The sequence below is a fragment of the Niveibacterium umoris genome, from assembly GCF_014197015.1.
Taxonomy (GTDB): Bacteria; Pseudomonadota; Gammaproteobacteria; order Burkholderiales; family Rhodocyclaceae; genus Niveibacterium; species Niveibacterium umoris.
Window position 1 is genome coordinate 2,523,500 of record NZ_JACIET010000001.1, and the last position, 57,671, is coordinate 2,581,170.

Genomic DNA, 57,671 nt, shown 5'->3' on the forward strand with positions numbered 1-57,671 from the left:
TGCGCATGCCACCTCACTTATTGGTGGCGCACCTCTCCCGCAAAGCGTGGCGTAGTTGGAGCGGTCGCGACGATCGCGACGATGTGCCGGCGCCGGAGGCGATCAAGCCGGACAAGCAAGTCTGATTGGCTGCAATGAAAAACGGCGACCCGCGGGTCGCCGTTTTTCTTGCCGAGACGGCACCCGTCAAGCCGAAACGATGCCCGCTTCCTGCAGCATCTGTTTCAGTTCGCCAGACTGGTACATCTCTTTCATGATGTCGCAGCCACCAACGAATTCACCCTTGATGTAGAGCTGCGGAATCGTCGGCCAGTTCGCGTATTCCTTGATCCCGTTGCGAATGTCCGGATCCTCCAGCACATTTACCGACGCGTATTGCGCCACGCCGAGCAGCTTCAGGATTTGCGCCGCGGTGGCCGAGAACCCGCACTGCGGGAACTGCGGCGTGCCTTTCATGTACAGCACGACCGGATTTTCGGTCACGGTCTGGTGGATGATGTCTTGGACGCTCATGATGATTCCTTGGGGCTGGAGCCAGAATACCTGACTAAATCAATTGGGTATGAAGTCTAAGAAAAACCGGCATTCTGGTCAATTCGCCCCGCTCGCTCAGGGCAAGCGCCCGAAGCTCACCCGGTCGAGGCCCGCAAGATCCTGTGCAGTAGCGACCTCAACAAAACCCGCGGAAATCAGGATCGCGCGCGCGGCGTCGCCTTGATCGTATCCATGCTCCAGCAACAGCCAGCCTCCGGCATTCAAAGCGTCGGGGGCGGCGCCGGCAATCGCGCGGATGTCGTCAAGCCCCTCCGGCCCCGATGCCAGCGCGCCACGCGGCTCGAAGCGCACATCCCCCGCCAAAAGGTGCGGGTCCTCGCTTGCGACGTAAGGTGGATTCGAGACCACCAGGTCGAAGCGTTCCCCCGCCACACCGCTGAACCAGCTTCCCTCCCGCCAGCGCACCTGGCCGCCAAGCTGCTCAGCATTGCTGCGCGCGACGGCCAGTGCGGCGGGCGAAATATCGACCGCGGTGACCCGCGCCTGCGGCGCCTCGAGGGCCAGCGTAATCGCAATTGCGCCGCTACCGGTGCCTAGATCCAGCACGTCGGCCGTCCCGTCGGGGATACGCGCGAGCGCCTGTTCCACCAGCAGCTCCGTCTCAGGCCGCGGAATCAGCACATCCGGCGAAACGGCGAAGCGCCGGCCGTAGAACTCCCGTTCACCGAGGATGTACGCCACCGGCTCGCCCGCTGCACGCCGCGCGATCCAGGCCGTAAAGCGCGCCGCGGCGTCGGGGGCGAGCGCACGCTCCGGGAAGCCCACGATCGCCGCCGCACTGGCACCGCTCGCCTCACGCAACAGCAAACGCGCTTCAGATGCCGGAACCTGCCCGCGAGCCAGCGCGAGCGCGTCGCCAAACGTACGCGGCAGGCTCATGCCACCTCGGTCAGCGCCGCGAGCAACTCGGCCTGATGCTCGCGGGTCAGCGCATCGACCAGTTCATCGAGCTCACCCTCGACGACCATATCCAGCTTGTGCAGCGTCAGGTTGATGCGGTGATCAGTGACGCGCCCCTGCGGATAGTTGTAGGTGCGGATACGCTCGGAGCGATCGCCGCTGCCGATTAGGCTCTTGCGATGGGCCGCCTGCTTGCTGGCCTGCTCGCGCACCTGCACGTCCTTGATCCGCGCCGCCAGCACCGACATCGCCTGCGCCTTGTTGCGATGCTGCGAACGGTCGTCCTGGCATTCGACGACGATGCCGGTCGGCAGGTGGGTGATGCGCACCGCCGAGTCGGTCTTGTTGATGTGCTGTCCGCCCGCACCCGATGCGCGGAAGGTATCGATGCGCAGGTCGGACGGATTGATCTCGACATCGCCCACCTCGTCGGCCTCCGGCAGCACCGCAACGGTACAGGCCGAGGTGTGGATGCGCCCCTGCGTCTCAGTCACCGGCACCCGCTGCACGCGATGGCCGCCGGACTCAAACTTGAGCTTCGAGTAGGCGCCATCGCCAATGATGCGGGCAATCGCTTCCTTGTAGCCGCCAAGGTCCGACTCATTCACCGACACCAGTTCGACGCGCCAGCCCTGGCGTTCGGCGTACCGGGTGTACATGCGCAGCAGCACGCCGGCGAACAGCGCCGCCTCTTCTCCTCCGGTACCGGCACGGACTTCGAGGAACAGGTTGCGCGCGTCATTCGGATCCTTGGGAAGCAGTGCCAGCTGCAGGGCCTCGTCGAGGCGCGCGATATTCGCCTTGGCCGCTTCGATCTCTTCCTGCGCAAAGGCCTTCATGTCGGGATCGGACAGCAAATCCTGCGCCTCGCGCAGATCGCCCTCCGCCCGCAGGTAATCCCGCCACAGCGTCACCACTGGCGTCAGCTCCGCGTGCTCGCGATTGAGCCGGCGGTAGCGATCCATGTCTTGCGTCACGTCCTCGCTCGCGAGCATCTGGTCGAGCTCTTCGAGGCGGCGAACGAGTTGTTCGAGTTTGTCCCGGATACTGGATTTCATGGTGTCTGCGGGCTCGGCGCAAGGCCGGCGCCGCTAGGAACGATCGAGATTGAACAGGCGGCGCACAAGGTCGGAGACTTCCCCGACATGTTCGCCCTCGGCCCGGTTGAGATACTGCGTCGGCGCGTGCATCAGCTTGTTGGTGAGGCCCTGCGACAGCGCCTCGATCACCGCGCGCGGATCTTCGCCTTTGGCAAGGCGTGCCAATGCGCGCTCCAACTCCGCCTGCCTCAACTCGTCGGCGCGATTGCGCAGCGCGCGTATCGCCGGCACCGCGTCGCGCGCCTCAACCCAATGCAGGAACTGGGACACCTGATCCGCGATGATCGCTTCGGCGTCGATTACGGCCTGCTGGCGCGATTCGATCCCCGCCTCGACCACCTGGGCGAGATCATCGACGGTGTACAGGAACACGTCGTCGAGCTTGGCGATCTCGGCTTCGATGTCGCGCGGCACGGCAAGGTCGACCATCACCATCGGACGATGGCGTCGCGACTTGAGCGCGCGCTCGACCATGCCCAGTCCGATGATCGGCAAGGGGCTCGCTGTGCAGCTCACCACCACGTCGTAACGACCGAGCTGTTCTGGCAGCGCGTCCAGCGTGATCGCGTCGCCCGAAAACCGTGCAGCAAGCGCTTCGGCGCGCTCGAGCGTGCGATTGGCGATCGTCAGCTGGCGCGGCCCACACCCGGCGAAATGCGCCGCGCACAGCTCGACCATCTCGCCCGCGCCAACAAACAGCACGCGCTGCTCGCCGATGCTGGCGAAGATGCGTTCGGAGAGCCGCACCGCCGCCGCCGCCATCGACACCACATTGGCGCCGATCGCGGTTGTCGAACGAACTTCCTTGGCGACCGAAAAGGTGCGCTGGAACAGCTTGTGCAGCAGCGTGCCAAGGGTGCCGGCCTCTTCAGCGAGACGCGCGGCCTGCTTCATCTGTCCAAGGATCTGCGGCTCGCCAAGCACCATCGAATCGAGGCCGGACGCAACGCGGAACATGTGGCGCACAGCCGCATCGCGCGGCAGCATGAACAGGTGCGGGGAAATCTGGGCGAGCTCGACACGATGGTAGTCGGCGAGCCAGTCTGCGACCACGGCCGGTGATTCGGTCGCGCAGTAAAGCTCGGTGCGATTACAGGTCGACAGGATCGCAGCCTCCCGCACCGGGCGCTGACGCACCAGCTGCGACAACGCGTCCGCGAGCCCATCCTGCTGGAAAGCCACACGCTCGCGCAGCGTTACCGGCGCGGAGTGATGGTTCAAGCCAAGGGCGAACAGATGCATGAGTCAGACCGAATCCGAAACCGCGTTATTACAACATCGGCGCGACGCTGAAAAGCCCGAACTTTCCACAACGCGCCCCAGCCCCGCCAAAGACAGGCCGTGAACAAATGAAAACGGGCCGCACAAGGCGGCCCGCTGGAATCTGGTGGCCAGAGGCGGAATCGAACCACCGACACGCGGATTTTCAATCCGCTGCTCTACCAACTGAGCTATCTGGCCAAAGAGCTAGGCATTATAGCTGCAATTCCAGAAGTGTCAAACCGCGCGTTTGCCAAAGGGCTAACGACGCGGAATGACCGTCCCCGCCATCCCGAAAAAAAGCCCCTCAAAGCGAGGGGCAAGGATGGAGTGACACAAGCTCCGGATCAGTGCGCCGTTGCCTTCGCCGCGAGGATTCCGGTGTTCTGGCGCACGTAGAGCTCGTCCCACATGTCTTCGGCACGCTTGTCGCGATACAGCAGCGAACCAAGGATCACCGCGAGGAAGCCGAGCGGGATCGAGATCAGGCCCGGGTTCTTGAGCTCGAACAGCGGCTTCTCGAGGCCGACGATGGAAGTCTCTTGCCCTTCGACCTTCTTGAAGTCGTCATTGGCCTTCTTGACCGCCTTGTCGAGCGCGGCGGTCTGCTTGGCCGCCTTGGCGGTGGATGCCTCGTCGCCGGCAGCGACGAGCTTGGCGATCGCCTCGCGCTTGGCGGGCTCGGCATCGAGCACCTTCTGGGCGGCAGCACGCACGGCCTTCGGGTAGGTCATGTTGGGCGAGATCATCACCAGGCTGATTGCGGTAACGGTGCCGACAATCATGCCGGCCACGATGCCGCCGGTGTTGCAGCGCTTCCAGTAGAGCGTCATCAGCACGCACGGGAAGTTGGCCGACGCCGCCACGGCGAAAGCCAGCGCGACAAGGTGCGCGACGTTCTGGCCCTTGGCCGCGATACCGATCGTGATTGCGAGCGCGCCGACAAACACCGTCGCAATCCGCGCCGCACGCACCTGCTCGGCCTGGCTGGCCTGACCGCCCTTGACGACGCCGACGTAGAGGTCATGCGCCACCGCAGAGGCTGCCGCGAGCACCAGCCCCGCCACCACGGCCACGATCGTCGCGAACGCAACGGCCGCCACGAAGGCCAGCATGAAGTTGCCGAGGAAAGTGTTGCCACCACCACCGACGAACTGTGCAAGCAGCGGGGCTGCCATGTTGCCGCCGGCATCGACCGCCTTGATGCCTTCCGGGCCAACCTTGATCGCGGAGCCCATGCCGAGGAAGATCGTCAGCACATAGAAGCCGCCGATGATCGCCATCGCCCAGATCACCGACTTGCGTGCCTCTTTCGCCGTCGGCACGGTGAAGAAGCGCATCAGGATGTGTGGCAGGCCGGCGGTGCCGAAGACCAGCGCAATACCGAGCGAGATCTGATCGATCGGCGCCTTGAAGTAGAGACCAGGCTCAAGGAAGCGTTGGCCCAGTTCGGCGGGCGACATGTTCTTCGCCGGGTCGCCGAGCAGCGCAGCAACCTGCGCCTGCACCTTCGGATCCGCCACGACCGCATCAAGGAAGCCCGGCAGGCTGAAGCCGTAAGGCGCCCACACGAAGGCCACCAGCACCAGCGAAGCGCACACCAGCAGCACCGCCTTGATGATCTGCACGTAGGTGGTCGCGACCATGCCGCCGAACAGCACGTAAGCGAGCATCAGCACACCGACGGTGATCACCGAGACTTCGTAGTCGATGCCGATCAGCGTCTTCACCAGCACACCGCCGCCGACCATCTGCGCGGTCAGGTAGAAGGTAGACACGGTGATGACCGAGATCGCGCCGACGACGCGCGTCTTCTTCGGATCATTGCGGTAGGCGAGGATGTCAGCGAGCGTGTACTTGCCGATGTTGCGGCACGGCTCTGCAATCACCAGCAGCACGGTGATGTAGGCCACCAGCCAGCCTACCGAGTACATGAAGCCATCGTAGCCATAAAGGCTGATGAGGCCCGCGATGCCGAGGAAGGATGCGGCAGACAGATAGTCACCGGCGATCGCCCAACCGTTCTGCAGGCCCGAAACGCCACCGCCGGCGGTGTAGAAATCGGACGCCGAATGCACGCGCTTGGAGGCGACGTAGGTCACGAACATCGTCAGCGCGATGATCGCTGCAAAGACGATGAAGGTCAGCCAGCGCCACTCGGGTGCCACGGCGCCCTGCGCGAGCGCAGGCCCGGCGGCGAGTACGGCAGCCAGGCCAAGTGCGCCAGGAAGAAGTTTGCTGCGCAAATCCATGGTTCAGCCCCCGATCCGTTCTGCTTCACGCACAAGTTCGGCCGCCATTTCGTCGAACTCGGTGTTGGCCTTCTTCGAGTAGTAGAAGGCAATGCTCCAGGCGACGATGAATTCCGACAGCGCGAACAGCAGGCCGACGTTCACCGGCCCGAAGACCTTGATCTTGTAGATATCCTGGAAATACGCCGCCCCGATCGGCAGCAGGAAGTAATACACCACCGAGAAGATCATCAGCCCCATCAGGAATGATGTCTTCTTGGCGTGCAGTCGCTGGAACCTCGGGTCGGCATCGATCGCCGCCCAATTGATTGCTTTGCTGGCCATTGTCCCTCCTCGTTTTTGTCCGCGCCTTTGACAGCGTGAGGCCGAAGCCTAGCGAGCGACGCTGACTCTGCGCTGACGGCGCGCTGACGGTTCGCTTACAGCGCGCTCAGGCGCGCGGACGCACGATCGTCACGCTGCAAGGCGCGTCGGTCACGACCCTGTCGGCAACCGGAGGAAGGATGTTGCGGCCGACCATGTTGGGCGGCGAGGCACCGATCACGATGTGATCGACGCGATTGCTGCGCGCGTATTCGAGCAGGCCTTCTGCAGGGTCGCCCGCTTCCAGCACATGGAATGTCACCCGCGCCGGCGGCAGCCCGATCGGCTCTGCCCAGTGGCGTAACTGCACCAGTTGCTGCAGATGCACCCGCGGCGCGCTGCCCGCTTCGTCGGATGTGCCCATCACCGGCGCGGGCTTGGTCACCGTCACACAGGCCACCCGCGCCGCGGGCATCGCCAGCGCGAAGCGCTGCACCGCGTTGCGTATCGCCTGCTGGTGCGTGTCGCTGGTATAGGCCGTCGCCACGGCAACCATGATGATCGGCGCATCGGCAGCGCGTGTTGTGGGCGCCACCGTGAGCGGCGGTTCATAGCCCAGTCCGAACAGCCACTTGCGCAGCCGCTGCAGGCCGCCTTGCCGGCGCGACCAGCGCCCCTTCTCGCTGATCGCCACCTGATCCGGATGCTGCAGCTCGAACGCGAGCTGCTTCGCACTTGGCAGGCGTTGCTCGACTTTGACTTCAAGGCATCGATAGATCGTCTCCTGAAACGCCTCGGAGAGCGTCGGCACCAAGGCGCGCGGCGGAACGGGACTCGAGCGCAAGCGCTTGCGCATGCCGCCGGGCGTCGTCGGCGAACCGAACGGGTAGTGGCCGGTTGCGCATTCGTACAGCATCACCCCAAGCGCGAAGACGTCGCTGCGCGCCTCGCTGCGAACGCCCAGCACCTGCTCGGGCGCGATGTAGGGCGCTGACCCCATCGGGCGGCGGAACTCTTCGGCCAGCAGGTCCGGCAAGTGGGCATGGCGCGCCAGACCGAGATCGATCAGCACGGCGCTGCCATCGGCGCGCAGGATGATGTTCGATGGTTTGAGGTCGAGATGGATCACCTCGCGCTCGTGCAGTTGCTGCACCGCTTGAGCGACGGCCGCGACGATCCGGCAGACATCAAGCTCCGGCAAGGGGCCTTGGCTCAGCAGGTCAGCCAGCGTACGCCCCTCGACGAGCTCCATCACCAGATAGGGATTGCGCTCGATGTCGCCCACCGCGAAAAGGCGCGGCACCGGGCCGCCGTCGAGCACTTCGAGCACCATCTGCTCGACTTCGAAACTGACCACCGTCGCGCCGGTTTCGCCGTGTCCCAGGCGCGGCACCTTCATCACCGCCGGGGCCGGCAGATCGTCGCGCGAAACGCGGTAGATCACCGCCATGCCGCCTGAGTGCAGACGAGCTTCGATGCGGTAGCCGTCGAGCTCTGCGCCGGGCGACAGCTCGGTGGCGAGCATCAGCAAATGCCTTCGATCTGCTGCGCGAAACGGTCCGGCAGGCCCGCACGGCGGATCTTCGCCGCGGCGGCCGCGCTGTCGTACGGAACGCGGTGATAGCTCAGGCGCGATCGGTCACGATCGAAGAGCGCATACCAGGCCCCGGTCTTGCCGTCGCGCGGTTGCCCGCAGGAACCAACGATCCCGAGCCAGCTGCGATGGCGCCCGACCGGGATCGCGACATCAGGCGTAGGAAGGAAGGGGGTCAGGCGCCCGTCGGCGCCGACGTAGTAGAGCGTCGGGTCGTGCACATGCCCGCTGAACACATAGCGAGTGCCGGCCGCGTTCAGGCTGGCGCGTGCCTCGGCCGCGCTGGCGACATAGTTGAACGCCTCCGGCTGATCCGCGCTGGCGTGCACCCAGGTCGCATCGCCATCGACCTGCACCAGCGGCAGTTGCGCAAGATAGCTGCGTTGCGCGGGAGTCAGGCGGGGGATAGTCCAGATGATCGCCGCGTGCGCTTCGTCGTTCATCGGCTCGTCACCACGGCCAACGACGGCGGCATCATGGTTGCCGAGCACCGCAGCCTGCACGGCGTCACCGAGCCCGATCACGCGGTCTATCACCGCGCCGGGGTCGGCGCCATAGCCGACGAGATCGCCCAGCAGCACATAGCCCTCGACGCCTTGCGCCTGTGCATGCGCGAGGCAGGCATCGAGCGCCTCGATGTTGCTGTGGATGTCGGCGAGCAGGGCAAGTTTCAATTGCGGCCTCTCAAGGCCTTGATATCGAGACCGCAGCACTCGATGCGTTTCTCAAGGCACCGCCCGGCGGTCGCCGGGCGGTCGTGCGTGGCGAAGCGCAAGCCCCGCCGCTGCAACGCATCAGGTGTGGTGAATATCGCGGTCCTTGGTTTCGGGCATGAACAAGGTGCCGATCACTGCGGTCATCAGCGCGATCACGATCGGATACCACAGACCGTAATAGATATCGCCGGTGGCCGCCACCATCGCGAACGCCACGGTCGGCAGGAAGCCACCGAACCAGCCGTTACCGATGTGGTACGGCAGCGACATCGAGGTGTAGCGGATCTTCGCCGGGAATAGCTCCACCAGCCATGCTGCGATCGGGCCGTAGACCATCGTCACGTAGATCACCAGGATCGTCAGCAGCGCCAGCACCATCGGGATATTGGTCTTGGCCGGGTCGGCCTTGTCCGGGTAGCCCGCAGCCTTGAGCGCCGCACCAAGCTCCTTGTCGAAGGCATCCTTCTTGGCCTTGGCATCCTCCTTCGAGAGGCCGGTACCTTCGTAGCTGCTGATCACGGTGCTGCCGATCTTGATCTGCGCAACCGCACCCGGCGCCGCCGCCTGGTTGGCGTAGGGAATGTACTTCTTGGCCAGCCCGCCCTTGGCGATATCGCAGGAGCTCGTGAACTTGGCCTTGCCGACCGGGTCGAACTGGAAGGAGCACTGGGCTTCGTCCGCGACCACCACCACCGGGCTGCTCGCCTGCGCGGCGAAGATGTCCGGATTGCCGTACTCGGTCAGCGCCTTGAAGATCGGGAAGTAGGTCAGCGCGGCAAGCACGCAGCCGATCATGATGATCGGCTTGCGCCCGATCTTGTCGGACAGCGCGCCGAACACGATGAAGAACGGCGTGCCGATGGCGAGCGAACCGGCAATCAGCAGGTTGGCGGTCATCGGGTCGATCTTCAGCGTCTGCAGCAGGAAGAACAGCGCATAGAACTGGCCGGTGTACCAGACGACGGCCTGGCCGGCGGTGCCGCCGAAGAGCGAGAAGATGACGATCTTGAGGTTGTCCCAGCGCGCGAAGGATTCGGTAAGCGGCGCCTTGGAGGCCTTGCCCTCTTCCTTCATCTTCTTGAACACCGGCGACTCGTTGAGCTGCAGGCGGATGTACACCGACACGATCAGCAGCAGCACCGAGATCAGGAAGGGAATCCGCCAGCCCCAGGCTTCGAACTCATCCTTGCCCAGCGCGGTACGACAGCCGAGGATCACCAGCAGCGACAGGAACAGGCCCATCGTCGCGGTGGTCTGGATGAAGGACGTGAACAGGCCGCGCTTGCCCTTAGGCGCATGTTCGGCCACATAGGTGGCCGCACCGCCGTACTCGCCGCCCAGCGCCAGACCCTGCAGCAGGCGCAGCGAGATCAGGATCACCGGGGCCGCCACGCCGATCGACGCATAGGTGGGCAGCATGCCGACCACGGCGGTGGACATCCCCATGATGAGGATCGTCACCAGGAAGGTGTACTTGCGGCCGATCATGTCGCCGAGGCGGCCGAACACGATCGCGCCGAAGGGACGCACTGCGAAGCCGGCGGCGAACGCGAGCAGCGCGAAGATGAACGAAGTAGTCTCGTTGACGCCGGCGAAGAAGTGCTTGGCGATGATCGCGGCGAGCGAGCCGTAGAGATAGAAGTCGTACCACTCGAATACGGTGCCCAGGGATGACGCAAAAATGACCTTGCGTTCCTCGGCGGTGATGCTTCGAGCCTGCGGCTCGATGGCCATGCTCCCGGCCTGTGCCATGTCTCTCTCCTCCGTTGTGGTTGGCTTTTTATGGTCGCCCCGCTATTCCATGCGGATAGGCGACCGGCGGAGGCTAGAAGCGCTGTCTTACGCCCGGCTTACGCTGCGGCGCACCAACACGCGGCTGTCGTATCGGCGAGCATCGCGAGCCTCACTCGCGAGCGCCCGGATGCGGCCCGACAGGTTCCCCGGCGCGCGGAAACTCGATAATGAACCGGGTGCCACGTCCTTCCGGCCCCCCCTCGACACTGATCACCGCGGCGTGCAGATCGGCGATCTCGCGCACGATAGGCAGGCCAAGTCCGCTGCCCTCGACGCCGCTGCCGAGCACCCGGTAGAAACGTTCGAACACGCGTTCGCGATCTTCCGGCGGGATGCCGACGCCATCATCCTGCACGCCCAGCAAGGCCACCAGCGGGCGCTCGGCGTCGTAGCCGGTGAACACGGTGACATGGCCGCCGCGCGGGGTGTATTTGATCGCGTTGTCGACCAGGTTCTTCAGCATCTCGCGCAGCAGGACAGGGATGCCGTCCACGGTCAGGGGCCAACCGGTCGTGTCGATGCCCAGATCGACCCCCTTGTGCATGGCGCGTGGCACGAATTCAGTTGCCACCTCGCGCACCAGCTTTTCAAGGTCGATCCGCTCAAGCCCGCTGGTACCGTGCGAACTCGCCTCCGCGCGCGCCAGCGCGAGCAGCTGGTTGATCAGGTGCGCGGCTCGTTCGGCACTGGTGTGGATGCGTTCAAGCGACGCACGCAGGACTTCCGGATCATGCTCGGACAAGGCCAGCTCGGTCTGCATCTTCAGCCCCGCCAGCGGCGTGCGCATCTGGTGCGCGGCATCGGCCACGAAGCGCTGCTGGGCCTGCAGGTTTTCATCGAGGCGCTGCATCATGTCGTTGAAGGCCACGATCAGCGGACGCACCTCTTCCGGCACGCTGGCCGGTTCCACCGGTGACAGGTCGGCCGGCCGACGGCGGCGGATCAATGCTTGCAAGCGACTCAGCGGCGCGATGCCGCGCGTCAGCCCGAGCCACACCAGCACCACGGTCGCAGGAATGACGAGGAACTGCGGCAGCAGCACACCGGTGACGATGCGCGAGGCCAGCGCTTCGCGTTTATTGCGGGTTTCAGCCACCTGCACGATCGCCTCACCGTGGCCGCCCGGCAGCGCGAAGCGCCGGCTGGCGATGCGCACGTCTTCGCCGCCGACCTCCAGATCCGCGAAATGCACCGGATGGGCCGCACGGCCGTCTTCGACCAGCGGCTCGGGCGCCGGTTTGGGCAGTTCGGCATCGCCGACGATCAGGTCACCCTGCGGACCGATGACCTGGTAGTAGATGGCATCCTCTTCGTCAGCGCGCAGCAGCGCGCGCGCCGACGCCGGGAAGTTGACGCTCACACGCCCCTTCGCGTCGACCTGGATCAGGCGCGCGATTGCGGCGACGTCCGCCTCAAGGGCGCGGTCATAGGGCTTGTCGGCGATGCCCTGCGCGACGTGGTAGGTCGCAATGATGGAGATCGGCCACAGGAACAGCAGCGGCGCGAGCATCCAGTCGAGGATCTCGCCAAAGAGCGAATAGGGCGTCCGGCGCCCGCCCGCGCCGCCCTTGGACGACGCGGAACCCGGCCATCTAGGTAGCCGCATCCGGCTTTTCGAGGCAGTAACCGAGGCCGCGCACGGTAGCGATCTTCAGCCCGGACGGTTCGAGCTTCTTGCGCAGGCGGTGCACATACACCTCGATGGCGTTGTGAGACACCTCCTCACCCCAGCCGCACAGGTGATCGACCAGTTGCTCCTTGCTGACGAGTCGTCCCGCGCGCAGCAGCAGGGTTTCGAGCACGCCGATCTCGCGCGCGGAAAGCTCCACCACCTGGCCACCGACCATCACGACGCGATCAGCCTGGTCGTAAGACAGCGCCCCCATCGTGATGCAGCGTCCCTGGCCGGTGCCGCGCCGGGTCAGCGCGCGGGCGCGCGCCTCGAGTTCGGGCAGCGCGAAGGGCTTGGTCATGTAATCATCGGCGCCCGCGTCGAGGCCGCGCACGCGTTCCTCGATTGCATCCTGCGCAGTCAGGATCAGTACTGGCGTGGTGGACTTGCGTGCGCGCAGGCGCTTGAGCACCTCGATGCCCGGCAAGCGGGGCAAACCCAGATCGAGCACCACCAGGTCGTAGGTCTGGCTGGCGAGCGCGGCGTCGGCTTCGGTGCCGGTCGGCACATGATCTACTGCGAAGCCGCCGCGCTTGAGCGCCCGCACCAGCGCGTCGGCGATGATCTCGTCGTCTTCGGCCAAGAGGATTCGCATTTAACGCCCCGAAAGCCGCGCAGGCAGGGCACCCGCGCCTCGCCGGCGGAGTGTAGCACTCGCCCTTCGGAGCGGCGCCTACAGCGACCACGGCATTCGCCGGGCGAAAAAAAGCCCCGCACGATCCGCACGGGGCTTCAAGAATGTTTGGCCACGTGAGGGCAGCCACGTTCGATATTACTGTTGCGTGACCGCAAATCAAGCGGCAATTCGATCCGGGCCCAGACGCAACACCACGACCCGACCACCCCATCACGTCAAAAGCCTTGCGGTGCAGGCCATACCGCCGACGCGACTTGCCAACCGCATATTCCTTATGGATTATTCCTCCATACGGCACTGTACTGTGCTGTTGTCTTTTTCCAACACACCCAAGCCGGAACCCCGCCCGGCGGCCCTGTTTCGGAAGGTGCCGGCGGCGGTGCCTCGCCGGCAAGTTATGTAACACTGCGAAGCGCCAGCGCAGCACAAAGCGCCGGACAACAGAGAGGCATGCCAGACCGGACATGCCCGAGGAGGCTGACAACATGAGAGAAACGATCTACTTCAAGACGCCGGCCGGCGTGCATGAAATCCAGGCGCGCCAGATCCGCCTGCATCCGCGCTTGCGTTCCCTGCTGGTGCTGGTGGACGGCAAGCACAGTGCCGGCGATCTGCTGGATACCCTGCAGGCGATCGGCGTCAGCGCAGCGCACCTCACCGAACTGGCCGACCTTGGCCTGATCGCACCGGCGGGCGGCAGCGTCAGCCCGGACACGATTGCCGACAGCGAAGCGAGCGCCACCGCCGAGGCTGAGACTGAGGCGGGTTTCGACGCAGAAATCGCGGAGGCCACGGAGGACGTGGTAACCGCATCTGGCGAAGTGCCGGACGCGGCCCAGCAGTTGCGCCAGCTCTACAGCTATTTCAACGAGCACATTCGCGAGACCCTCGGGCTGCGCGGATTCATGCTGCAGCTTCAGGTCGAGAAGGCGGAAACGCTGGCCGACTATGTGGCGATCCGCGACGAGTTTGTCGCCGCCGCGCGCAAGGCAAAAGGCGAAGGCACCGCGGCGCGACTCGAAGGCGAACTCGACCGCTTGCTTCAACTGCCGGCTTGATAGCGCGGGCCGCGGCGTGGGCGGCGAGGAGCCGTCGGCCGCGCCGCACGCTTCACCCGGCCCTGCTCACTCGTGCCGCAGCGCCTCGATCGGGTCGAGTTGCGCCGCGCGACGCGCCGGCATGAAACCGAAGATCACGCCGACCGCCGCCGCAAAACCGAAGGCGAGCAGGTTGATTCGCAGGTCGAAAGTGAAAGGCACGTTCATCGCCCCCGCCATGACGGTCGATGCGAGCAAGGCGAGCAGCACACCGATCAGCCCGCCGAGCGATGACAGCGTCACCGCCTCGACCAGGAACTGCAGCAGCACCTCGCGCGGCAGCGCGCCGATCGCGAGGCGGATGCCGATTTCGCGCGTGCGCTCGGTCACCGACACCAGCATGATGTTCATGATGCCGATGCCGCCGACCAACAAGCTCACGCCAGCAACCGCACCGAGCAGTGATGTCATGACGCGGGTGGTGGAGCTGAGCGCCTGCGCGATCTGGCGCGTATCCATCACCGAGAAGTCGTCCGACTCGTTCGGCGCGATGTTGCGCAACTCGCGCATCACCGCGCTGATCTGCGCGACCAGCACGTCGCCATCGACGCCATCCTTGCCCGACACGAAGATCTGCCCCACCTGCTGGGTGCCCTGACGCCCTGCGAGGCGCCGCTGCAAGGTCGTGATCGGCAGCAGGATGGTGTCGTCCTGATCGGCGCCGAAAGAAGACTGCCCCTTCACCGCAAGGGTGCCGATCACCTCACAGGACATCGTATTCACGCGGATCTTCGCGCCGATCGGATCGTCGTTGGCGAACAGCTCCTTGCGCACGGTATTGCCGATCACGCACACCGCGCGCCCGCTGCGCAGATCCGCCGCGCTGAAGGCGCGGCCGCTCAGCACTTCGCGATTCGCGATCTGGAAGTATTCCGGCGTCGAACCGACCACGCTGGTGGTCCAGTTCTTCTGCTGGTACACAATGCTGACCGAGCGGTTCGTCACCGGTGCCACTGCCTCGATGCCCGATACGCGGTCGACCAACGCCGGCGCATCGCTCATCTTGAAGCGTGCGACACCGCCTTGCGGCATGCCGATCGCCGCGCCAGGCCGCACGATGATCAGGTTGCTGCCAAGGCTCGCGACCTGGGCAGTGACCGCATCGGTGGCGCCCTGCCCCAGCGTCACCATGGTGATCACCGCTGCCACGCCGATCACGATGCCCAGCACGGTAAGGAAGGCGCGCATCAGATTGCGACGGATCTCGCGCAGGGCCAGCAGCAATGCGTTCAGCAGCATGGCGCGGCCTCCATCGGCAGCGAATCGGTATCGATCAGGCCATCCTTCACCCGCACGATGCGCTGCGCATGCGCCGCGACGTCGGCTTCGTGCGTGACCATCAGCACTGTGATGCCGCGCTCCACATTGAGCCGGGTGATCAGGGCCATCACATCCTGGCTGGTGCGGGTATCGAGGTTGCCGGTCGGCTCGTCGGCGAACAGCACCAGCGGACGGGTCACGATGGCCCGCGCGATCGCGACGCGCTGCTGTTGCCCGCCGGAAAGTTCGGCCGGCGTATTGCGGAACTTTCCGTCCAGCCCGACCGAGACGAGCGCTTCGCGCGCCAGCGCCTCGCGCTCGCGGCGCGGCAGCCCGCGGTACAACAAGGGCAGTTCAACGTTCTCAAGCGCCGAGGTGCGCGCGAGCAGGTTGAAGCCCTGGAAGATGAAGCCATGATGGTGACGGCGCAGCAGCGAGCGCTGAATACTGTCGAAGCGCTCGACATGCTGACCGTCGAACACATACTCGCCGGCAGTAGGCGTGTCGAGGCAGCCGAGGATGTTCATCAGCGTAGATTTGCCGGACCCGCTCGGCCCCATCACCGCGACGAACTGGCCGCGCGGAATCGCGAGGTCGATGCCGCGCAACGCGTCGAAGCGGGCTTCGCCACGCCCGTAGGACTTGGTGATGCCGGAGAGCTGGAACAGCGGTGGCTCAGGCGACACCGACGGATCAGTCGCAACCGACGCGCTCATTTCTTGCGCGTCTCCACGACCTGCTCGGTGATCACATCGTCGCCCTCGCGCAAGGCAGGGCTGAGGATCTCGGTCATGCGGCCATCGCTGAGCCCGGCCTTGACCTTGACCGGCTCGGGGCCGCTCTCCCGCAGCACCCATACGGTCTGTTCGCTGCCCTCGACGATCGCCCGTGCCCGCGCGCTCGGGTTGCTCACCGGGCGCTGCGGGCGCGGCGGTTTCGGGATCAGGCTGGAGAGCAGCCCACCACTCTCGGGCGCCTTCGTCTCGGTCTTCGGGGTGAAGCGCAACGCGGCGGTGGGCACCATCAGCACGCCCTTGCGCTCGGCGACGCGAATGTCGGCCGTCGCGGTCATGCCCGGGCGTAGCGTGAGGTCTGCATTGCTGACTTCGAGTTCGGTCTTGTAGCTGACCACGTTCTCGACCAGGGTCGAGCCGTACTGCACCTTGGTCACCTTGGCGGCATAGTTGCGGTCCGGCCAGGCGTCGACGGTGAAACTCGCGGACTGGCCATCGCGCACCTTGCCGACATCCGCTTCCGCGACATCGACCTTGAGGCGCATCTGCGACAGATCCTCGGCGAGGATGAACAACTCCGGCGCGGTGAAAGACGCCGCCACCGTCTGGCCACGGTCGATCTTGCGGGTCAGCACCACACCGTCGATCGGCGAGCGGATCTCTGCCTTGCCCAGATCGGTTTCGTTGGTGCGCAGCGCCGCCGCGGTCTCCGCCACACTGCCCTGCGCCGAGGCCACGTCGGCGCGTGCGCGCGCGGCCGTGGCCCGGGCGGTGTCGAGTTCTGCCTTCGACGGCACCTTGCCACCCGACAAACGCGCCACTTCTTCCTGACGCGCCAAGGCCGCTTCGGCCTCGACGAGCGTCGCTTGCGCCTGCGCAAGACGAGCTTGGGCCGAGGCCAGCACCGCACGCGCCTTTTCGGTCTGGTCGCGCAACTTGGTGATGTCGAGCACCGCCAGGGTCTGCCCCTTGCGGACATGGTCGTTGGTATCGACCAGCACCTGCGCGACGGTGCCGGACAATTCCGAGCCAACGGTGAGTTGCGTGGTCGGCTCGAGCTTGCCGGTCGCGGTCACCGTTACCACCAGGTCGCCGCGCTTGACGTCGGCCGTGGTGTAGCGGGGCGGCGCGGCGCCGCCGAAGGTCTTGCCGAGCAGCAGCGCAAGCAGTGCCAGCAGCACCAGGCTGGAGATCAGGATCACCCAGCCGCGCTTGCCGCGCGCGGTGGTCGCGATGGCCGCCAGCGAAAGGGCCTTGTGAGGGTCAGTCATTGCGAGTGTCTCCGACAGCAGGCTGCGCGCCCGCGGCATCCGGCGACCATCCGCCGCCCAGTGCCTTGTAAAGATTGACCAGTGCTGTGGCGCGGTCGCCCTGGGCCGAGGTCTGTTGATCCTGCAGCGAGAGCAGGGTGCGCTGCGTGTCGAGCAGCACCGAGAGATCGATCAGCCCGGCGGCGTAACGCTGGCTGGCGAGTTGTTCGGCCTGCACCGCCGCGGTCACCGCCACGCCAAGGCTCGCAAACCGTTCGTTCGACGTGCGCCATGCGACGAGGGCGTTCTCGACTTCGTGCATGGCGCGCAGCACCGTCGCCTGCCAGTTGATCAGCGCCTGCTGCTGTTGCGCATCCTGGATCGCGATCGACTGCGTGATGCGGCCGGCGTCGAAGATCGGTGCGGCAATGCCGCCGGCAAGACTGGCGAGCACCGCCTCGGGCCGGAACAGATCGGAAGCACTGAGCGCATCGACGCCGATCGAGCCGCTGAGCGTGAGCTTGGGATAGCGCTGCGCCTGCGCTTCGCCGACCCGTGCCGTGGCCGCGGCGAGCTGGCGTTCCGCGACGCGCACGTCCGGGCGCTGCTGCAAGGTATCGGCCGGAATGCCCAGCGCCAGCGAGAAGCTCAGTTCAGGCAGCGCGCGCTTCGCACCGATCATGGCGTCGACCGCGCCGGGGGTTTTGCCGAGCAGCAGGGCGATCTGGTTGCGCGCTTCGCTGAGGCTGCGTTCAACCGCAGGCAGCGCCGCACGGGCCTGCTCCAGGCTGCTGCGCGACTGTGCGACATCGAGCGTCGAGGCGAGCCCCGCCTGCTCACGCCAGCGGGTGATCTGATCGGTTTCGCCGCGACTGTCGAGTGTCGCTTGCAGCACCGCAAGGCGGTTCTCGGCCGTACGAAGATCCACATAGGCATTGGCGACCGCCGCGATCAGGCTCACCCGCACCGCGTACAGGTTGGCCTGTGCGGCGGCGAGGTCTGCCTCGGCGGCTTCCAGCGCACGCCTCTTGCCGCCGAAGAGATCGAGTTCCCAGCTGAGCGACAGGTTGGCGTCATAGCTGCGGGTGGTGACGGTAGTCTCGGCGGGGCGTGCCGCCTGGGTGCGTGCGCTGGCGCTGGCATCGAGCTCGGGCATCTGCTGCGCACGGGCAAGGCCACGGCGGGCGCGCACTTCGTCGAGGCGCGCCAGCGCAGTCTTCAGATCGGTATTGCCGGCGAGTGCCGCATCGATCAGCGCATCCAGCGTCGGGTCGTGGAACTGCGTCCACCACAGCGCGAGTGCGCGTGCGTCGGCGGGCGTTGCGTGCGTTGAAGCGACGGCATTGTGCCAGGCGGGGTAGTCAGGGCCATCAGGCGGGCGGTAGTCGGGTCCGACGCTGGCGCAGCCGGCCAGCACGACGAGGCTGGCGAGCGCGAGCAGCGGATGCCGCAAGTGCCGGCGATCTTGCTTGGCGCGCGAGGCGGCGCCGGAAAGCTCGGTAAACATGGGTGCAGCATAGCGCGCGGCGGATGCGCTTCTGCTTCAGGCACGTATCGGCCGGCGCGGCGATATGCCAAGGTGTGACCCCGGCCTGCCGCGGACACATCTTGAAACAGCAGCGGATCGGCTGCGGGCAGGAAGCACCGCTTCGCGCGGAGACGGTGACGCGCAGATTCCTGGCGCCGAAAAGAAGAAACCCCGCCGAAGCGGGGTTTCCTTGTACAGCGCGTCGGCTGAACCGGGGCTATTACATGCCCATGTCCATGCCGCCCATGCCGCCCATGCCACCCGGCATGCCGCCAGCCGGCTTGTCTTCCGGCAGTTCGGCGACCATTGCGTCGGTGGTCAGGATCAGCGAAGCGACCGATGCGGCGTTCTGCAGCGCGGTGCGGGTGACCTTGGCCGGATCCAGCACGCCCAGCTCGACCAGGTCACCGTAGGTGCCGTTCGAAGCGTTGTAGCCGTAGTTGCCCGAACCTTCCAGCACCTTGGCGATCACGACCGACGGCTCGTCGCCGGCGTTCGCAACGATCTGGCGCAGCGGCTCTTCGATCGCGCGCAGCACGATCTTGATACCGGCTTCCTGGTCGGCGTTGTCGCCCTTGATGGCGCCAACGGCAGCACGGGCACGCAGCAGGGCCACGCCACCACCGGCAACCACGCCTTCTTCAACGGCGGCACGGGTTGCGTGCAGCGCGTCTTCAACGCGGGCCTTCTTTTCCTTCATTTCGACTTCGGTCGCAGCGCCGACCTTGATCACCGCAACACCGCCGGCCAGCTTGGCCTTGCGCTCTTGCAGCTTTTCCTTGTCGTAGTCGCTGGTCGCGGTTTCGATCAGGGCGTCGATCTGGGCCACGCGGGCCTGGATCGATTCAGCCTTGCCATGGCCGTCGATGATGGTGGTGTTTTCCTTCTCGACTTCGATGCGCTTGGCTTGGCCCAGGTCGGCCAGGGTGGCCTTCTCGAGCGTCAGGCCGACTTCCTCGGCGATCACGGTGCCGCCGGTCAGGATGGCGATGTCTTCGAGCATGGCCTTGCGACGGTCGCCGAAGCCCGGGGCCTTGACGGCAACGGTCTTCAGGATGCCGCGGATGTTGTTCACCACCAGGGTCGCGAGGGCTTCGCCTTCGACGTCTTCAGCGATGATCAGCAGCGGACGGCCAGCCTTCGCCACTTGCTCCAGCACCGGCAGCAGGTCGCGGATGTTCGAGATCTTCTTGTCGAACAGCAGCACGAAGGGGTTGTCCAGAGCGGCGATCTGACGCTCCTGGTTGTTGATGAAGTACGGCGACAGGTAGCCGCGGTCGAACTGCATGCCTTCAACGACATCCAGCTCGTTGTCGAGCGACTTGCCGTCTTCGACGGTGATCACGCCGGCCTTGCCGACCTTGTCCATCGCGCTGGCGATGATGTCGCCGATCGAGCTGTCGGAGTTGGCCGAGATCGAACCGACCTGGGCGATTTCCTTCGAGGTGGTGGTCGGCTTGGCAGCCTTCTTCACTTCGGCGACCAGGGCGGTGACAGCCTTGTCGATACCGCGCTTCAGGTCCATCGGGTTGTGGCCCGACACGACCAGCTTCATGCCTTCGCGAACGATGGCCTGGGCCAGCACGGTCGCGGTGGTGGTGCCGTCACCGGCGTTGTCCGAGGTCTTGGAAGCAACTTCCTTGACCATCTGCGCGCCCATGTTCTCGAACTTGTCCTTCAGCTCGATTTCCTTGGCGACCGAGACGCCGTCCTTGGTCACGGTCGGGGCGCCGAACGAGCGCTCCAGCACCACGTTGCGACCCTTCGGGCCGAGGGTGACCTTGACCGCGTTGGCCAGGATGTTGACGCCATTGACGATCTTGACGCGTGCGTCGTCGCCGAACAGAACTTGCTTAGCGGGCATTGTGTAGCTCCTGAATGTTCTTGGATTTCAGACCGGGGAACGGGAGGCTCAGGCCTCGACCACGCCCAGGATGTCTTCTTCACGCATGACCAGGACTTCTTGGCCATCGACCTTGACGGTCTGGCCGGCGTACTTGCCGAACAGCACGCGGTCGCCAACCTTCAGATCAACGCGGCGCACTTCGCCGTTGTCCAGGAACTTGCCCGGGCCAACCGCGATGACTTCGCCCTGGTCCGGCTTCTCGCCTGCGGAATCAGGGATCACGATGCCGGATGCAGTGGTGCGCTCGGCTTCGATGCGCTTGACGATCACACGGTCGTGCAAAGGACGGATCTTCATCAGGTCACTCCTCGTACGTAGTACGTTTTCAATGAGTCGGGCCGGTCAGCCGGCCCGAAATTACGGAATCCGAGGGATGAAGCGAGCGCGAAGCTGTTAGCACTCACCCCTTTCGAGTGCTAATAATAGGTGCGACCCCGCCCGCTTTCAAGTCCGCCCCATCGCCACGCGACGATTTATTGTTCGTTCGAGGCCGACCAGGCACCAGCGCAGCCCGTCGCAGAAGGCCTGAAGCAACCGCCCTGGATCCGGTCCGTCCGCTGCGAGCGCGCCCGCCGGAAATGGGGTGCCGCGCCGTGCGCGGGACAGCGCCCGCCGGTTTCGCAGCTGGACGAGGACGACCTCAGCGGCGTGGATTGTCCGGCCGTGTGCCGCTGGCGGCGTGACCAAGCCCCAGCGCCACATGACGGTAGGTCAGGCCCAGCAATACCGTCACGAACGCGCCGCACAGCAGGGTCGGGCGGGTACCCCATGCATGGGCGAGCGCGCCGACAGCCAGGCTGCCCAGCGGCGACACGCCAAGAAATGCCATCGAATAGAGTCCGACGACCCGGCCTCGGTAGGCCTCATCCACCTCGCTCTGGATCACCGTGTTGCTGCCGGCCACGGTCACGATCACGCAAAACCCGAGCGCCATCAGTTCGACGAACGCAAGCCCCAGCCAGGGCGTGAGGGCGAACAAGGCAAGGCAGAAGCCGATGCCGGGCGCCGCCCATGCAATCAGATTGCCCACCGGTTTTGCCGGGTCGCGCGCCGCCAGCACCAGGCTCGCGATCAGCGACCCTACCCCGGCGCTGCCGACGAGCAGGCCGTAAGTGCGCGCGCCGCCGCCGAAGACCTCGCGGGCAAAGATGGGCAGCATTGCGGAGTAAGAAGTCGCGAAGAAGCTGACCCCTGCGACCAGCAACAGCAAGAGGCGGATCGTCGGGTGCTGCAGCGCATAGCGGTAGCCCCCATGAAAGGCCGCCAGTGCCGACCCGCGGGATTTCGGCACGGCACTCAGACGGATGCCCGCGAGTGCAGCGAGCACAGCCAGATAGGACAGGGCGTTGAGCACGAAACAGGCGGTCTCGCCGGCTTCGGCGACGACCACACCGGCCAGCGCCGGCCCCACGAAGCGCGCGCCGTTCATCAGCAGCGCATTGAGCGCAATCGCGTTGGGCAGATCGTCCGGGTTGTCGACCAGTTGCACCGCCACGGCCTGGCGCGCCGGCACATCCAGTGCGTTGAGACAACCCAGCGCGAATGCCAGCACCATCAACAGGGTCGGGGTGGCAAGGGCCTGCCAGCTGACAATCGCCAGAACCCCGGCCTGCATCATGGCGAGGAACTGCGTCGCCAACAGCAGCTTGCGGCGATCGACCCGGTCGACCCACACGCCACCCACTGACGCAAACAACAGGATCGGGATCTGCCCGAAGAAGCTGATCATGCCGAGCACCAGCGCCGAGTGAGTGAGGCGATAGGCCAGCCAGCTCATCGCGATTTGCTGCATCCAGGTACCGGCAAGTGAAATCAGCTGGCCGATGAAGTAACGGCGATAATTGAGCGAACGCAGCGCGCGGGCAAATTGGGGCAGAGCGGTCGGAGCCATAAGTCTGGATCGTAATCCAGCCGCGCGGGCTTGAATGCAGGCGGACTTGCGCAGGGTCGCCACGCAAGCGGCCCGCCACTGTGGGTGGGGCCGCGCAAAGATGTGATGCGCCGGCCGCCTTCAGACGATCACGGCGCGATCCGGCAACTTCGCGCCTGCCGTCACACGCTCGAATTACTCAAGTCTGGTCGCGCGGAGCCGTCACTTACACAGATGAACGCAACGAATATGGCGCATGTGTCCAAGTTTGCTCCCTCACCGCGGCAAGTACGCCTGAACCCTTCCCCCTTTTCGTCGCGCCTTGCGGTGGCGGCCCGATGATCACGCTGCGCAGGGCAGCTTCGATTCTGCTGCTTGCTTACGGCGCGCTCGCTTTGCTGACTGCGGCGGGATCCCTCGTCGTACCCTTCATGCCCACCGCCACGCTGCACCCCACGGCAGGTTGCCTGGCCATTGCAGCCGCGATCGCAATGACCTGGGGCCAACGCCGCACCGCACCGGGCCGAATCGCTGCAGCTGGCGTCGTTGTCATTGCGGTGCTGCCATTGCTGCCACTGTGGCCCCACCACGACGAGAGCACGACCCGTGATTTGTGGCCGGCGGATGTGTCGGCCCTGCCCGCCAGTCTCTTGTTGCTCTGGGCCGCGGCCTACCTGGCACAGGGCATTCGCACGGCACCGCGAGTTCGGGCCGCCGTCCAGATTGTCGCGAGCGCGCTTGGCATCCTCGCGCTGGCCGGCGTGCTGCTCGGTGCGCTGTCTTTGCCGCTGATCTACGGCTGGCACTACTTGCCAGCGCCGCCGGTGCCGGTATCGCTCGCGCTTCTGCTGCTGGCCATCGAACTGTTTGTGGAATGCTATCGGCTCAATGACCGTTCGCGCGGCGAGGAAGTCCGCGTGACCCGTATCGGGATCGGATTCCTGATCGCGGTCACGCTTGCCAGCACGGTCATCACACTGGTCGCACTGCAGACGCAGATCGAACGCTCGCTGTACCAGCAGCAACGAATGGTCGCCCGTAACCGGGAACAGGTTTTCTTCTTTGCCGCCGAACGGCTCTATGCCGACGCAGCGGCGTTGCTGAAGGACGCCGAGATCGCCCGTCTGGCAGCCCAGGCGCAGCGCAGCAACGACGAGGCGCTGCGACGCAAGCTGTTCCAGCGCATCCAGGAACAACTGCCCTTCCGTGTCGTACGCGCATTCCGGGTGGAAGGCCGCGACGGCCAGCTCCTGACGGACCGCGGCACGCTTTCAAAGGCAGCCACCATCTGGGCCGATACCCGCGGCAAGGTCCAGCTGGAACTCAAATGGGAAGAAGGCATCCCCTTCGTGCTCTTGCGACTGCAACTGGACACCCCGGCGGAAGGGCAGACCGGCGAGTTGCAGATCGAACAATCAGTGCCCGCCTGGGAACAACTGGTCAGCGACACCTATGACCTTGGGCGAACCGGCGTCATGGCGGTCTGCGGGGAAAATGCGCAACACATCCGCTGCTTCCTCTCCGGTGCGGGCGAAACCCTGCGCGCACCGCCAGCAGGCTCGCCGCTGATGTCCCATGTCGAAGCGGCACTTGCCGGGCGCACCAGCCCGGACTGGGACCCGCTGATCAGCGCCGACGAGCGCGGCCGCCCGATGACGCTGGTATTCGGCCCCATCGGCCGTGTCGGCATGGCGATGGGCATTGCCGGAAACGGCCTCGGGATGCTGGTGTCGCAGGATGCGGTGGAGTTCTACGAGCCGGTGCGCAAGCAATGGCACCGCATCCTGCCGGTTGTGCTGGCGATCATTCTGGTGGCGGGATGGGCGCTGCGCAGGATCGTGCGACCGCTGATCAGCGCGCTGCGAGACAAGGAGGCGCGGTTCCGAGAGCTCACAGAATTGTCGTCCGACTGCTACTGGCAGATCGACGCCGACCTGCGCTTTACCGAAATCGTCGGCAAGGATCTGCCAGGCTCCGGCATCGAAACACCGACCTGGCTGTCGCACCGGCTTACCGAACTCCCCCTGAAGCCCGACGACGTGATCAAGGCACGCGAACTCGAAGCAAAGATGGGGCGCCGCGAACTGTTCTCGGAAGAGACGCTGCGCATCACCGCGGGCACCGGCACGCACTATTACCTGGTGTTGTCGGGGGCACCACAGTACGACGCACGCGGCCGTTTCATCGGCTACCGCGGGGTCGGGCGCAACATCACGCGCCAACGTCAGGCAGAGGAGCGCCTGCGACACACCCAGAAAGACCTGCTGCGCGCAGAACGGCTGGCCTCGCTCGGCAGCCTCGTGGCCGGCGTCGCGCATGAACTCAATACGCCGATCGGCAACTGCGTCACCGCCGCCAGCGCGCTGACCGAAGAGGTCGATCGCTTTGACATGGCCGTCGCCGAAGGCCGCGTCCGGCGAGTCGACCTCAGCGATTTCAATGCCTATGTGCGCGAAGCCACCCACTTGCTCAAGCGCGGCCTCGACCGCGCCGCCGGCACCATCACCAAATTCAAGGAAGTCGCGGTAGATCAGTCGAGTGACCGGCGCCGCAGCTTCGACCTGCAGACCAAGCTCAATGACATCGTCGGCCTGCTCAACCCGACGCTGGTGCGTCGTGGCGTTCGTCTCGATGCCAGCGTACCGGGCGGCATCGAGATGGACAGCTTCCCGGGGGCAATCGCCCAGGCGATCGACAACCTGGTGCTCAACGCGCTGACCCACGCCTTTGAGGGGCGCGAGCGGGGCGACATCCATCTGATGGTCACCGTCCAGCCTGACGACCGCATCCGCATGACCCTGCGCGACAACGGCCAGGGCATGACGGCCGAGGTCAGGGAACGGATCTTCGAGCCCTTCTTCACCACCCGCCTCGGCACCGGCGGCAGCGGGCTGGGCCTCTACATCGTGCGCAACATCGTGCAGGAGGTATTGGCCGGGACCATCGAGGTGGAAAGCAGCCCGGGCGAAGGCACGACCTTCACGCTTGAATTCCCGCGCGTCACCCCGAATACCGGCGCGCCGCCGCCCGAGGCATTGCGCTGAGCGCCGCTCGAAGAAGGCGACGGGGACGCCGCGCGCGCGGCGCCGAACCCCGGCGTACACTGCAGCAAACCCTATCGGCCCGTGCCATTTTCGGGTTCAATGCCGGCTGTGGCGCGCTTGGCAGAAACGCACCCTCCCGCGCCCGCGATACCGCATCCTTGAACCCGGCCGGCACGCAAGCGCGTGACACGGCCTCCAGCCAGAGGCGATGACGCAAGCATGCAGACAAGTTTTTCGGACTGGGTTTCCGGCAGCGACGAACTGAGCGCGAATTCCGCTCAGCGCCAATTGCTCGCCATCCGTACCTCGGCGCGCAGCCGCTGCTACGCAGGGCAAAGGCTGCAGCGCCAGGGCCGCTTCTGGCTCGCCACCCTGGTGGCCCTCGCGCTCGGGCTGATCCTGATCCCGCTGCTGCAGAACGCCGGCGTCCGCCTGGCCCTCGCCCCCAACGTGCTCAACCTGGTGCAGATCTTCCTCGGCGTCTCGGTGCTGGTTTGCGTCGTGCTGGTCGCTTCGGCCAACCACGCGCTGCGTGCCCGCGCGCTGCTCGAATGCGGCGATCGTCTGCGCGAACTGGCGCGTGAATTCGAGAAGGTGTGTGAAGACGTCGGCCCCGGCGCGATCTCGTCGCACATCCTCGACGAATTCCGCCTGCGCCACGCCGACACCCTGCGCAACCTCGAATCGCCGTCGCGCAACGACCAGCGCCTCGCCTTGCTGGACATGCCCGGCGAGCACCGCATGGGCCGTGGCGAACGTTTCCAGCTCTCGCTGCAGGCGCGGCTGACGCAGCTTTCCGGGCTCGCGATGCCGATCTTGATCATGCTGCTGGAAGCGATCTTCGTGGCCAACGCGCTGGGCGTGCCGACCGCGCTGCACGACCCGCTGGCCGCTGCCGCATTGCCCGACCCCGGCGGCGCAGAACCTTCGCTCCGTATCAGCCGCTGAGCGCGACGCCCCGCCGATGGCGGGGCACACCTTTCAGTTCCACATGCCGCGCAGCCGTGCGGCAATATCGATGACCGCCTGCGGCGGTGCCGTGACCGCGCCCGCCGCCGCGCCGCCTCCCGCCACCGGCCACACCGCCTGCTCGAAGCTGTCGAGCATCGCGGCGGGAATGAAGCGAGTACGCTGCGCATAGACATGGCGGTCGCCGCCGCCCGCCTGCTGGGTCACGTAGAAACGCTGCGGCGTGATCAGGTGCAGCGCGTCCTTGGCGCGCGTCATCGCGACATACAGCAGGCGCCGCTCCTCTTCGATCTCGGCGCTGCTGCCGGTCGCAAGATCGGACGGAATGCAGCCATCCACCGTGTTGAGCAGGTACACCGAGTCCCATTCCTGCCCTTTGGCTGAATGGATCGTCGACAAGATCAGGTAGTCCTCGTCGAGCAGCGGCACGCCGGATTCGTCGCTGGTCGCATCCGGCGGATCGAGCGTCAGTTCGGTCAGGAAGCGCTCTCGGTTCGGGTAGCTCGCGGCGATACGTTCCATCTGCAGCAGATCGGCCTCGCGGATCGCGGCGTCCTCGTACTTGCGATCGAGATGGGGCGCATACCAGCGCCGCGCGCGCTCGATGTCGGCCGGCCAGGCCGAGCGGGTACGCAATTCGCCGAGCAGCTGCGGCAGCGTCGCCCACGCCTCCCCCGCGCTCGACGGCGGCTGAAAATCGGCCAGCGCCACCACCGGATCGTTCGCCGCCTCCACCAGATCGACGATGCGCGCTGCGCTCTTCGGCCCGATGCCCGGCATCAACTGCACCGCACGAAAGCCGGCCACACGGTCGCGCGGATTCTCGGCCCAGCGCAGCACCGCGAGCAGATCCTTGACATGGGCCGCCTCAAGAAACTTGAGCCCGCCAAACTTGACGAAGGGCACATTGCGACGCGTGAGCTCGAGCTCCAGCGGGGCGCTGTGGTGCGCGGCGCGGAACAGCACCGCCTGCTTCTTCAGCCGCACGCCCTCTTCACGGCGCGCCAGCACCTGACCGACGATGTAACGCGCCTGATCCGCCTCGTCGTGCACGGTCACGAGCTGCGGGCGCTGGGTCGCCGCGCGCTCGCTCCACAGGTTTTTCGTGAAACGTTCGGCGGCAAGCCCGATGACGGCATTCGATGCCGCCAGGATCGGCTGGGTCGAGCGGTAGTTGCGCTCGAGTGTCACCACCTGCGCCGGCTGCGGGAACTGCTGCGGGAAGTCGAGGATGTTGCGCACCGTCGCGCCACGGAAGGCGTAGATCGACTGTGCGTCGTCGCCGACCACGGTGAGTCCCTGCCCTTCCGGTTTCAGCGCCTTGAGGATGGAGGCCTGCAGGCGGTTGGTGTCCTGATACTCATCGACCAGCACATGCGCGAAGCGTGCGCCGAGTTCAGCCGCCAGCGTCGGTTCGCTGACCATGTGCGCCCAGTACAGCAGCAGGTCGTCGTAGTCGAGCACGCCTTGCCGCTGCTTGGCGGTGACGTAGGCCCCGAAAAGTGCCTTCAGGTCGTCTTCCCACATTGCACACCAAGGGAAGGTTTCCTTCAGCACGTCGGCGAGCGGCGCCTCGGTGTTCACCACCCGGGAATAGATCGCGAGGCAGGTCTGCTTGGTCGGGAAGCGCTTTTCCTTGGCCGAGAAGCCCAACTCATGGCGGACCAGATTCATCAGGTCGGCCGAATCCTCGCGGTCGTGGATGGTGAAGTTCTGCCCCAGGCCGATCCGTTCGGCGTACTCGCGCAGCAGTCGCGCGCCAATGCCGTGAAAGGTGCCGGCCCAGGCCAGCGCGGCACGCGCCAGCGTCGGGTCGTCCGACGCCGCGCCGAGGATGCGCTCGACCCGGCGCGTCATTTCGACCGCCGCGCGGCGCGAGAACGTCAGCAGCAGGATCGCTGCCGGGTCCGCCCCACCCAGCACAAGGTGCGCGACGCGGTGCGCAAGGGTGTTGGTCTTGCCCGATCCGGCACCCGCGATCACCAGCAATGGCGCGGCGCCGGCGTACTCCACCGCGGCGCGCTGCTCCGGGTTCAGGTGATCGCGTGGGCTCGTTGAAGCGGCTGGATTCGCAGGTGGCGGCATGGTCGTTGATCGGTCAAAACCATGTATGAATATACACCCTCGCCGTATTCGCCGGCAGCGGTAGTGACATTCCGCACCCCGCTCGGCAATCCCTCTGGCGCATCGGCCTCGCTGAACCATACTGCAAACAGGCACATGCGGCGGGAGAGCACGATGAACACGGTTGCCTTTGAACAGATCGGTCGCGACGAAGCGCGCGAGGCCTTCGACGCTGCATTCCCGCAGCGCGGCAAGGCAGCGGACACCAACACGTACCAGCACGGCGCCACGGCCGACGAGCCGCTCACCCCGGGCGCCCGTGAATGGCTACGCAGTCTGCCGCACCAAGCACGCGCCGAGCACCTCTCGGCACGCCATCCGCACATCGCCAATGCCATCGCGGCGCGCTGGCAGCGTCCAGTGGAAGCACTGAACTACCTGAACGAATTGCTGGTCGATCACCGTGGCTCGCGCAAGGGCTTTTCCGAGCCGGTGGTGATCGAACTGCTGCATCTGCACGACCTGTGCACCGACGCACTGCCGCGCCGCAATCACTTGCTGCCCAACGACCCTTGGCTGGCCGGCAACGACCCCTCCGATCGCAACGCCGAGTACCGTTGAAGGAAACGCCCCGCGCGGGGTCACCGTGATGGCATTCATCTGGCCTTGCCGGCGTGACACATCGTGCGTGCCGCACGCCTCCGATCAGCGTATCGCGTGCCGCCACTCATCCTCGAAAATGCGTACCAGATTCTGGCTGTTGAGGTGGTTCGGTTCGGCGTCGACGCGCGCCATGTCGCCCGGAAAGTCGAACAGCGTCGCAAGCGACGCGTTGGTCAGGAAGCGTGTCTCGACCGGCAGCACTTGCGGCCGTGCGTACAGCGTCCTGCCCGCAAGGATATAGCCCCACTCACCGAACGAAGGCACCAGCGTGTGGTAGGGCGCGGTCAGCAGACCGGCTTCTTCGAGCGTGGCAACCACCGTCCAGAACGCCTTGCGAGCGTAGAAGGGACTGGTCGCCTGCACGACGATGCGCCCCTCGGGTACGACATGGCGGGCCAGCAAGCGATAGAACGCGGTGGTGTAGAGCTTGCCGACCGCGAAGCTGGACGGGTCGGGGAAGTCGACAACGACGAAGTCAAAGGTCTCGGCATGGTCTTCCAGCCAGCGGCCGGCGTCCGTGTTGATGACCCGCACCTTCGGTGAGTGGAAGGCGTCGTGGTTGAGCGCACGCAGCGCCGGTGCGTCGCGGAACAGATCGGTCATGCCCGGGTCCAGATCGACCAGGGTGACTTGCTGGATCTGCGGGTACTTGAGGATCTCGCGCACCGCAAGGCCATCGCCGCCACCCAGCACCAGCACCCGCCTGGCCCACGGCAAAGCCGCCAGGCCGGGGTGGACCAGCGCTTCGTGGTAGCGGTATTCGTCGGCTGACGAGAACTGCAGGTTGTTGTTGAGGAACAGCCGCAGGTCGTCCTTCCAGCGGGTCAGTACGATGCGCTGGTAGGGTGTGGTGCGGGTGTAGAGGATCTGGTCCTGGTACATCTGCTGCTCGGCCCAGCCGGTGAAACGGCCAGATGCGGCCAAGCCGGCAAGCAGCACGATCAGCACCAGCGCGCACTGCGTCAGCACCAGGCGTGCGCGCGGCAACTGATCGCGGAACACTGCAACCGCCCACAGCGCGACGCTTGCGTTCAACAGCCCGAACATCAGCCCGGTACGCACCAGCCCGAGATGCGGCGCCAGCAACAGCGGGAAGGCGATCGACACCGCGAGCGCGCCCAGGTAATCCACGGTAAGCACTTGCGAGACCAGATCGCGCAGCGACAGGTCGCGCTTGAGAATGCGCATCACCAGCGGAATTTCGAGCCCGACCAGCACCCCGACGGTGAGCACCGCGCCGTACAGCATGACGCGGAAAGGCGCCGCTTCAAGCGCGAAGATGCCGAACAGCGCCGCCGGGGTGAAACCGCCGATCAGGCCGACCAGCAGTTCGAGATGGATGAAGCGCAGGACCAGATTGCGTTCGACATAGCGCGACAGCCACGAGCCGACGCCCATCGCGAACAGATAGGTGCCGATGACGGTCGAGAACTGCGTGACCGAATCGCCCAGCAGGTACGACGACAGCGCGCCGGCGACCAGCTCGTAGGCGAGGCCGCAGGACGCAACGATGAAGACGGAGACAAGCAGCGCATGGCGCTGCGAACGCAACGCGATCAACCGTGAATCGCCGCTGCAACGATGTTGGCGATGCCCAGACACATCGCCGCGACGATGATCGCAAGCGGGAGGTTGCGCTCCTTCACGATCTCGCGCCACAGGTCATAGGGCGTGATCTTGTCGACCACGATGAACGAGACCCAGAACACCACGACACCGAGAATCGAGTAGACGATGGAGCTGAGCAAGGGCTTCGCGTTGAAGAACTGTTCCATGAGTTTCGCTCCCGCTTACTTGTGATAGAGGCGCCCGCCGCTGCCACCGCTACCCGAGCGTGACAAGGACGACGAGCCATGTGGATCGAAAAACCCGTAGCCGCGCGAATCCATCCATCCGAGCGTGGATATCGCGATCAGCGCGGTGACGGTGAAGACCTTGATCATCAGTCATCGTCCTCCGAACTGGACACCAAGGGGTGATCGCTTTCGCGCCAGCGCGCCGCCTCGAAACTGTGGCTGCGCAGGAAGGCAAACACTGGAAAGAGCAGCAGCAGTATCCAGCAGAGGACCAGGTTCGAGAATGGCGGCGGCGACACCTTCAAGGTCACCTGGTCCGACAAGCCCTGTGGCGCTTCAGGCGGTAGCTCGCCATGCACGACCAGGTGATACTCGCCGGCCGGTACGCCGTAGAACACCGAACTGCTCGTCTGCTGCCCCTCCGACCACGAACCATCCTCATCGTAGCCGCTGTAATACGAAACTTCGCTGGCCGAGGTAAATGCCTCGCCGCTGTCGCGGTTGACAAGTTCCACCTCGAACCCGGCCCAGGTGTTGGATACCGGCGTGAAGTGATCGACCTCGACCCGCTTCTGGGCCGTCGCAATGCGGAAGGGTTCGGAGGTGAGCGCCGATTCAGTGCCCGGTTGCATCTCGAGCGTCGTGCGGTGAAATACGGATGACGTGCCGCTCGAAAACCAGCCATGCACCATCAGGGCCAGCACCGAGAACACCACGAACAGCCCCAGCACCTTCCAGCGCGCCCCCTTGTGCGGATTCGGCTGACAGGCGTTGACGCCAGCCGCGCGAATCAAGGGACGCTTCAAACCGAATGCGGCACCGACCTCGTCCGGCGACAGGTAGTAACCCTCCGACCAGGTGACTTCGTCGTCGGTGATCTCGCACGACAGCACCCGCGGCGGCGACACGAAATCGCGCACCTTCACCGTGTCGCCGATGCGCACCCGCCAGGTGAATTCGCCCAGCACCGCGATGACTTCTGCCGCATAGTCGGCGAAGTGCGTATAGCGCGTGCTGCCGAGCGAATACTCGGGGCGTGAGCCGGTGGCGCGCGACGTCGGCAGCTTGTCGCTCTGCCGCACGAAGTTCCAGTGCCCGCGTTCGCTGACCAACCACGCAAAGCCGCCCTTGCCATCGTAGAGCAGGTACTCGTCCCAGGTGCCGACCACATTCGGCACGCCCTTGCGCATGAAGCCGATGGCTTCCCACTCGACGCCTTCGAACTTCCCCTTGCTGCCCAGCGGCAGGGGTGGCACCACCACAGAGCCGGCACGCGCCGCCTCGCGCACCTTCGCGACCTTGCCATCGATGTCCGACAGCGCGCCGCAACTGGTGCAGGCCATCGCGAGCACGCTCTGGTCATGCAGTGACCAGGGCGCGCCGCACACCGGGCAACTGATCGCCTCGGCCTTGCGCGTGGGCGCGGCGATCAGCGCCTCGCTCTCGCGATCGCGGGTATTGGAGAGCTTGAGCGACTCGCGCGCGACCGATTCGCCGACGTACACCGTCGCCGGGTCCGACGAGTAGTCGATCGATGCGAACGCTGCGTCCGGCCCGCGCAGGTCGATCACCGGCGCGATATAGCCGGCGCCGACGACAAACGGCAGTTCGCCCTCGCCAGAAAGGCAGACAGCCTCTTCCTTGTTGCTGACTTCGAAGACCTTGCCGGCGATCTGCACCCGCGCACCGGGTCGGATCGCCGCGAAGGGCGGGAACTCCGGGCGCGACGGGTGCGGCAGCGTGACGGTCCACATGCCGCCCGACTCGGACATCCAGCCAAAGCGCCCATCGTCGAAGAGGATGTGCCACTCGTTCCAGAAGCCGGCGTCGTAACGCAACTGCAGGCGCCCGACCACGCCGAACGCGGTGCCTTGCCAGCGGCCCTGTGTGCCGATCTGTACCGGGCTGTCGTCCGGCACCAGCTCGGCCATGCGGCCGAGGTTCTTCAGCGTATCGCCGTCGCGGGCAAGGGTCGCGCGGCAATAGCTGCACACCGCCAGCGCGGACGCCGCCGACTGGTAGCGCACCGTGGCGCCACACGAAGGGCACATTACGCTAACGGGCACCTAGGTCCAACCTCACCCTGTTTGACGAGATCCGGCGTGACACCACCGCCACGCCGCCGCACTCAATGCGGAAATGTCAGGACAGCTTGCCGAGCAACTCGGCCTTCTTCGCCGCAAATTCCTCGGCCGTCAGAATGCCCTTTTCCATCAGCCCATGAAGCTTTTCCAGCAGGGCAACGACATCCTCCGCGGATTGTGCGGGCGCGGCCGCCGCAGCCGCCGCGGCTGGCGCCGCTGCCTGGGTCGCCTGCGCGAAGGCGCCGGCCATCGCCTGGCCGATCCCGAGCCCTGCGCCGAGACCGACGCCCGCACCAGCGATGCCACCTTCGTTGCCGGCCGCAATCGGAATCGCGTTGGCGGTCTGGTACTGCGTGAACTTGTTGAGGTCGCCGACCATGTTCATGCCGATGCGCTGGTCGAGCACCTTCTGCAGCTCTTCGGGCAACGACACGCTCTCGACCACGAAATTGTCGAGCGCCAAACCAAGCTTCGCGAAGGCCGGTTCCATGCGCGCCTTGAGCTGCGCACCGAATTCGGACAGGTTGGCCGCCATGTCGAGGAAAGCCACGCCGGATTCGCCAAACAGCTCGCTCATGCACGACACCATCGTGCCCCGCAGTTGGCCGTCCAGATCGTCCACCGTGTAGTGCTCGCGGGTACCGCTGACTTCGGTGTGGAACAGCTTCGGATCTGCGATGCGGTAGCCGTACAGGCCGAAGGCACGCAGGCGGACGATGCCGAAATCCTTGTCGCGGATCGTCACCGGCTGCGGCGTGCCCCACTTGCGATTGAGCTTGAGGCGGGTGCTGAAGAAGTAGACGTCGCTCTTGAACGGCGACTGGAACAGCTTGTCCCAGTTCTGCAGGTTGGTGAGGATCGGCAGCGTCTGCGTCTTGAGGGTGTACAGCCCGGGCGTAAAGGCATCCGCCGCGCGCCCCTCGTTGACGAACAGCGCGGCCTGCGATTCCCGCACCGTGAGCTGGGCCCCGTACTGGATCTCCATATCCTGCATCGGATAGCGCGACACCAGCACGCTGTCGTCGTCTTCCGTCCAGTGGATGACGTCGATGAACTGTTTCTTGATGAAATCCATCAGTGCCATGGCGAAACCCTCCTCATTGAGTGCGCCAGCATCGTACTCCAGCCACCCGTGCGCTTGTGTGACCTCGCTGTCGGTTTGATCTGCAGCTCAGGCGCCTTCACGCGCCACGCACAGCAGCCCTTCCAGCACGAGATTGGGAAAGTCGATGCGCGGCGGCGCAATCAGCGGCGCCAGCGCGGCGGCCGAACCGCCCGACAGCACCACCGGCGTGTGCGCCGGCATCTCCTGCCGGAAGCGCTCAACCGCACCGGACTGGGCATAGCGGATACCGGTCTCGATCGCGTCGTGGGTGTTCTTGGGAAAGGCCACGCACTCGCCTTCGGCCAGCGGCAGCGCAGCGGTACCTCCGGCCAGCGCGCGCAGCATCAGGCCGTGGCCGGGCAGGATCAGCCCGCCGAGAAAGTTGCCACCGGCATCGATCGCATCCACCGTGGTGGCCGTACCCGCCGACACCACAACACAGGCACCACGCACCCGATGCCATGCGCCAATCGCCGCAGCCCAGCGGTCGGGGCCGAGCCGCTGCGGATCGCGATAGCGGTTGGTGACCCCGCATCGGGTAAGTCCGGCGTGCAGCCATTCGGCCTTCTCCGCCCACGCGCCGAGTTGCTCCAGGATCAGCGCCCGGATGGCATCGGAGGCGACATGCGCAATCAGCACCCGCGCAGGTTCGCCGAATCGGCCGAAGTCGCAGGTCGCCAGCGCATCGTGCGCGATGTCTTCGCGGCACAGCCATCGGGTACCGTCGTGGAAGCCCCATTTGACGCGGGTGTTCCCTGCATCGATCAGCAAGAACATCAGGCCTGCCTCCTCAGGGAAACATCTCCGCCCAGCACACGCACCATCACGCCGTCGCGTTCGAGCATCAGCGCGCCGTCTTCGTCCACGCCACGGCAGATTCCTTCCGCCTCGCCGGAATCGTCGATCAGCCGCACTGCTTGATCCTGCAAAGCATGGCGTGCTTGCCATGCATCGCGCATCGCGGCGAAGCCGTGCGCCTCGAAGTGGTCGAGCACGTCAGCCAAGGATGCAAGCAGCGCTGCCAGTACGGTGACCGCATCGGTCGAGCGCGCGCCGGATGCGGACAGACCGGCAACAGGCTGGTCGGTCACCGCGCCGTCTGCGGGTGGCAGCAGATTCAAGCCGACGCCGATGACGCTGGCCGTGCGCGCGCCGCTCTGCTGCAACTCGATCAACACGCCGCCGAGCTTGCGACCGTCGAGCCAGATGTCGTTGGGCCACTTGAGCGCGACGCCTTGGGCGCCGAGGCGCTCGAGCGCTTGCGCCACGGCAAGCCCGACCGCCAGGCTCAGGCCGGCGAGCCGCGTACCCGGCGCAAACCGCCACAGCAGCGAAAAGGTCAGGCTGGCGCCGCTGCGCGCAACCCAGGCACGGCCACGACGGCCGCGCCCGGCGGTCTGCTCGAGCGCCCAGACAACGCTGCCCGATGGGGCGCCTGCCGCCGCGCGCTCAAGCAGCAGCGAACTGGTGGACGGGCAGGATTCGAGGAGATCCGCGTCGAAACGGGGGGCGACGGGGCCGAGCTGTGCCCTGAGGCGCGAGAGCTCGTGGTCGGTGCGGTCAGACACTGCGCGTGATCCGGCTTGGAAAACGCGCAGTGTAACGGCTGCACCGCGCTGAAGCATGCGGTGCAGCCCCTGGTTACATCAAGGCGGCGGCAGGTTTTCGCCCGCGCCGTTGCGGTGCAGGCGCGCAGGTCGGGCGATTACTCGCCGTCCATGCCGAGTTCCTGGATCTTTCGTGTGATGGTGTTGCGACCAATGCCAAGGATCTGCGCAGCCTCCACCCGCCGCCCACCGGTGGCGTTGAGGGCCCGGCGGATCAGGTTCTTCTCGAACTCGCGGGTGAGCAGGTCGAACACCTCGCCCGGCTTGCTGGCAAGCAGGCGATCGGCCTCGACCGACAGCGCGTCGATCCAGGACTCCGACGCCACCCGCGCCGGCTGCTCGCGCAGTTCGCTCGGCAGGTCGCCCACATCCACCGTCTGGCCAGGCGCCATGACGGTGAGCCAGTGACAGAGGTTTTCCAGCTGGCGGACGTTGCCGGCGAACTCCAGGGTCTGCAGGTACTTCAGCGCCCCTTCGGACAAGCGCTTCGGTTCGACCCCGAGTTCCTGCGCCGAACGCGCAAGGAAGTGGCGTGCCAGCAGCGGAACGTCTTCCTTGCGTTCGCGCAGCGGCGGCAGGCGCAGCCGGATCACGTTGAGGCGGTGGAACAGGTCTTCGCGGAACAGGCCGTCGCGCACGCGCTGCTCGAGGTTCTGGTGCGTCGCCGCGATCACCCGGACGTTGGCCTTGATCGGCTGATGGCCGCCGACGCGGTAGAAGTGATTGTCCGAGAGCACACGCAGCAGGCGCGTCTGCAACTCAGACGGCATGTCCCCGATTTCGTCGAGGAAGAGCGTGCCGCCTTCGGCCTGCTCGAAACGACCGCGGCGCTGCGCGGTGGCGCCCGTAAAGGCGCCACGCTCGTGGCCGAAGAGCTCGGACTCGAGCAGATCTTTCGGAATCGCCGCGGTGTTGATCGCGATGAAGGGCTGATCCTTGCGCGGGCTGTGGCGGTGCAGCGCGCGGGCGACGAGCTCCTTGCCGGAGCCGGATTCGCCGTTGATCATCACCGTGGCATGTGACTGCGCGAGGCGGCCGATGGCACGGAAGACTTCCTGCATCGCAGGCGCCTGGCCGAGGATTTCCGGCAGTGCGGTGCTTTCCTCGGCGACCGGGCCACGGTGGCGGCTCTCTTCGATCGCACGCCGCACCAGCTCAACCGCCTGGTCGACGTCGAAAGGCTTCGGCAGGTATTCGAAGGCGCCGCCCTGGAAGGCAGAAACCGCGCTGTCCAGATCGGAGTAGGCGGTCATGATGATGACCGGCAGGCTGGGGTAACGCGCCTTGACCTTTTCGAGCAATACGAGGCCCGAATCACCCGGCATGCGGATGTCGCTCATCATCACCTGCGGCGGCGCGGCACCGCCATCAAGTTCGTTGAGCGCCTCGGTGGCAGAACCGAAACTGCGGTGCGCAATGTTCTCGCGGGTGAGTGCCTTTTCGAGGACCCAGCGGATGGAGCGGTCGTCGTCAACAATCCAGATCGGATTCATGGTGTGCACTTTGGTAAGGGGTAAGGACTGCAGGCCGTGCTCACGACCCGCACGCCTTAACACTCACTCTTCGCTGCGAATGGGCAGCACGATCGTGAAGCAGGTACGGCCGGGTGCGCTCTCGACATCGATCATGCCTTGATGCTGTTCGACGAAGCTCTGCGCGATCGAGAGGCCCAAGCCACTGCCGCTGTCGCGCCCGGAAACCAGGGGGTAGAAGATGCGATCGCGAATTGCCTCCGGAATGCCGGGGCCACTATCGATGACGCGCAGCTCCAGCGCCAGCTTGTGGCGCTTTTTCGCCAGCGTCACTTGCCGCAGCGCGCGCGTCCGCAGCTGGATCTCGCCTTCACCGTGCATCGCCTGCGCCGCGTTGCGCGCGATGTTGAGCACCACCTGGATCAGCTGTTCGCGGTCTCCGGTGAGCTCGGGCAGGCTGGTGTCGTAGTCGCGCCGCATCGAAACGCCAGGGAACTCGGCGCGCACAAGACGCAGCACGCGTTCGAGCACGTCGTGAATATTGACCGGACCCGGTTGCATGGCGCGATGCGCGTTCAGCAAGCGATGCATCAGATCCTGCAGGCGATCGACCTCGGCGATGATCACCTCGGTGTATTCCTTCAGCTGCACGTCGGTCAGTTCGCGCGCCAGCAATTGCGCGGAACCGCGAATGCCGCCGAGCGGATTCTTGATTTCGTGGGCGAGGTTGCGGATCAGCTCGCGGTTCGCCTGCTGCTGCTCGATCAGGCGCTCTTCGCGGGCAACCTTGAGCTGCGCATCGATCGGGCGAAACTCCATGAGCAGGCGGGCGCCGTGCACATCGACCGGCGTCGCCGTGCAATCGACATGCAGGGTGTCGCGCCCATTGCGTGCGAGCACCAGATTCTGGCCGGTGTAGCTCCAGTTGTTCGCAAGCGCATTGTCGAGCGCGGCATCCAGCCCCGGCGGATCGCCCAGCAGTGCCGCGAGCGCGCGTCCCGTCGACTGCCGTGCGCTGACCTCAAAGAGGTTCTCGGCAGCCGGATTGATGTAGCGAACGATACGCGCTTCGTCTACCAGCACGACGGCGGAGGCCAGCAGGTCGAGACCCGCGACTTGTGCGTCTGGCGTCAGGTAAGGATGAACCGGTGGTTTCGGGGCGGCTTGACTCATGCCCAAGCTTGCTTGCAAGAAGCGCGCCAGCCGACAGCCAAGCCCGCCTCGGCCTTCACTGGCTGCGCCGCATCCCTCTCGCTCGCCAGACTTTTCGTTCTATCGCAGCTTTGCAATCTCTGCCCGGATCGCCTCGACATTGCGTTCATGCAATTCGACCTGATCCTGGAAGGGCTTGACCCGCTCCTGAACCCGGGAGAAGTTCCTTTCGCCACCGCTGCGCATGGACTCCTGCTCCGCAAGCTCCTTCTTCGCCGACTCGAGCGCGCGCTCTTCGCTGGCCAGCTCGGTTTCGAGAATCTTGCGCCTATCGTTATCCCGTGCCCGCTGGGTGGAGTTGTCGACCTTGGGGAAGTCCGTCGGCGATGCTGCCGGCTTCTTGGCGCCGTTGGCCGGCACTGCGGACACGTTCTGATCTTTCGAGAGCAGGGTGCAACCCTTCTCGCCAATCTTGGTATTGGTGTACGTGACCTTGCCGGATATCGGGTCGGTGCACTTGAAGATGTCGGCGCTCGCGGGCAGGGCGCACGCGAGCAGCAGGGCTGCGGCAAGGCTACGAATCAGAGTCATGCAATCGTCACAAGGTTTGACGGGTGTTCGAGTGTAGGCGCCGACGCCGGCTCTTGCCAAGCACTGACACGAATCGACGCAAATTCGTGCGGGCAAAAAAAAGGACGGGCAAGCCCGTCCTCTTCATGCACAGATCGAGAGATCGATCAGATGCTGTAGTACATGTCGAATTCGACCGGGTGCGTGGTCATGCGGATCTTGGTCACGTCGTCCATCTTCAGCGCGATGTACGCATCGATGAAGTCGTTCGAGAACACGCCGCCACGGGTCAGGAACTCGCGATCCTTGTCCAGCGCTTCCAGCGCCTGATCCAGCGAGGAGCAGACGGTCGGGATCAGCGCGTCTTCTTCCGGCGGCAGGTCGTACAGGTTCTTGTCGGCTGCGTCGCCCGGGTGGATCTTGTTCTGCACGCCATCCAGACCGGCCATCATCAGCGCGGCAAAGCACAGGTACGGGTTCGCGCCCGGATCCGGGAAGCGGGTCTCGATACGGCGCGCCTTGTCGCTGTTAACGAACGGGATACGGATCGAAGCCGAACGGTTCTTCGCCGAGTAGGCCAGCTTGACCGGTGCTTCGTAGTGCGGCACGAGGCGCTTGTACGAGTTGGTCAGCGGGTTGGTGATCGCGTTCAGCGCACGGGCGTGTTTGATGATGCCGCCGATGTAGTACAGCGCGAACTCGGACATGCCGGCGTAGCCGTTGCCCGCGAACAGGTTCTTGCCGTCCTTCCAGATCGACTGGTGAACGTGCATGCCCGAACCGTTGTCGCCCACGATCGGTTTCGGCATGAAGGTGGCGGTCTTGCCGTACTGGTGCGCAACGTTGTGCACCACATACTTGAGCATCTGGGTCCAGTCAGCGCGCTTGGTCAGCGTGTTGAACTTGGTGCCGATTTCGTTCTGGCCGGCGGTTGCCACTTCGTGGTGGTGCACTTCGACCGGGATACCGATCTGCTCGAGCGCCAGCACCATCGCGGCACGGATGTCGTTGTGGCTATCGACCGGCGGAACCGGGAAGTAGCCGCCCTTGACGCCCGGACGGTGGCCGGTGTTGCCGCCTTCGAACTTCTCGCCCGAAGCCCAGGCACCTTCTTCCGAGTTGATCTTGACCGAGCAGCCCGACATGTCGACGTTCCACTCGACGCTGTCGAAAATGAAGAACTCGGGTTCCGGGCCAAAGTAGGCCGTGTCGCCCAGGCCGGAAGCCTTCAGGTAGGCTTCAGCGCGCTTGGCGATACCGCGGGGGCAGCGGTCGTAGGGCTTGAAGTCGGTGGGATCAAGAACGTCGCACGAGAGGACCAGCGTGGTCTCGTCCATGAAGGGGTCGATGAACGCGGACGAAGGATCCGGCATCAGCAGCATGTCCGAAGCCTGAATGCCTTTCCAGCCGGCGATCGACGAACCATCGAAAGCATGGCCGTGCTCGAACTTGTCTTCGTCGAATGCCGAAACCGGCACGCCGACGTGCTGCTCTTTACCCTTGGTGTCGGTGAAACGGAAGTCGACAAACTTGACTTCGTTTTCCTTGACCATCTTCAAGACGTCTTGCGGGGACATATTCACTCCTAACGTGTGGAAGCCAACTGACGTTCTGCGGTTCTGGATACCGCGATCCGGATTCAAAAAGCACGTTATGTGCCATCGACCAGCTCGATTGCCCGGGTTTCCAAGCCGCGAGCGCTTTGATCGAACCAGCGCGTTACGATCTGCCGAGCGCGGTATTGTGCCACAGCGCAATTGCCCATCCAGGCGCACAGCAATGCACCACATAGGTGCGGCCGCACCACAAAATGCACCAAGACTGGGATCGTGCGCCACTTTGGCGCAGGCTTGCATCTGAGCCCGAACTTGCGGGCGATCCGGCGCGCGCGCATACTCCCCGCCCCTGTGTTATGGCGAAGAGGCTGCGGCTCAGAATGGGACAACTCAGCGACATTCTCGGACTGGCCCGCGACCGCGGCGAGAAACTGGGGCTTGGCTATTCAGGCGCGCTGACGCCGGCCGAGGCCTTCACCGTCTGGCGCAACGCGCCGGGTTCGATTTTGGTTGATGTGCGCACGCGCGCCGAATGGGAGTGGGTCGGCCGCGTGCCCAACGCCGTCGAGATCGAATGGAACAGTTGGCCGGGTGGCGAACGCAATCCGCACTTTCTGGCCCAGCTCACGCATCAGGTAGATCGCGAAGCGCTGGTGCTGTTCCTCTGCCGCAGCGGTGCCCGATCGCACAACGCCGCAATCCTTGCCCAGCAGAACGGCTACACGGCGTGCTACAACATTCTCGAAGGCTTCGAGGGCGACCGCGACGCAAACGGCCAGCGCGGTCACATCGGCGGATGGCGCCACGCCGGCCTGCCCTGGGTTCAAGGCTGAAGCAGGAACGCTTTACCGCCATTCGGGTCATTACCACTCACGCGCGGGGTATGCCGCGCCCCATTCGAGCACAAGCATGCAAGTTGCCCCCATCAGTTTTGACCGTTTCAACGCCCTGCGCGATGCCGAAGCGCAGGAACGCATCCGTGCCGCGCGGGCACGCCTGGGTAAAAAGGCAGTCCTGCTGGTGCATCACTACCAGCGCGCCGACGTCTACGAACACGCCGACCTGACCGGCGACTCGCTGCGCCTGTCACATCTGGCGAGCCAGTCGGATGCCGATTACATCGTGTTCTGCGGCGTGCACTTCATGGCCGAAGTCGCCGACATCCTGTCCAAACCGCATCAGATCTCGATCCTGCCCGACCTGGCCGCTGGCTGCTCGATGGCCGACATGGCGAACCTCGCCAAAGTGGAGCGCTGCTGGCGCGAACTGACCGAGATCCTGGGCGAGTCGCCCGACAACCAGTTTACGCCCGTCACCTACATCAACTCTGCCGCCGACCTGAAGGCATTCTGCGGCGACCACGGCGGCATCGTGTGCACCTCGTCCAACGCTCGCACGATCCTCGACTGGAGCTTCGCGCAGCGCCCGAAGATCCTGTTCTTCCCGGATCAGCATCTGGGCCGCTGGACCGGTCACCAGATGGGCATCCCGCTCGAAGAGATGGTGGTATGGGATCCCGATCTGGAGTACGGCGGCCTCACGCCGGAGCAGATCCGCGGCGCCAAGATGCTGCTGTGGAAAGGTCACTGCGCGGTGCATCAGATGTTCCAGCCGGCGCACATCCTGCGTTGGCGCAATGCGCACCCGGACGGCATCGTGATCTCGCACCCCGAGAGCCCGTTTGAAGTCTGCCGTCAGTCCGATCATGTCGGCTCGACCGAGCACATCATCAAGACCGTGAAGGCCGCGCCTTCCGGCACGCGCTGGCTGGTGGGCACCGAGCTCAATCTGGTCAACCGGCTGGCGGAGGAAGTGAAGGGCGACGGCAAGATCGTCGAATTCATGTCGCCCACCGTCTGCATGTGCTCCACGATGCAGCGCATCGACCCGCAGCACCTTGCGTGGACGCTCGAAAACCTCGCCGACGGCAACATCGTCAACCGCATCAGCGTGCCGGACCATGAGGCGAAACTCGCCAAACTGTCCCTGGACAGGATGCTTGCCGTCTCCTGATCGCCGCTCCGGCAGCATCCACGCTCCGGCAGCCTCCAAAGAAAACGCCCCGGCGCAACATGCGGCGGGGCGTTTTGCGTGGTGCCGGCGTTCGCTCAGTTCGGAATGCCCAGCAAGCCATTGCGTGTGTTGGCGCGCACCTTCGGTCCCATCCACACCTTCATGATGATCGGATAGAACCCGTCGCCCTGGATCGGCTGCGTCGCGAGTTCATTGTTGATCCGGATCTCGGTGGTCTTGGGCGTCGGCAGCCAATCCAGCGTCACGACGTCGCCCTTGACGAGCTTTGAACGGCTGTTGAACGCCGCCCCGAGCGCCGCCAGTTGCAGGATGTTGTTTTCGACCTCTTCGCGCGTCGCGTTCTGCTTGATGCGATCGAGCAGCACGGTTGCAAGGTCCTTCGCAGAGATTTCCTTCAGCGCCACCATCCGAAGACGCTTGGCCCCCTTCGCTGCAAACGCCGCCTCGGGCGTGTTCGCCTTCTGCGCCATGTATAGGCCGACCACAGTTGCCTTCGACGACAGGATCTGCGACGGCGCCGCACCGTTCAGCACCAGCTTCTGGCCTGCGACCGTGTCGCCGTCGTCGAAGGTAAAACCATCGACTTCAATCGCAGCCGTCGCCGCACCCGCCCAAAGGGCTGCCGCGACCAACAAACCGCGACACAACATTTTTGATTCAATACGCAAGCGCATGGTGTTTCCCCTCTAATTATTTCTGTTGCCTTATGTGACAATCCGCGCCTCACGCGAAAACGCCGATACGCCGATACGCCAAACGATTCGCGCCGTCAAGGCAGGATCGTCAAAGGTCGGGGATTCTCTCAGAAATGCCCGCCAGAAGAATCACCTCGCAAGGAAAATTCATGCAAATTCATTCTCGCCACCGCCTGATTGCCGCTGCATTGGCAGCTATCTCGTGCGCCACACCCGCCCTCGCCACCGAGCGTGGCCAACTGCGCGCGCTGCTCGGCCTGCCCGGCCAAGACCTGACCTCACCCGCGCTGCCGGGCTTCTACACGCAAGCCAATTACCAGCATTACTACGCCGGCGAATTCAAGGACAACGACGGCAACACGCCGGTGCTCAGCCGCGATGCCGGCGCACTCGGTGTGCTGTCGGCGCAGCAGAACAGCCAGGTTCGCGCCGACGTGCTCGCCCTGCGCGGCAGCTGGATTTCCGAATACCAGCTGTGGGACGGCCGCGTCGGCTTTTCCGCCACGCTGCCGTTGATCAAGACGGCCCTGACCACCAATCTGGTACGCACGTCGCCGGTACCCCCGGCGATTGCGCCGATCGTCGACGGCGTCATCGCGGGCCTGTCGCAGGCCAACTCCGGCACCGAATCCGGCATCGGCGACATGGAGTTCGCCCCGTTCGTCGACTGGCAGACCGACACCTACCGCGTCATCTTTGCCCCGGCTTTCGTCGCCCCCACCGGCGACTATGACAAGGATCGCGCGGTCAATCCGGGCGCCGGCAAGTTCTGGACCTTCCGTCCAGTGGTGACGCTGGCCTACGTTACCGAGAACGGCTGGGAGTTCGGCGCTCGCACGACCTACTCGTTCAACGGCAAGAACAGCGACACCGAGTACAAGTCGGGCCAGTACCTGCACTCCGACGGCGCAGTGCTCTACCAGATCCGCGACGGCGTGCGGATCGGCGCGACCGGCTACCTGATCTACCAGACCACCAAGGACAGCGGCACCGGCGCGCCGGAAAACGGCAACAAGGCGCGCGTGTTTGCGATCGGCCCGTCGGCTGGCTGGCAGAGCGAAAGCGGCTCGCTTGGCCTTGAATTCAAGGTGATGCAGGAATTCGGCGCACGCAATCGCCCGGAAGGCACCATCGGCTGGCTGCGCATGATCTATCGCGTCAACTGATGCCGCCACGCCCCTGAGCAAACGGCCCCGCACAGCGGGGCCGTTTTGTTTTCGGCACGGCACCACAGAACAGCATGCCAAGTCAGTCACACCACGCAGCACGCCAACATGACATCGGTATTTGCCAATGTCATCATCCGGCATCCCTGTTCTGGCCCTGCCTTCGCAATGTCGGTCGCTTCCGTGCTGTCCGCAGCCCTGTCACCCGCGCTGTTCACGTCCGAATCCCGGCTCTATGGATTTGCCCTTGAGGGCGACACCACGCCCTGGCTGGTCGAGCGCTTCCGCGCACGCGAGGCGCTCTCGTCGCTCTCCCACTGGCAGATCGACCTGCTCGCCACCGACGCCCACATCGCACCGGCAAGCCTCATCCACAAACCGGCCGCACTGCGCATCACGCTTGCCGACGGCAGCCGGGTGCAACGTTCTGGCTATGTACATGCGGCAGCGCTGCTCGATTCAAACGGGGGCCTCGCGCGCTATCGCCTGACTCTCGCACCCTGGCTGTGGTTTGCCACGCAAACATCCCGCAGCCGCGTGTTCAACGAGAAGTCGCTCAGCGACATCATCGAGGCGGTGCTGGCGCCCTATGCCAGCATCGCTCAGTGGCGCTTCGCGGACGAAGTGCCCGCCTTCCTCGCCGACCTGCCTGTGCGCTCACTGTGCGTGCAGTACCGCGAGACCGATTTCGATTTCCTGTGCCGGCTGCTGTGCGAAGAGGGCCTCGGCTTCACCTTCAGGGAACTGAACGAGGATGGCGGCGCCGAGCTCACACTCGGCCAGCAGGCGCTGCACGAACTGCTGATCTTTGCCGACAGCGCCGCGCTGCCGCAGGACCGCTGCGCCGCTTCGGCTGCCGGCGGCGCCGGACTGCGTTTTCACCGCGCGGCCGCGCCGGAAACACAGGACAGCATCTTCGCTTTCGGCTACCAACGTGCTTTTCGCGCGTCGCGCACCACCTTGCTCTCTACTGATTACAAGGCCGACGCAGCGATCAGTGCCGAACTGCCGAGCGCCGCGGCGATCGGCGGCCCCAACGCGCCGGCGCTCGAAGACTACGACTTCGTCGGCAGCTACGCCTTTGCCAACGCCGCATTGGCCGAACGGTACACGCGCCTCGCACGCGAGACGGTGGAAGCGCGCGTCGAAACCTGGCTCGGCCAAGCCTCGGTGCGCAGCCTGCGCCCCGGCACCTGGTTCGATCTGAAAGCGGGGCTCGCCGATCAACTCGCCAATCTGCTGCCCGGTTATCAGGCCGGCAGCACAGGCAACCGTTTCCTCACAAACGCAGTCGAGAGTGCCGGCAAGAACAACTTGCCCGTAGGCGTCACTGAAGCGGTGGCGGCCTTGCTGGGCGATCAATCCGAAGACGCTTTGGGCGCGCTGGCTGGCAAGGGCGATACCCCGCCGGCCCCTTGCTCCGGCACACTCCTCGCCGCCGCAGAAGCGCACGGCTTCGCGTGCCAGTTCCATGCCCAGCGCATCGCAACGCCGTGGCGCCCACAGCTGTCTGACGACACCGGCGCGCGCCTCAACCCGCGGCCTACGGTATCTGGCCTGCAGCACGCGGTGGTGATCGGCGCCAACGGCGACGAGGTACCGTCCGGCCATCAGGAAGTGCATACCGATGCACTCGGCCGCATCCGCATCCGCTTTCTGTGGCAATCGCCCGACGATCCTGACAGCTGCTGGGTGCGGGTGGTGACGCGACATACCGGCGCAAGCGCGGGCACCCGTTTCATCCCGCGCATCGGTCAGGAAGTGCTGATCAGTTTCATGCACGGCGACATCGACCGCCCGGTCTGTGTCGGCGTGGTGTTCAACGGGCGCGGCGAGAATGGCGTTACGCCCACGCCAGGTGGCAAGGCCGCCAAGCCCGATCCGAACGCCTTCACCTACGCCAACGACGGCGCCGCCAGCGCGCAAGCCAACCTCACCGGCGGACACGCGCCGCTGTGGCACGCAGCGGGCGCGGGCGAAGCGAACCACCGCAACGCCGGGGCGCTGTCGGGGTTTCGCAGCCGCGCCTGGGGCGGGGGTGGATGGACCGAGCTGGTCTTCGACGACTCCGACAATCAGCTTCGCACGCAGCTCACCACCACTCAGCAAACGACAGCCCTCACGCTGGGGCACTTGATCCACACCCGCGACAACTACCGTGGCAGCTTCCGAGGCAATGGCTTCGAGCTGCGCACCGATGCGTTCGGCGCGATCAATGGCGGGCGGGGCGTTCTGCTCAGCACCTACGGCATCCAGCGCAGTGAGCCGGCCGGCGACAACGCGGCAGGTGTGGCGCTCGCGCGCCAGGCGCAGAAACTCGCCGAAGCGATGAATAGCGCGGCGAAGACGCATCAGACGGTGCCCTACGCGAGCCATGTCGGCGGCAGCAAGGCCAACGCCTGCACACTGACGCCGCAAAAACCACTCGCTGCCGCGATCACCGAAGCACTCTCCGGCTGTGTCGCCGCCGAAAACCTCGATGCCGCCTTCGGCGACGCCGCGCTACCGGCAAAGAAACAGGGCGTGCCGCACAGCGCCGCCGCCTTGCTCGCCGTATCCGCCAAAGCGGGCCTCGCACTCACCGCCGCCGACAGCATCACGCTTGCCGCCAGCGAAACCACCCTGCTCGCCACAGGTGCCAATCAGGAACTTGTGACGCAAGGCAGCACGCGGCTGCACACCGGCCAGACGCTCGGCATCCTCGCCGGCGCTGAAAAAGCAGGGGAAGGCGGCATGGGCCTGTCGATGATCGCAGGCAGCGGTCCGCTTCGGCTCGAAGCCCACAGCGACACCCTGCAGATCGCCGCAAAAGAGGATCTCAAGATCCTCTCCGCCAACGCCTCAGCCGACTTCGCCGCCGCCAAGAAGATCCGCCTCGCCACCGCAGGGGGCGCAGCAATCACGATCGAAGGCGGCAACATCACGGTGCAGTGCCCGGGCACGCTGACGGTGCATGCGAGTCAGAAGAGTTTCACCGGGCCGGGGAATGTAAGTTCATCGCTGCCGAAATGGCAGCAGGCCGACTTCCAGCGGAAATCCCGTTTCTCGTTCTCCGGCTGAAGCCCCATCCCACGAGCTACGCGCATGCTGATCAGCCCTCCATTCCTCCCTGCCCGCAACGCAAACCAAACCGACGCCCAATGGCTGGAGACCGCCATGAGCGGCGCCACGCCCGGCTACATACCCAGGCGCGGCGACAACACGATCGCTGGCAACTACCCAGTCAGCATGGAAATGGGGTGGCACGGCGGCTTGCACCTCGTTGCTCCGAATGGCGCCGACGGCCATGCGTTGACCGTGCGCGCCATCGCCGACGGAACAGTCGTCTTCGTGCGACAACCTACACAAGCAAACGACAACCACGACGACCCGCTCAATTACGGAGCACCGGAGGGCTCGCGATGCTGGACAAGCGATGGCATCGTCGTCATTCGCCATGACACTGAGATTGGTGCCGACGCGCAGGATCAACCGGTTACGGTCACGTTCTACTCGGTCTATATGCATCTGGACGCGATTCGCGGCACGGTTGGCCCGCGCAGACAGATCTATCGCAAAGATGAGATTGGTGAAGCAGGGTTCATCTACGGCCAACCCCACAGCATCCATTTCGAGATCTTCTGCGACGACGCCAACCTGCAAAGGCTCGTGGGTCGGACCACCGGGGATCTGCCGCTCGACCGGGACGGCCGCAGCGATGTGGTGTTCGGCGAGTTGTATTTCCATTTGCCGGCCGGCACTCCGGTGTTCGGTGAACAACCGCTCCCAAACAATTCGGTTGCGCACCGCCAGCCCCCGGCGCCGCGTCGGGGCTCACCGCTGCCACCCGCCACGCCACTGCAGGCTGCCCACACGACGACAGAAGCAGTCGTGATCGGCCTTCGCTATGCCCACGGCGAGGGCACTGACGGGCACCGTGGCGATGCGGCGGTGACTACCTATCGTCTCGATGGTTCAACAGAAGGCGCCGCACTCACCGAAGCCGACGCCGAATACAACCTCTACCGCGACGCCACAGCCATCGCCAACGCCTATCCGGCCAACGGACGCCCTGCGCCCAGCGCGGTCTTTGAGCTCTTGCGCTTCGGTCGCGTCATCAACACTGCACACGAGACACTCACGCCCAACAACGTGCCGCACTGGCGGCAGATTCGCTACCCGGGCGGGACCGGTTGGGTAAATCTCAATGCGGCCAACATCCATAAGTTCAGCGACGCCGATTTCCCGCACTGGAAGCAGTGGCGGCTGATTGATGACAGCACGGACAAAGATAGCCGCTGCGATTCACCGACCGTCCTCGCGTGGTTCGACGGCAACCAGAACGGGCATATCGACGCCACTGAAGCGACCGCTGGATTCGCCTGCGCCAGCGTGCGCGAAAAACTCGAACACGCGATCTGCAAGTTCCCCACGGAATGGTCGGCCGCGACCCTCGACGCCCGTTGGGGCTGGCTCAAGACCAGCACAGAAGAAAACCCGACACCGCTGACCGAGGAGGACTTTGCAAAATTCAAGGCGCATGCCAGTGCGTTGTGTTTCTGGGATGGCGTGGCTGGGCTGCCAGCGGCGCCGTGGCGGTTTCACCCGCGGTGCTTTGTGCAGGTGTTCAGGCGGTGTGGGTGGTTGAGCCGTCGGGAACTGACTCAGCTGATTCCAAGGGCGGGCCTCAAAGATTTTGCGCGAAACTGGGCTGAAGCTGAGCGTCGCATCAATGGGGTGGGCCACGTCCATCTCAATCGCGCCTTCCGCAAATATGGATTCGCAAACGCACAGCGGCAAACCGCTTTCCTCGCACAGGTTTACATTGAAACCGGATGTCTGACTCTGCTAGATGAAGTCGGTCATGCAAAACAGCAAAAACGCCGAAATGGCACCCTCTATTGGCCTCAACCCATGATGGAGTACTACGCTGCATTCTTCGGCCGCGGTCTCATGCAACTTACATGGGCCGGCACCTATGCCGACTACGGAACGTATCGCGCGTTTCGCAACCATCAAGGGACGTACGTAGACGAGCGAATCACAGCGACCTCAACTCATGACTGGGCGGCACCCGTGCGCGACGCGCACCAGAACCTTGTGCGAAATCAGCGCCGTTGGTCGCCACGCTTTGACCCGGATGTCGTCGCGAGCGATCTCTACAACGCCAGTGACAGCGGGGCCTTTTTCTGGGTGCAGAAGCACTTCACGGGCACAACCAACATCCACCGAGTCGCAGACGCGGGCATCGACACCACCCATGTTGGTCGCATGTCGATTCTTGTGAATGGCGGTGGTAATGGATACAACGAACGGCTGCAATATGCAGCTTTCATTGATCGCTACCGGGGCGACGGAATTGAAAACGCTGTGGCCGGGACCATTACCGCGACCCGCCAGAGGATTGCTCACGGGCAATGGACATCCGGTGAAGCGATCACTCTAAACATCAACTACACGGCACAAAGGTCGACCTGAAGGGGACGATGAATGAAGCGGAATTGGATTGAAGTCGCTTTCTTGGTCGGATTTTTCGCGACTACGTGGCAAGCCCACGCGCAGGACGGGGCGTCACCCCCAACGCCCGACACGATCGCCGGCGAGTGTCAGGTTTCGATCGTCGAGACGCCGCATATGACCATCGAGAAATTCTTTAGAAATAACGAGGTTCCAGCTTCCTGCGACATCGAATTCAAAGACCAATGGCGCATCTCCGCAGGGAGAAGCGGAATAGGGCTACTGATATACCCACGGAATTTGGAGAGCGATGAGAACTACGTTGGTTTTTCGCGCTTGCATGAAAAGGCAGATCAGTGGCGTTTCGATGGCACCGCAGATCTTTTGTTGGCAAGCAGAATTGTCAAACACACCTTCAGCCAGCAGCATGATGGAGAAGGCACGCTACTTGTTGGGCATCAACTGTTGCGCGGCAAGATGCCGAATGGAGGTATCACGGAGTTGCCCGGCATTCGCATCCTGCGCCTGACACCCAAATTCGTAATCAGCGTTGAGATGAACTTCGAGCCACTGACGAGCGAACTGTCCGACAAGGCATATCGCCAGCGATACGATGCCATTAGTCGCGAACTCGTCGAAGTTGTGAAGAGCGTTAGCCCGACACCCGGCGTATCCGGACCAACGATTCGTCGGCCTTGAACGAGGGTTCTAAGACCGGCATCGCACCGCACCTTCACGATCAACGCTCGGCAACAGCTACCTGCGGGCCAGAGGAACCAAGTGGTCACCCCTGCCGCATTTGGGGCACACTGACGGAACTCACGAACCTCGCTACGACAATGTCCCGCCTCCGGATCTGCTCGTACAACATCCACAAGGGTTTCTCGCAGTTCAACCGCCGCATGGTGATCCATGACTTGCGCGAGCGGCTGCGCGGGCTGGATTCGGATCTGGTGTTCCTGCAGGAGGTGCAGGGCCTGCACATGGGGCACGAGGCGCGGCACGAGGATTGGCCGGCAATGCCGCAGCACGAGTTTCTGGCGCAGGACAATTGGCATCAGACGGCCTACGGCGGCAATGCGGTGTATCGCAACGGGCATCACGGCAATGCACTGATTTCGAAACTGCCGATCCTGACTGCCGACAATCAGGATGTGTCGCTGACGCGTTTTGAGCGGCGCGGGCTGTTGCACTGCGTGGTGGGACTGAACAACGGTGTGCCGCTACACGCGATCTGCGTGCATGTGTCGCTGACCGAGGCGCAGCGGCGGCGCCAGCTGTCGAGCCTGATCGAACGCGTGGCAGAGGAAATTCCGCCCGATGCACCGGTGATCATCGCCGGCGATTTCAACGACTGGCGCAGCAAGGCCAACGACTGGCTGGCGCGCCAATTGGGCATGCAGGAAGTCTTCACCCAGCTCACCGGTCGCCCCGCGCGCAGCTTCCCGAGCAAGCTGCCCCTGCTGACGCTGGACCGCATCTACGTGCGTCACCTGCGCCCGGTGCAGGCCGAGGTGCTGCGCGGCCACGGTTGGGCGAATGTGTCCGACCACGCGCCGCTGACCGCGGAACTCGCCTACACCGGCTGATGGCGGCGGCACTGCTTCCCGGCAATCAGGTGACGCTGCTTGAATGCGGCGTGCAGTACTTTCCCGCGCTGATCGCCGCCATCGATGCCGCGCAGCGGGAAGTGCATCTGGAAACCTACATCTATGCGCTTGACCCCACCGGCGAGGCGGTGACACTTGCGCTGACGCGCGCCGCAGCGCGCGGCTGCGCGGTGCGGGTGCTGGTCGATGGCTTCGGCGGGCGCGACTTCGCGGACCATACCGCCCCGCGTTTGCGCGCCGCTGGCGTCGAAGTGCTGATCTACCGGCAGGAACTGCGCGCCTTGCGCATCCGTCGACACCGGCTGCGCCGCCTGCATCGCAAGCTGGCGGTGATCGATGCACGTGTCGCCTTCGTGGGTGGCATCAACGTCATCGACGACTACGACACGCCGGGCCAGACACCACCACGATTCGACTACGCGGTGAGGATTGAAGGCCCGCTGCTCGGCCCGATCCACACTTCGGTCCGCCGCGTGTGGTGGCTGGTGAGCTGGGCCGGGCTGCGCGAACGACCCGCGTGGCACAGCGATGTCGCACCACGGCCCGAACCGGCCGGGGCTGTGCGCGCGGCCTTCGTCATCCGCAATAACCTGCGCAACCGCCGCGACATCGAGAATGCCTACCTCGAGGCCATCGGGCAGGCGCGGCGTGAGATCGTCATCGCCAACGCCTACTTTTTGCCGGGCCGGCGTTTCCGCCAGGCGCTGATCGAAGCCTCGCGCCGCGGCTGCAACGTCGTGCTCTTGCTGCAAGGGCGTGTCGAATACCTGCTGATGCACTATGCAACCCGCGCGCTGTACCCGCATCTGCTGGCCGGCGGGGTGCGCATCTTCGAGTACCACCGCAGTTTCCTTCACGCCAAGGTCGCGGTGTGCGACGGCCACTGGGCCACGGTCGGTTCGTCGAACATCGACCCCTTCAGCCTGATGCTCGCGCGCGAAGCCAACGTGGTGGTGCGCGACGTGGGCTTCGCCCGCGAACTGCGCGACAGCCTTGAGCACGCAATGCAGCACGGCGCCCGCGAACTGCGCCTGGAAGACCACCGCCGCGCGCCGTGGTACCGGCGCTTTGCAAGCTGGGGCGCCTACATGCTGGTGCGCGCAATGATGGGCATCGTCGGCGTACGCCGGCTTGAACCACCGCATCAACGCTGACGCTGCCGCCGCGACTCACGCGGCCCCGTTGCAACTGGGCGCGCCCGGCCGTCGATTCGTCGCGCCGGGCTGTGCGCTCGAATGGCGCAGCGCGAGGATTGCATCGTCCCAGGCAATCGAGATCCCCAAGATGACGACCCACTCGCTCAGCGCCACCCAAGCCCGCCCTGCTGTCATCAACGCCGCGCCGTGGTTGATCACCTCGACGCTTACCGCAGTGCTTTGCGCAGCGAGCGGCATCACGCTTGGCGGCGACGTCGGGCGCGGTTTGTTGGGCCAACCGATACCGATCCTGATCCACCTGTGCGCAGCCGCTCTGGCGCTTGGCCTGCTACCGATCATGCTGCTGCGGCGCAAGGGCGACGCAGCACACCGCGCGATCGGCCGCGTCTGGCTGCATGCCATGGTGGTGCTCGCCATCAGCGCGATCTGGATCCAGACCAAAGGCAGTTTCAGTGGCATCCACCTGTTGGTACCGGCGACGCTGTGGGGTGTCAGCGGCGGGCTGCGCGACGCTGCGACGCTCGACCGGCGCGGCCATGGGCGCGCCATGCTCACGCTGAGCCTCGCGCTTGTGATTGCCGGGGCCTTCGCCTTCTCGTCCGGGCGACTGCTCAATCTGTGGTTTTTCGGGGCATGATTCAATGATGACCATGTTCCTGCCAGAGCCCTGCACAGCCCCGCAGCCGATCTTCACGCTGCGCCGTTACCTGCTTGCCGTGCCCCTAAATGCGGTATTCGCAGCGGCGTGGACCGCGATCAGCGGCCATTCCTACGGGCACAGCTTCGTCTTCAGCCAGTGCATCGGCCTGCTCGTGCTCACCGCGTCGCTGCTGTGCGGCTTTGTGCCGTACCGGCTGCCCCGCTACCTGCTGCGCATCACCAGCATCGCGGCCGGAGTGGTTGGCGGCATGTGTATGGCCGCGCTGATCCTCGGCCTTCCCGTCGCCGCGGTGTTGTCCATGCCACCTGCGGGGTGGCGCCTGGTTGGCGGGTTCAGCATCGCGGCGAGTCTGCTGAGCTTCGCGATCATCTGGTGGCGCGAACGCGAAGAACGCCAGGCCGCAGAGCTACGCGAACAGGCCGCCAATGCCGAGGCGCGGCGCCTCGCTGCAGAACGGGCGAGCGCAGCGGCCCAACTCACCGCGCTGCAAGCGCAGATCGAGCCGCATTTCCTGTTCAACACACTGGCCAACCTGCGCAGCCTGATCGGGCGCGATCCGGAGCTCGCACGCCAGTTGCTCGACCGCCTGATCGAATGGCTGCGCGCCACGCTCAAGGCGTCACGGCAGGGCGAAACGACGCTCGGTCAGGAGTTCGACCTGCTCGCCGCCTACCTCGACATCCAGCGCATCCGCATGGGCGGGCGGCTCGAAGTCGACGTCGCCATCGACCCCGCGCTGCGCGACATGCACCTGCCGCCCCTGCTGCTGCAACCGCTGGTGGAAAACGCCATCACCCACGGCGTCGAGCCCAAGGCCGGCACGGTACGCGTCGCGCTGAAGGGCGAAACGGCGGAAGACGGCGTGGTGCTCAGCGTCACCGATACCGGTGCGGGCTTTGGGGCCACGCCATCGCAAGGCACCGGCGTCGGCCTGGAAAACGTTCACGCCAGGCTTGCCACGCTGTACGGCAGCGCCGCGCGGCTGTCGATCGAGAGCCCTGTCGAAGGCGGCGTGCGCGCGGTGATCCGGATACCGCGCACTTCACTTGCAGGAGGACACGCATGACCCGACCAGCCCGCGCCATCGTTGCCGACGACGAACCGCTGCTGCGCGCAGAGCTGGTCGACGAACTGCGGCGCCTTTGGCCCGAACTGCAGATCGTCGCCGAAGCGGCCGATGGCGACGCCGCCCTTGCGGCCTGCCAGACACATCAGCCCGACATCGCCTTTCTCGACATCCGCATGCCCGGGCAGTCCGGCATGGCCGTCGCGCAAGCGCTGGTCGCTGCGGGCAAGGCGCCGTTGTTCGTGTTCGTCACCGCCTACGACAACTTCGCGATCGAAGCCTTTGAACGCGAGGCGGTGGATTACCTGCTCAAACCCCTCAACGTCGAGCGGCTCGCGCAGACCCTCGGCAAACTGCAGAAACGCCTGTCCGCGCCCGCACCGGCGCAGGATCTGTCGGCGCTCATCGCCGCCGTGCAACGGCAGATCGCACCGCAGCCCGCGGCCCACCTGAACTGGGTGCGCGCAGCGGTCGGCGAGACGGTCAAGCTGATTCCGATTGCCGACGTCATTTACTTTGCCGCCACCGACAAGTACGTCGCGGTCTTCACCCAGGAAGGTGAATCACTGATCCGCACACCGCTCAAGGACCTGATCGACCAGCTCAATCCGGCCGACTTCCAGCAGGTGCACCGCGGCATGATCGTGAACCTGCGCCATGTGCAGAGCGCGCGACCGGACGGCAACGGCCGCGTCTTGCTCAAGCTGGCCGGCCGACCCGAAACCCTGACCGTGTCGCGCAGCTATGTGCACCTGTTCCGGCAGATGTAACGCGCCGGAGAGGGAAGGTCAGAGGTTCTCTTCCTTGTGGGTGTAATCGTGGCGGCTGTCGCGGGTGTTCTTCTGTACCGCCACCGCCGCGAACAGGCTCAGCGCGAAGGCCATGCCGTAGAAGCCCTTTTCGCTCGGTGCGAGCGTCGCGTTCCACAGCCCGACCGCGAGCAGCAGGATCGACAGCGCCACCGACACCCAGGCCAGGCCGTAATAGATGCCGGTGACCGGGATGCCTTCAAGCCGGTCTCGAACGCACTTCTGCAGCGACACCGCCGAGAACAGGCCGTACATGATCACGGTGAAGTAGTAGCCCTTTTCGTTGAGTTGCATCTGCGCATTCCACAAGCCTGCGACAAAGGCGCCCACGCCGAGGAAGAGCGCGGCCCAGGAAGCGCCGACGAATGCTGCGGTGGGTTTCTGGTATTCGGTGGTCATGTACTTTCTCGCTGGACTCTCAAGGTAATCGCTCTATCGCGCGAAGCGTAACGCTGGCGGATTGTCGCCGGGCGCTGCGTCGCTGGCGAGGCAAAAATGCTGGCCTCGGCGCGAGAATCGGCCCGCGCGCCATGAAGCACAAGCAGGGCCCTGCCCGGTATCGGATTCCGCGCCTCATCAGCGCATCTGGCATGCCGCCGCATCAAAACATGAGACCAACGTCGAGCGCCGCGTCGACGCTGCGATCGCCCAGTTCAAGCGTGACCCCGCCGGCGCTCGCGTACCAGCCCGGCCCCGCAGTGCCCGCCACTTTCGCCGCCAACACCTGGCCGCCCACCCTGACCTCGCGGACAGCAGCGTTGGCGAGCAGGAACTCCAGCGTCATACGGCGCGTTGCGGTGGCGCCGCTGCGGTTATCGGGCGTCAGCGTGAAGCGCACAGCGGTGTCGGACCGGCTCGCGACCAGGGTCGTGCGCGCGGAGCGACCGCCCTCGTAGGCACGCGTGATGCCATCGTCCTCGACCAGTACGAAGCGGCTTTCCGCTGCCGCCGGCACGACCCGGATCAGCAGATCGTTGAACCAGTGGATGTCGCGGCCGCGCGGGTCACCCAGGTGGGCGGGCGCCTCGCGCAGCATCGGCACGATCGCCCCCTCACGCAAGAAAATCGGTGCGCGCAGCAGGTTCGCCACCAGCAGGTTCTCCTGGCTGAATGCGCCTTTCGAATCGACACGTCGGTCCGGTGCATTGAAGTCGGTCCAGGTTCCAGTGGGCAGATAGACACCCATCGTCGCGTCGGGCCCACTCGGTGCGCCGAACAGCAGCCAGGGGCCGACCATCTTGGTGGTGACGACGCTGCGTGCCTGTTTGTCTTGCTGGAAGTGATAGGCAAGCGGCGGGAACACCGCGTCGCCGTTGTCGTGTGCGGCATGGGCCAGACCGTAGAGATAGGGCACCAGCCGGTAGCGAAGCTGGAGCGCAGCGAGGTTGCTGGCGGCATCGCCGATGCGGTCCGGTGCGGTCTCGGTGCAATTGCAGAGGTTCTCCACATGCGGGCGCAGCGGCACATCGAGCAGCGCACTGGTGGCGAACCAGCGGGTGTAGAGCTTCGAGAGCGGCGCGCCGCTCATGCCGGCACGATCGAAACCGCCAACATCGGAGCCGTAGTAGTCGAAGCCCGAGAGGCTCATGTTCGTCTGCGCGGTCATCTGTGCGCCAAGTGCAGCGAACGAGGACTGCACATCGCCGGACCACATCGCCACGCCGAAACGTTGGCTGCCGGCCGCACCAGAGCGGCTGAGTATCCACGGCCGGCGCTGCGGATGGGTGCGTGCCGTGTCGCTCGCAATGCTGCGGCTCCAGAAGAAGTTGAGCAGGTTATGCACATCGGCATGGCGTGTGGGATGCGCGCCGTACCAGTCGATGCCGAAGTACTGCGACGCAGCGCTGAACATTTCCGGCTCGCCCAGGTCGGTCCAGTGCCCCATCACGCCATCATTGATCAGTGCCACGCGCTTGGCGTCGTGCCACCAGGTGCCGGCGCCGGGATTGGACCAGTCGATCATGCCGCCAATGCCCCACCACGGGTTGCTGGAATAGACCGTGGCGTCGGTGCAAGGCGGCGCACAATCCATTGCCAGGTAGCGTTGGTCGGCCAGTTTGCGGAACTCCGGCAGCGCACCTCCGATGTAGCTTTCCTCGATCAGGATCGTGCCGACGCCGCTCGCCGCGTAGCCCGCGAGCTTGCCGGCGGGGTTCGGGAACTTGGCGGTATCCCAGCTCAGCTTGCCCATCGAGGTCGTCTGCGAGCCGCTGTTGATGCCGCCGAACCACTGCAGGTCAAGCACCGCGCCATCGACCGGATAACCCTTGCCGCGCAACGTGGTCAGCTTGTCGTCGAGCTCCGCCCAGTTGTCGTAGCCGTACTCCGATATCCAGAGGCCGAAGGCCTTCAGGGGCGGCACCGGGGGCGTGCCGGTCAGCGACAGGTAATCGCGCCGCAGATCGGGCAGATCGGCGCCGGTGAATACGAACATCCCGAGCGAAGGCGACGGGCTTTGCAACGTCCACGTCGCGGCGCGGAAGTCGAAGCGCAGCGGATACGCCGAGTCGACGAAGAAGCCCCAGTT

General features: G+C 65.1%; 49 protein-coding genes and 1 tRNA gene (2 of these 50 running past the window's edge). 16 read left to right on the plus strand and 34 right to left on the minus strand.

Annotated features, from left to right (window positions below; genetic code table 11):
- Positions 1-125: the end of a nucleotidyltransferase domain-containing protein gene (locus GGR36_RS11325; RefSeq protein WP_183634691.1), read on the plus strand. The gene continues 1,000 nt to the left of window position 1, outside the view; only the last 125 of its 1,125 coding nucleotides appear in the window; the start codon falls outside the window, past its left edge; it ends in the stop codon at positions 123-125.
- A 61-nt stretch (positions 126-186) separates the two neighbouring features.
- Here GGR36_RS11325 and grxD read toward each other — a convergent pair whose 3' ends face one another.
- The 12 genes from grxD to GGR36_RS11385 all read right to left on the minus strand — a co-directional run bounded on the left by grxD (position 187) and on the right by GGR36_RS11385 (position 12,741).
- The gene (gene grxD / locus GGR36_RS11330; protein WP_183634692.1) at positions 187-513 is read right to left on the minus strand and encodes a Grx4 family monothiol glutaredoxin; all 327 of its coding nucleotides are present in this window, start codon (positions 511-513) and stop codon (positions 187-189) included.
- Positions 514-609: 96 nt separating this feature from the next.
- A complete protein-coding gene (gene prmC, locus GGR36_RS11335) occupies positions 610-1,434 on the minus strand; it encodes a peptide chain release factor N(5)-glutamine methyltransferase (RefSeq protein WP_183634693.1) in 825 nt (274 codons plus the stop codon).
- Positions 1,431-2,513: a peptide chain release factor 1 gene (prfA, locus tag GGR36_RS11340; RefSeq protein ID WP_183634694.1), complete on the minus strand. Its 1,083-nt coding sequence runs from the start codon at positions 2,511-2,513 to the stop codon at positions 1,431-1,433. Before prfA ends, prmC begins: the two co-directional genes overlap by 4 nt.
- A gap of 33 nt (positions 2,514-2,546) precedes the next feature.
- Positions 2,547-3,797: a glutamyl-tRNA reductase gene (gene hemA, locus GGR36_RS11345; RefSeq protein WP_183634695.1), complete on the minus strand. Its 1,251-nt coding sequence runs from the start codon at positions 3,795-3,797 to the stop codon at positions 2,547-2,549.
- A gap of 143 nt (positions 3,798-3,940) precedes the next feature.
- Positions 3,941-4,016 (minus strand) — tRNA-Phe (locus tag GGR36_RS11350).
- Between the two features lie 146 nt (positions 4,017-4,162).
- Positions 4,163-6,067 (minus strand): solute symporter family protein, encoded by a 1,905-nt coding sequence (locus tag GGR36_RS11355; RefSeq protein ID WP_183634696.1) that lies wholly within the window; start codon positions 6,065-6,067, stop codon positions 4,163-4,165.
- A gap of 3 nt (positions 6,068-6,070) precedes the next feature.
- Positions 6,071-6,391, minus strand: a complete 321-nt coding sequence (locus tag GGR36_RS11360) for a DUF485 domain-containing protein (protein WP_183634697.1) — start codon at positions 6,389-6,391, stop codon at positions 6,071-6,073.
- Positions 6,392-6,497: 106 nt separating this feature from the next.
- The gene (locus tag GGR36_RS11365; protein ID WP_183634698.1) at positions 6,498-7,895 is read right to left on the minus strand and encodes a serine/threonine protein kinase; all 1,398 of its coding nucleotides are present in this window, start codon (positions 7,893-7,895) and stop codon (positions 6,498-6,500) included.
- Complete coding sequence (locus GGR36_RS11370; RefSeq protein ID WP_183634699.1) at positions 7,895-8,638, minus strand: metallophosphoesterase family protein; 744 nt, start codon at positions 8,636-8,638, stop codon at positions 7,895-7,897. The genes GGR36_RS11365 and GGR36_RS11370 overlap by 1 nt, the downstream gene beginning before the upstream one ends.
- 120 nt (positions 8,639-8,758) lie before the next feature.
- Complete coding sequence (locus GGR36_RS11375) at positions 8,759-10,432, minus strand: MFS transporter (RefSeq protein WP_183634700.1); 1,674 nt, start codon at positions 10,430-10,432, stop codon at positions 8,759-8,761.
- 151 nt (positions 10,433-10,583) lie between these two features.
- Positions 10,584-12,080 (minus strand): sensor histidine kinase, encoded by a 1,497-nt coding sequence (locus GGR36_RS11380; RefSeq protein ID WP_183634701.1) that lies wholly within the window; start codon positions 12,078-12,080, stop codon positions 10,584-10,586.
- A complete protein-coding gene (locus GGR36_RS11385) occupies positions 12,067-12,741 on the minus strand; it encodes a response regulator (RefSeq protein ID WP_183634702.1) in 675 nt (224 codons plus the stop codon). The genes GGR36_RS11380 and GGR36_RS11385 overlap by 14 nt, the downstream gene beginning before the upstream one ends.
- Positions 12,742-13,268: 527 nt before the next feature.
- Between GGR36_RS11385 and GGR36_RS11390 the strand changes: the two genes are divergently transcribed.
- Complete coding sequence (locus GGR36_RS11390; protein ID WP_183634703.1) at positions 13,269-13,841, plus strand: hypothetical protein; 573 nt, start codon at positions 13,269-13,271, stop codon at positions 13,839-13,841.
- A gap of 66 nt (positions 13,842-13,907) precedes the next feature.
- On the opposite strand, the gene GGR36_RS11395 is transcribed toward GGR36_RS11390, so the two are convergent.
- The 7 genes from GGR36_RS11395 to GGR36_RS11425 form a co-directional block, all read right to left on the minus strand.
- Positions 13,908-15,119, minus strand: a complete 1,212-nt coding sequence (locus GGR36_RS11395; protein WP_183634704.1) for an ABC transporter permease — start codon at positions 15,117-15,119, stop codon at positions 13,908-13,910.
- Positions 15,110-15,856 (minus strand): ABC transporter ATP-binding protein, encoded by a 747-nt coding sequence (locus GGR36_RS11400; RefSeq protein WP_242533052.1) that lies wholly within the window; start codon positions 15,854-15,856, stop codon positions 15,110-15,112. The genes GGR36_RS11395 and GGR36_RS11400 overlap by 10 nt, the downstream gene beginning before the upstream one ends.
- Positions 15,853-17,145, minus strand: coding sequence for an efflux RND transporter periplasmic adaptor subunit (locus GGR36_RS11405; protein WP_207064236.1), 1,293 nt, complete (start codon positions 17,143-17,145; stop codon positions 15,853-15,855). The genes GGR36_RS11400 and GGR36_RS11405 overlap by 4 nt, the downstream gene beginning before the upstream one ends.
- Entirely contained in the window at positions 17,138-18,631 is a 1,494-nt protein-coding gene (locus GGR36_RS11410) for an efflux transporter outer membrane subunit (RefSeq protein WP_183634705.1), read from the minus strand. The genes GGR36_RS11405 and GGR36_RS11410 overlap by 8 nt, the downstream gene beginning before the upstream one ends.
- A gap of 241 nt (positions 18,632-18,872) precedes the next feature.
- On the minus strand, positions 18,873-20,516 hold the full coding sequence (gene groL / locus GGR36_RS11415) for a chaperonin GroEL (RefSeq protein ID WP_183634706.1): 1,644 nt from the start codon (positions 20,514-20,516) through the stop codon (positions 18,873-18,875).
- 48 nt (positions 20,517-20,564) lie between these two features.
- Positions 20,565-20,855, minus strand: a complete 291-nt coding sequence (locus tag GGR36_RS11420) for a co-chaperone GroES (RefSeq protein ID WP_183634707.1) — start codon at positions 20,853-20,855, stop codon at positions 20,565-20,567.
- A gap of 343 nt (positions 20,856-21,198) precedes the next feature.
- Positions 21,199-22,449, minus strand: coding sequence for an MFS transporter (locus GGR36_RS11425; protein ID WP_183634708.1), 1,251 nt, complete (start codon positions 22,447-22,449; stop codon positions 21,199-21,201).
- Positions 22,450-22,766: 317 nt separating this feature from the next.
- On the opposite strand from GGR36_RS11425, the gene GGR36_RS11430 reads away from it, so the two are divergent.
- Positions 22,767-25,472: a sensor histidine kinase gene (locus tag GGR36_RS11430; RefSeq protein WP_183634709.1), complete on the plus strand. Its 2,706-nt coding sequence runs from the start codon at positions 22,767-22,769 to the stop codon at positions 25,470-25,472.
- A 219-nt stretch (positions 25,473-25,691) separates the two neighbouring features.
- Complete coding sequence (locus tag GGR36_RS11435; RefSeq protein ID WP_183634710.1) at positions 25,692-26,420, plus strand: SLATT domain-containing protein; 729 nt, start codon at positions 25,692-25,694, stop codon at positions 26,418-26,420.
- Positions 26,421-26,453: 33 nt separating this feature from the next.
- On the opposite strand, the gene GGR36_RS11440 is transcribed toward GGR36_RS11435, so the two are convergent.
- The gene (locus tag GGR36_RS11440; RefSeq protein WP_183634711.1) at positions 26,454-28,526 is read right to left on the minus strand and encodes an ATP-dependent helicase; all 2,073 of its coding nucleotides are present in this window, start codon (positions 28,524-28,526) and stop codon (positions 26,454-26,456) included.
- 153 nt (positions 28,527-28,679) lie between these two features.
- Here GGR36_RS11440 and GGR36_RS11445 point away from each other — a divergent pair, with 153 nt between their 5' ends.
- Positions 28,680-29,126, plus strand: coding sequence for a hypothetical protein (locus GGR36_RS11445; RefSeq protein WP_183634712.1), 447 nt, complete (start codon positions 28,680-28,682; stop codon positions 29,124-29,126).
- 84 nt (positions 29,127-29,210) lie between these two features.
- Here GGR36_RS11445 and GGR36_RS11450 read toward each other — a convergent pair whose 3' ends face one another.
- The 11 genes from GGR36_RS11450 to glnA all read right to left on the minus strand — a co-directional run bounded on the left by GGR36_RS11450 (position 29,211) and on the right by glnA (position 40,531).
- On the minus strand, positions 29,211-30,728 hold the full coding sequence (locus GGR36_RS11450; RefSeq protein ID WP_242533051.1) for a polyamine aminopropyltransferase: 1,518 nt from the start codon (positions 30,726-30,728) through the stop codon (positions 29,211-29,213).
- Positions 30,725-30,943: a DUF350 domain-containing protein gene (locus GGR36_RS11455; RefSeq protein ID WP_183634713.1), complete on the minus strand. Its 219-nt coding sequence runs from the start codon at positions 30,941-30,943 to the stop codon at positions 30,725-30,727. Before GGR36_RS11455 ends, GGR36_RS11450 begins: the two co-directional genes overlap by 4 nt.
- A 15-nt stretch (positions 30,944-30,958) precedes the next feature.
- The gene (locus tag GGR36_RS11460; protein ID WP_183634714.1) at positions 30,959-31,111 is read right to left on the minus strand and encodes a hypothetical protein; all 153 of its coding nucleotides are present in this window, start codon (positions 31,109-31,111) and stop codon (positions 30,959-30,961) included.
- The gene (locus tag GGR36_RS11465) at positions 31,111-33,015 is read right to left on the minus strand and encodes a DUF4178 domain-containing protein (RefSeq protein ID WP_183634715.1); all 1,905 of its coding nucleotides are present in this window, start codon (positions 33,013-33,015) and stop codon (positions 31,111-31,113) included. Before GGR36_RS11465 ends, GGR36_RS11460 begins: the two co-directional genes overlap by 1 nt.
- A gap of 91 nt (positions 33,016-33,106) precedes the next feature.
- Entirely contained in the window at positions 33,107-34,132 is a 1,026-nt protein-coding gene (locus GGR36_RS11470) for an SPFH domain-containing protein (protein WP_183634716.1), read from the minus strand.
- An 87-nt stretch (positions 34,133-34,219) separates the two neighbouring features.
- A complete protein-coding gene (locus GGR36_RS11475; protein ID WP_183634717.1) occupies positions 34,220-34,930 on the minus strand; it encodes a type III pantothenate kinase in 711 nt (236 codons plus the stop codon).
- Complete coding sequence (locus GGR36_RS11480; protein ID WP_338086662.1) at positions 34,930-35,721, minus strand: biotin--[acetyl-CoA-carboxylase] ligase; 792 nt, start codon at positions 35,719-35,721, stop codon at positions 34,930-34,932. The genes GGR36_RS11475 and GGR36_RS11480 overlap by 1 nt, the downstream gene beginning before the upstream one ends.
- Positions 35,722-35,858: 137 nt before the next feature.
- Positions 35,859-37,253: a nitrogen regulation protein NR(I) gene (ntrC, locus tag GGR36_RS11485; RefSeq protein WP_183634719.1), complete on the minus strand. Its 1,395-nt coding sequence runs from the start codon at positions 37,251-37,253 to the stop codon at positions 35,859-35,861.
- A gap of 63 nt (positions 37,254-37,316) precedes the next feature.
- Positions 37,317-38,405, minus strand: coding sequence for a nitrogen regulation protein NR(II) (gene glnL, locus GGR36_RS11490; protein ID WP_183634720.1), 1,089 nt, complete (start codon positions 38,403-38,405; stop codon positions 37,317-37,319).
- A gap of 99 nt (positions 38,406-38,504) precedes the next feature.
- Complete coding sequence (locus GGR36_RS11495) at positions 38,505-38,975, minus strand: DUF4124 domain-containing protein (RefSeq protein ID WP_183634721.1); 471 nt, start codon at positions 38,973-38,975, stop codon at positions 38,505-38,507.
- A 146-nt stretch (positions 38,976-39,121) separates the two neighbouring features.
- Positions 39,122-40,531, minus strand: coding sequence for a type I glutamate--ammonia ligase (glnA, locus tag GGR36_RS11500; protein WP_183634722.1), 1,410 nt, complete (start codon positions 40,529-40,531; stop codon positions 39,122-39,124).
- Positions 40,532-40,890: 359 nt separating this feature from the next.
- Between glnA and GGR36_RS11505 the strand changes: the two genes are divergently transcribed.
- Together GGR36_RS11505 and nadA are read left to right on the plus strand one after the other, a co-directional pair.
- Positions 40,891-41,343, plus strand: coding sequence for a rhodanese-like domain-containing protein (locus GGR36_RS11505; protein ID WP_183634723.1), 453 nt, complete (start codon positions 40,891-40,893; stop codon positions 41,341-41,343).
- A 76-nt stretch (positions 41,344-41,419) separates the two neighbouring features.
- Positions 41,420-42,523 carry a quinolinate synthase NadA gene (gene nadA / locus GGR36_RS11510; RefSeq protein WP_183634724.1) on the plus strand — a complete coding sequence of 368 codons (1,104 nt, stop codon included), beginning with the start codon at positions 41,420-41,422 and terminating at the stop codon, positions 42,521-42,523.
- Between the two features lie 95 nt (positions 42,524-42,618).
- Here nadA and GGR36_RS11515 read toward each other — a convergent pair whose 3' ends face one another.
- Complete coding sequence (locus GGR36_RS11515) at positions 42,619-43,218, minus strand: chalcone isomerase family protein (RefSeq protein WP_183634725.1); 600 nt, start codon at positions 43,216-43,218, stop codon at positions 42,619-42,621.
- A 170-nt stretch (positions 43,219-43,388) separates the two neighbouring features.
- Here GGR36_RS11515 and GGR36_RS11520 point away from each other — a divergent pair, with 170 nt between their 5' ends.
- The 9 genes from GGR36_RS11520 (at position 43,389) to GGR36_RS11560 (ending at position 55,105) form a co-directional block, all read left to right on the plus strand.
- On the plus strand, positions 43,389-44,405 hold the full coding sequence (locus GGR36_RS11520; RefSeq protein ID WP_183634726.1) for a SphA family protein: 1,017 nt from the start codon (positions 43,389-43,391) through the stop codon (positions 44,403-44,405).
- Positions 44,406-44,573: 168 nt separating this feature from the next.
- On the plus strand, positions 44,574-47,465 hold the full coding sequence (locus GGR36_RS11525) for a type VI secretion system Vgr family protein (protein ID WP_183634727.1): 2,892 nt from the start codon (positions 44,574-44,576) through the stop codon (positions 47,463-47,465).
- Positions 47,466-47,489: 24 nt separating this feature from the next.
- The gene (locus GGR36_RS11530; protein WP_183634728.1) at positions 47,490-49,862 is read left to right on the plus strand and encodes a M23 family metallopeptidase; all 2,373 of its coding nucleotides are present in this window, start codon (positions 47,490-47,492) and stop codon (positions 49,860-49,862) included.
- A 12-nt stretch (positions 49,863-49,874) separates the two neighbouring features.
- Entirely contained in the window at positions 49,875-50,540 is a 666-nt protein-coding gene (locus GGR36_RS11535; protein ID WP_183634729.1) for a hypothetical protein, read from the plus strand.
- 140 nt (positions 50,541-50,680) lie between these two features.
- Positions 50,681-51,430 (plus strand): endonuclease/exonuclease/phosphatase family protein, encoded by a 750-nt coding sequence (locus GGR36_RS11540; RefSeq protein ID WP_183634730.1) that lies wholly within the window; start codon positions 50,681-50,683, stop codon positions 51,428-51,430.
- Positions 51,430-52,605, plus strand: a complete 1,176-nt coding sequence (gene clsB / locus GGR36_RS11545; RefSeq protein ID WP_183634731.1) for a cardiolipin synthase ClsB — start codon at positions 51,430-51,432, stop codon at positions 52,603-52,605. Before GGR36_RS11540 ends, clsB begins: the two co-directional genes overlap by 1 nt.
- Complete coding sequence (locus GGR36_RS11550) at positions 52,583-53,245, plus strand: DUF2306 domain-containing protein (protein WP_207064234.1); 663 nt, start codon at positions 52,583-52,585, stop codon at positions 53,243-53,245. The genes clsB and GGR36_RS11550 overlap by 23 nt, the downstream gene beginning before the upstream one ends.
- 7 nt (positions 53,246-53,252) lie before the next feature.
- Positions 53,253-54,335: a sensor histidine kinase gene (locus GGR36_RS11555; protein ID WP_183634733.1), complete on the plus strand. Its 1,083-nt coding sequence runs from the start codon at positions 53,253-53,255 to the stop codon at positions 54,333-54,335.
- Positions 54,332-55,105, plus strand: coding sequence for a LytR/AlgR family response regulator transcription factor (locus tag GGR36_RS11560; protein ID WP_183634734.1), 774 nt, complete (start codon positions 54,332-54,334; stop codon positions 55,103-55,105). Before GGR36_RS11555 ends, GGR36_RS11560 begins: the two co-directional genes overlap by 4 nt.
- Positions 55,106-55,123: 18 nt before the next feature.
- Here the strand turns inward: GGR36_RS11560 and yiaA are convergent, their stop codons facing one another.
- Together yiaA and GGR36_RS11570 are read right to left on the minus strand one after the other, a co-directional pair.
- Positions 55,124-55,543: an inner membrane protein YiaA gene (yiaA, locus tag GGR36_RS11565; RefSeq protein WP_183634735.1), complete on the minus strand. Its 420-nt coding sequence runs from the start codon at positions 55,541-55,543 to the stop codon at positions 55,124-55,126.
- Between the two features lie 202 nt (positions 55,544-55,745).
- Positions 55,746-57,671: the 3' portion of a TIM-barrel domain-containing protein gene (locus GGR36_RS11570; RefSeq protein ID WP_183634736.1), read on the minus strand. The gene runs 654 nt beyond the window's last position; 1,926 of the gene's 2,580 nt are visible here — the last part of the coding sequence; its start codon lies beyond the right edge, outside the window; its stop codon occupies positions 55,746-55,748.

Coding starts and splice junctions, on each gene's coding strand:
- GGR36_RS11355 (WP_183634696.1), bottom strand. CDS start 6,067: ATGGATTTGCGCAGCAAACTTCTTCCTGGCGCACTTGGCCTGGCTGCC.
- ntrC (WP_183634719.1), bottom strand. CDS start 37,253: ATGAATCCGATCTGGATTGTTGACGACGACCGCTCCATCCGCTGGGTC.
- GGR36_RS11390 (WP_183634703.1), top strand. CDS start 13,269: ATGAGAGAAACGATCTACTTCAAGACGCCGGCCGGCGTGCATGAAATC.
- GGR36_RS11410 (WP_183634705.1), bottom strand. CDS start 18,631: ATGTTTACCGAGCTTTCCGGCGCCGCCTCGCGCGCCAAGCAAGATCGC.
- GGR36_RS11375 (WP_183634700.1), bottom strand. CDS start 10,432: ATGGCACAGGCCGGGAGCATGGCCATCGAGCCGCAGGCTCGAAGCATC.
- nadA (WP_183634724.1), top strand. CDS start 41,420: ATGCAAGTTGCCCCCATCAGTTTTGACCGTTTCAACGCCCTGCGCGAT.
- prmC (WP_183634693.1), bottom strand. CDS start 1,434: ATGAGCCTGCCGCGTACGTTTGGCGACGCGCTCGCGCTGGCTCGCGGG.
- hemA (WP_183634695.1), bottom strand. CDS start 3,797: ATGCATCTGTTCGCCCTTGGCTTGAACCATCACTCCGCGCCGGTAACG.
- GGR36_RS11400 (WP_242533052.1), bottom strand. CDS start 15,856: ATGAGCGCGTCGGTTGCGACTGATCCGTCGGTGTCGCCTGAGCCACCG.
- GGR36_RS11495 (WP_183634721.1), bottom strand. CDS start 38,975: ATGACTCTGATTCGTAGCCTTGCCGCAGCCCTGCTGCTCGCGTGCGCC.
- GGR36_RS11470 (WP_183634716.1), bottom strand. CDS start 34,132: ATGGCACTGATGGATTTCATCAAGAAACAGTTCATCGACGTCATCCAC.
- GGR36_RS11530 (WP_183634728.1), top strand. CDS start 47,490: ATGCTGATCAGCCCTCCATTCCTCCCTGCCCGCAACGCAAACCAAACC.
- GGR36_RS11505 (WP_183634723.1), top strand. CDS start 40,891: ATGGGACAACTCAGCGACATTCTCGGACTGGCCCGCGACCGCGGCGAG.
- GGR36_RS11405 (WP_207064236.1), bottom strand. CDS start 17,145: ATGACTGACCCTCACAAGGCCCTTTCGCTGGCGGCCATCGCGACCACC.
- GGR36_RS11520 (WP_183634726.1), top strand. CDS start 43,389: ATGCAAATTCATTCTCGCCACCGCCTGATTGCCGCTGCATTGGCAGCT.
- GGR36_RS11525 (WP_183634727.1), top strand. CDS start 44,574: ATGTCGGTCGCTTCCGTGCTGTCCGCAGCCCTGTCACCCGCGCTGTTC.
- GGR36_RS11445 (WP_183634712.1), top strand. CDS start 28,680: ATGAACACGGTTGCCTTTGAACAGATCGGTCGCGACGAAGCGCGCGAG.
- GGR36_RS11440 (WP_183634711.1), bottom strand. CDS start 28,526: ATGCCGCCACCTGCGAATCCAGCCGCTTCAACGAGCCCACGCGATCAC.
- GGR36_RS11365 (WP_183634698.1), bottom strand. CDS start 7,895: ATGCTCGCCACCGAGCTGTCGCCCGGCGCAGAGCTCGACGGCTACCGC.
- GGR36_RS11460 (WP_183634714.1), bottom strand. CDS start 31,111: ATGATCAAGGTCTTCACCGTCACCGCGCTGATCGCGATATCCACGCTC.
- GGR36_RS11555 (WP_183634733.1), top strand. CDS start 53,253: ATGACCATGTTCCTGCCAGAGCCCTGCACAGCCCCGCAGCCGATCTTC.
- GGR36_RS11535 (WP_183634729.1), top strand. CDS start 49,875: ATGAAGCGGAATTGGATTGAAGTCGCTTTCTTGGTCGGATTTTTCGCG.
- GGR36_RS11540 (WP_183634730.1), top strand. CDS start 50,681: ATGTCCCGCCTCCGGATCTGCTCGTACAACATCCACAAGGGTTTCTCG.
- GGR36_RS11420 (WP_183634707.1), bottom strand. CDS start 20,855: ATGAAGATCCGTCCTTTGCACGACCGTGTGATCGTCAAGCGCATCGAA.
- GGR36_RS11435 (WP_183634710.1), top strand. CDS start 25,692: ATGCAGACAAGTTTTTCGGACTGGGTTTCCGGCAGCGACGAACTGAGC.
- groL (WP_183634706.1), bottom strand. CDS start 20,516: ATGCCCGCTAAGCAAGTTCTGTTCGGCGACGACGCACGCGTCAAGATC.
- GGR36_RS11380 (WP_183634701.1), bottom strand. CDS start 12,080: ATGCGGCTACCTAGATGGCCGGGTTCCGCGTCGTCCAAGGGCGGCGCG.
- GGR36_RS11385 (WP_183634702.1), bottom strand. CDS start 12,741: ATGCGAATCCTCTTGGCCGAAGACGACGAGATCATCGCCGACGCGCTG.
- GGR36_RS11475 (WP_183634717.1), bottom strand. CDS start 34,930: ATGTTCTTGCTGATCGATGCAGGGAACACCCGCGTCAAATGGGGCTTC.
- glnL (WP_183634720.1), bottom strand. CDS start 38,405: ATGAGTCAAGCCGCCCCGAAACCACCGGTTCATCCTTACCTGACGCCA.
- GGR36_RS11455 (WP_183634713.1), bottom strand. CDS start 30,943: ATGGAACAGTTCTTCAACGCGAAGCCCTTGCTCAGCTCCATCGTCTAC.
- grxD (WP_183634692.1), bottom strand. CDS start 513: ATGAGCGTCCAAGACATCATCCACCAGACCGTGACCGAAAATCCGGTC.
- GGR36_RS11425 (WP_183634708.1), bottom strand. CDS start 22,449: ATGGCTCCGACCGCTCTGCCCCAATTTGCCCGCGCGCTGCGTTCGCTC.
- GGR36_RS11360 (WP_183634697.1), bottom strand. CDS start 6,391: ATGGCCAGCAAAGCAATCAATTGGGCGGCGATCGATGCCGACCCGAGG.
- GGR36_RS11515 (WP_183634725.1), bottom strand. CDS start 43,218: ATGCGCTTGCGTATTGAATCAAAAATGTTGTGTCGCGGTTTGTTGGTC.
- GGR36_RS11395 (WP_183634704.1), bottom strand. CDS start 15,119: ATGCTGCTGAACGCATTGCTGCTGGCCCTGCGCGAGATCCGTCGCAAT.
- clsB (WP_183634731.1), top strand. CDS start 51,430: ATGGCGGCGGCACTGCTTCCCGGCAATCAGGTGACGCTGCTTGAATGC.
- GGR36_RS11465 (WP_183634715.1), bottom strand. CDS start 33,015: ATGTGCCCTTCGTGTGGCGCCACGGTGCGCTACCAGTCGGCGGCGTCC.
- yiaA (WP_183634735.1), bottom strand. CDS start 55,543: ATGACCACCGAATACCAGAAACCCACCGCAGCATTCGTCGGCGCTTCC.
- glnA (WP_183634722.1), bottom strand. CDS start 40,531: ATGTCCCCGCAAGACGTCTTGAAGATGGTCAAGGAAAACGAAGTCAAG.
- GGR36_RS11560 (WP_183634734.1), top strand. CDS start 54,332: ATGACCCGACCAGCCCGCGCCATCGTTGCCGACGACGAACCGCTGCTG.
- GGR36_RS11430 (WP_183634709.1), top strand. CDS start 22,767: ATGATCACGCTGCGCAGGGCAGCTTCGATTCTGCTGCTTGCTTACGGC.
- prfA (WP_183634694.1), bottom strand. CDS start 2,513: ATGAAATCCAGTATCCGGGACAAACTCGAACAACTCGTTCGCCGCCTC.